General features: G+C 55.4%; 44 protein-coding genes and 1 other annotated feature (2 of these 45 running past the window's edge). Of the genes, 15 read left to right on the top strand and 29 right to left on the bottom strand.

Features of this window, described 5'->3' with window-relative positions; genetic code table 11:
- The 9 genes from DFO57_RS08755 to ribF all read right to left on the bottom strand — a co-directional run.
- On the bottom strand, nucleotides 1-311 hold the 5' end (the start) of the coding sequence (locus DFO57_RS08755) for a transcriptional regulator (RefSeq protein ID WP_029570998.1). 589 nt of this gene lie to the left of the window's left edge; only the first 311 of its 900 coding nucleotides appear in the window; it begins with the start codon at nucleotides 309-311; its stop codon lies beyond the left edge, outside the window.
- Between the two features lie 679 nt (nucleotides 312-990).
- Complete coding sequence (gene carB / locus DFO57_RS08750) at nucleotides 991-4,221, bottom strand: carbamoyl-phosphate synthase large subunit (protein ID WP_110015275.1); 3,231 nt, start codon at nucleotides 4,219-4,221, stop codon at nucleotides 991-993.
- Between the two features lie 13 nt (nucleotides 4,222-4,234).
- Nucleotides 4,235-5,383 (bottom strand): glutamine-hydrolyzing carbamoyl-phosphate synthase small subunit, encoded by a 1,149-nt coding sequence (gene carA / locus DFO57_RS08745; protein WP_014606611.1) that lies wholly within the window; start codon nucleotides 5,381-5,383, stop codon nucleotides 4,235-4,237.
- Nucleotides 5,384-5,852: 469 nt separating this feature from the next.
- Nucleotides 5,853-6,668 (bottom strand): 4-hydroxy-tetrahydrodipicolinate reductase, encoded by an 816-nt coding sequence (gene dapB / locus DFO57_RS08740; protein WP_019106403.1) that lies wholly within the window; start codon nucleotides 6,666-6,668, stop codon nucleotides 5,853-5,855.
- Nucleotides 6,669-6,878: 210 nt separating this feature from the next.
- Nucleotides 6,879-7,829, bottom strand: coding sequence for a 4-hydroxy-3-methylbut-2-enyl diphosphate reductase (gene ispH / locus DFO57_RS08735; protein ID WP_014592886.1), 951 nt, complete (start codon nucleotides 7,827-7,829; stop codon nucleotides 6,879-6,881).
- A complete protein-coding gene (gene fkpB / locus DFO57_RS08730) occupies nucleotides 7,810-8,280 on the bottom strand; it encodes an FKBP-type peptidyl-prolyl cis-trans isomerase (RefSeq protein ID WP_014592885.1) in 471 nt (156 codons plus the stop codon). The genes ispH and fkpB overlap by 20 nt, the downstream gene beginning before the upstream one ends.
- Nucleotides 8,281-8,283: 3 nt before the next feature.
- A complete protein-coding gene (gene lspA / locus DFO57_RS08725; protein WP_013024564.1) occupies nucleotides 8,284-8,787 on the bottom strand; it encodes a signal peptidase II in 504 nt (167 codons plus the stop codon).
- Nucleotides 8,787-11,606: an isoleucine--tRNA ligase gene (gene ileS, locus DFO57_RS08720; RefSeq protein WP_013024563.1), complete on the bottom strand. Its 2,820-nt coding sequence runs from the start codon at nucleotides 11,604-11,606 to the stop codon at nucleotides 8,787-8,789. The genes lspA and ileS overlap by 1 nt, the downstream gene beginning before the upstream one ends.
- Nucleotides 11,607-11,635: 29 nt before the next feature.
- Entirely contained in the window at nucleotides 11,636-12,562 is a 927-nt protein-coding gene (gene ribF, locus DFO57_RS08715) for a bifunctional riboflavin kinase/FAD synthetase (RefSeq protein ID WP_028714806.1), read from the bottom strand.
- Nucleotides 12,563-12,879: 317 nt separating this feature from the next.
- Here ribF and rpsT point away from each other — a divergent pair, with 317 nt between their 5' ends.
- Nucleotides 12,880-13,143 carry a 30S ribosomal protein S20 gene (gene rpsT / locus DFO57_RS08705; RefSeq protein WP_006117633.1) on the top strand — a complete coding sequence of 88 codons (264 nt, stop codon included), beginning with the start codon at nucleotides 12,880-12,882 and terminating at the stop codon, nucleotides 13,141-13,143.
- 447 nt (nucleotides 13,144-13,590) lie between these two features.
- On the opposite strand, the gene nhaA is transcribed toward rpsT, so the two are convergent.
- The 3 genes from nhaA to dnaK all read right to left on the bottom strand — a co-directional run bounded on the left by nhaA (nucleotide 13,591) and on the right by dnaK (nucleotide 18,190).
- Nucleotides 13,591-14,769 carry a Na+/H+ antiporter NhaA gene (gene nhaA / locus DFO57_RS08700; RefSeq protein WP_013024560.1) on the bottom strand — a complete coding sequence of 393 codons (1,179 nt, stop codon included), beginning with the start codon at nucleotides 14,767-14,769 and terminating at the stop codon, nucleotides 13,591-13,593.
- A gap of 262 nt (nucleotides 14,770-15,031) precedes the next feature.
- Entirely contained in the window at nucleotides 15,032-16,177 is a 1,146-nt protein-coding gene (dnaJ, locus tag DFO57_RS08695; protein WP_013024559.1) for a molecular chaperone DnaJ, read from the bottom strand.
- Nucleotides 16,178-16,279: 102 nt separating this feature from the next.
- Nucleotides 16,280-18,190, bottom strand: coding sequence for a molecular chaperone DnaK (gene dnaK, locus DFO57_RS08690; protein ID WP_013024558.1), 1,911 nt, complete (start codon nucleotides 18,188-18,190; stop codon nucleotides 16,280-16,282).
- Nucleotides 18,191-18,487: 297 nt separating this feature from the next.
- Here dnaK and DFO57_RS08685 point away from each other — a divergent pair, with 297 nt between their 5' ends.
- Nucleotides 18,488-19,048 (top strand): GPR1/FUN34/YaaH family transporter, encoded by a 561-nt coding sequence (locus tag DFO57_RS08685; protein ID WP_110015274.1) that lies wholly within the window; start codon nucleotides 18,488-18,490, stop codon nucleotides 19,046-19,048.
- A 45-nt stretch (nucleotides 19,049-19,093) separates the two neighbouring features.
- On the opposite strand, the gene DFO57_RS08680 is transcribed toward DFO57_RS08685, so the two are convergent.
- The 3 genes from DFO57_RS08680 to tal all read right to left on the bottom strand — a co-directional run bounded on the left by DFO57_RS08680 (nucleotide 19,094) and on the right by tal (nucleotide 22,164).
- Nucleotides 19,094-20,401 carry an MFS transporter gene (locus tag DFO57_RS08680; RefSeq protein WP_110015273.1) on the bottom strand — a complete coding sequence of 436 codons (1,308 nt, stop codon included), beginning with the start codon at nucleotides 20,399-20,401 and terminating at the stop codon, nucleotides 19,094-19,096.
- Between the two features lie 104 nt (nucleotides 20,402-20,505).
- Nucleotides 20,506-21,093, bottom strand: coding sequence for a molybdopterin adenylyltransferase (gene mog / locus DFO57_RS08675; protein ID WP_013024555.1), 588 nt, complete (start codon nucleotides 21,091-21,093; stop codon nucleotides 20,506-20,508).
- Between the two features lie 117 nt (nucleotides 21,094-21,210).
- Nucleotides 21,211-22,164 carry a transaldolase gene (tal, locus tag DFO57_RS08670; RefSeq protein WP_013024554.1) on the bottom strand — a complete coding sequence of 318 codons (954 nt, stop codon included), beginning with the start codon at nucleotides 22,162-22,164 and terminating at the stop codon, nucleotides 21,211-21,213.
- 207 nt (nucleotides 22,165-22,371) lie between these two features.
- On the opposite strand from tal, the gene yaaA reads away from it, so the two are divergent.
- Nucleotides 22,372-23,145 carry a peroxide stress protein YaaA gene (gene yaaA, locus DFO57_RS08665; protein WP_014592877.1) on the top strand — a complete coding sequence of 258 codons (774 nt, stop codon included), beginning with the start codon at nucleotides 22,372-22,374 and terminating at the stop codon, nucleotides 23,143-23,145.
- A gap of 71 nt (nucleotides 23,146-23,216) precedes the next feature.
- Here the strand turns inward: yaaA and thrC are convergent, their stop codons facing one another.
- The 5 genes from thrC to DFO57_RS08640 all read right to left on the bottom strand — a co-directional run bounded on the left by thrC (nucleotide 23,217) and on the right by DFO57_RS08640 (nucleotide 28,948).
- Entirely contained in the window at nucleotides 23,217-24,500 is a 1,284-nt protein-coding gene (thrC, locus tag DFO57_RS08660) for a threonine synthase (RefSeq protein WP_013024552.1), read from the bottom strand.
- A 3-nt stretch (nucleotides 24,501-24,503) separates the two neighbouring features.
- Nucleotides 24,504-25,433 (bottom strand): homoserine kinase, encoded by a 930-nt coding sequence (gene thrB, locus DFO57_RS08655; RefSeq protein WP_033770745.1) that lies wholly within the window; start codon nucleotides 25,431-25,433, stop codon nucleotides 24,504-24,506.
- A gap of 2 nt (nucleotides 25,434-25,435) precedes the next feature.
- Nucleotides 25,436-27,898 carry a bifunctional aspartate kinase/homoserine dehydrogenase I gene (gene thrA / locus DFO57_RS08650; RefSeq protein ID WP_013024550.1) on the bottom strand — a complete coding sequence of 821 codons (2,463 nt, stop codon included), beginning with the start codon at nucleotides 27,896-27,898 and terminating at the stop codon, nucleotides 25,436-25,438.
- A 25-nt stretch (nucleotides 27,899-27,923) separates the two neighbouring features.
- Nucleotides 27,924-28,048, bottom strand: a sequence feature (Thr leader region).
- Nucleotides 27,981-28,055, bottom strand: coding sequence for a thr operon leader peptide (thrL, locus tag DFO57_RS23065; protein WP_109707012.1), 75 nt, complete (start codon nucleotides 28,053-28,055; stop codon nucleotides 27,981-27,983). (Overlaps the previous feature by 68 nt.)
- A gap of 194 nt (nucleotides 28,056-28,249) precedes the next feature.
- Nucleotides 28,250-28,948 carry a tRNA/rRNA methyltransferase gene (locus DFO57_RS08640; RefSeq protein WP_014606619.1) on the bottom strand — a complete coding sequence of 233 codons (699 nt, stop codon included), beginning with the start codon at nucleotides 28,946-28,948 and terminating at the stop codon, nucleotides 28,250-28,252.
- 604 nt (nucleotides 28,949-29,552) lie between these two features.
- On the opposite strand from DFO57_RS08640, the gene arcA reads away from it, so the two are divergent.
- Nucleotides 29,553-30,269 (top strand): two-component system response regulator ArcA, encoded by a 717-nt coding sequence (arcA, locus tag DFO57_RS08635; RefSeq protein ID WP_013024548.1) that lies wholly within the window; start codon nucleotides 29,553-29,555, stop codon nucleotides 30,267-30,269.
- 43 nt (nucleotides 30,270-30,312) lie between these two features.
- Here arcA and creA read toward each other — a convergent pair whose 3' ends face one another.
- Nucleotides 30,313-30,786: a protein CreA gene (creA, locus tag DFO57_RS08630; RefSeq protein WP_019106396.1), complete on the bottom strand. Its 474-nt coding sequence runs from the start codon at nucleotides 30,784-30,786 to the stop codon at nucleotides 30,313-30,315.
- A 195-nt stretch (nucleotides 30,787-30,981) separates the two neighbouring features.
- On the opposite strand from creA, the gene robA reads away from it, so the two are divergent.
- Nucleotides 30,982-31,848, top strand: coding sequence for an MDR efflux pump AcrAB transcriptional activator RobA (robA, locus tag DFO57_RS08625; RefSeq protein ID WP_013024546.1), 867 nt, complete (start codon nucleotides 30,982-30,984; stop codon nucleotides 31,846-31,848).
- A gap of 38 nt (nucleotides 31,849-31,886) precedes the next feature.
- Here robA and gpmB read toward each other — a convergent pair whose 3' ends face one another.
- Complete coding sequence (gene gpmB / locus DFO57_RS08620; protein WP_014606621.1) at nucleotides 31,887-32,534, bottom strand: 2,3-diphosphoglycerate-dependent phosphoglycerate mutase GpmB; 648 nt, start codon at nucleotides 32,532-32,534, stop codon at nucleotides 31,887-31,889.
- Between the two features lie 60 nt (nucleotides 32,535-32,594).
- Here gpmB and yjjX point away from each other — a divergent pair, with 60 nt between their 5' ends.
- On the top strand, nucleotides 32,595-33,113 hold the full coding sequence (gene yjjX / locus DFO57_RS08615; protein WP_013024544.1) for an inosine/xanthosine triphosphatase: 519 nt from the start codon (nucleotides 32,595-32,597) through the stop codon (nucleotides 33,111-33,113).
- Here yjjX and trpR read toward each other — a convergent pair whose 3' ends face one another.
- A complete protein-coding gene (gene trpR, locus DFO57_RS08610) occupies nucleotides 33,114-33,434 on the bottom strand; it encodes a trp operon repressor (RefSeq protein WP_013024543.1) in 321 nt (106 codons plus the stop codon).
- A 44-nt stretch (nucleotides 33,435-33,478) separates the two neighbouring features.
- The gene (gene sltY, locus DFO57_RS08605; RefSeq protein ID WP_013024542.1) at nucleotides 33,479-35,398 is read right to left on the bottom strand and encodes a murein transglycosylase; all 1,920 of its coding nucleotides are present in this window, start codon (nucleotides 35,396-35,398) and stop codon (nucleotides 33,479-33,481) included.
- A gap of 270 nt (nucleotides 35,399-35,668) precedes the next feature.
- Between sltY and atzF the strand changes: the two genes are divergently transcribed.
- The 9 genes from atzF to DFO57_RS08560 all read left to right on the top strand — a co-directional run bounded on the left by atzF (nucleotide 35,669) and on the right by DFO57_RS08560 (nucleotide 49,724).
- Nucleotides 35,669-37,462: an allophanate hydrolase gene (gene atzF, locus DFO57_RS08600; protein ID WP_019106394.1), complete on the top strand. Its 1,794-nt coding sequence runs from the start codon at nucleotides 35,669-35,671 to the stop codon at nucleotides 37,460-37,462.
- A 6-nt stretch (nucleotides 37,463-37,468) separates the two neighbouring features.
- The gene (uca, locus tag DFO57_RS08595) at nucleotides 37,469-41,086 is read left to right on the top strand and encodes an urea carboxylase (RefSeq protein ID WP_019106393.1); all 3,618 of its coding nucleotides are present in this window, start codon (nucleotides 37,469-37,471) and stop codon (nucleotides 41,084-41,086) included.
- Between the two features lie 9 nt (nucleotides 41,087-41,095).
- The gene (locus DFO57_RS08590; RefSeq protein ID WP_013024540.1) at nucleotides 41,096-41,797 is read left to right on the top strand and encodes a GntR family transcriptional regulator; all 702 of its coding nucleotides are present in this window, start codon (nucleotides 41,096-41,098) and stop codon (nucleotides 41,795-41,797) included.
- A 30-nt stretch (nucleotides 41,798-41,827) separates the two neighbouring features.
- Complete coding sequence (urtA, locus tag DFO57_RS08585; RefSeq protein ID WP_064373188.1) at nucleotides 41,828-43,096, top strand: urea ABC transporter substrate-binding protein; 1,269 nt, start codon at nucleotides 41,828-41,830, stop codon at nucleotides 43,094-43,096.
- 77 nt (nucleotides 43,097-43,173) lie between these two features.
- Nucleotides 43,174-44,739 carry an urea ABC transporter permease subunit UrtB gene (urtB, locus tag DFO57_RS08580; RefSeq protein WP_109706994.1) on the top strand — a complete coding sequence of 522 codons (1,566 nt, stop codon included), beginning with the start codon at nucleotides 43,174-43,176 and terminating at the stop codon, nucleotides 44,737-44,739.
- On the top strand, nucleotides 44,739-45,815 hold the full coding sequence (urtC, locus tag DFO57_RS08575; RefSeq protein WP_013024537.1) for an urea ABC transporter permease subunit UrtC: 1,077 nt from the start codon (nucleotides 44,739-44,741) through the stop codon (nucleotides 45,813-45,815). Before urtB ends, urtC begins: the two co-directional genes overlap by 1 nt.
- Nucleotides 45,808-46,599, top strand: a complete 792-nt coding sequence (gene urtD / locus DFO57_RS08570; protein WP_014595297.1) for an urea ABC transporter ATP-binding protein UrtD — start codon at nucleotides 45,808-45,810, stop codon at nucleotides 46,597-46,599. Before urtC ends, urtD begins: the two co-directional genes overlap by 8 nt.
- Complete coding sequence (gene urtE / locus DFO57_RS08565) at nucleotides 46,600-47,298, top strand: urea ABC transporter ATP-binding subunit UrtE (protein ID WP_013024535.1); 699 nt, start codon at nucleotides 46,600-46,602, stop codon at nucleotides 47,296-47,298. It abuts the gene before it with no gap.
- 308 nt (nucleotides 47,299-47,606) lie between these two features.
- The gene (locus DFO57_RS08560) at nucleotides 47,607-49,724 is read left to right on the top strand and encodes a TonB-dependent siderophore receptor (RefSeq protein WP_110015272.1); all 2,118 of its coding nucleotides are present in this window, start codon (nucleotides 47,607-47,609) and stop codon (nucleotides 49,722-49,724) included.
- Nucleotides 49,725-49,761: 37 nt separating this feature from the next.
- Here the strand turns inward: DFO57_RS08560 and DFO57_RS08555 are convergent, their stop codons facing one another.
- The 5 genes from DFO57_RS08555 to DFO57_RS08530 form a co-directional block, all read right to left on the bottom strand.
- A complete protein-coding gene (locus DFO57_RS08555) occupies nucleotides 49,762-50,994 on the bottom strand; it encodes an MFS transporter (protein ID WP_014606629.1) in 1,233 nt (410 codons plus the stop codon).
- 80 nt (nucleotides 50,995-51,074) lie between these two features.
- The gene (locus DFO57_RS08550) at nucleotides 51,075-53,426 is read right to left on the bottom strand and encodes a GNAT family N-acetyltransferase (protein ID WP_110015271.1); all 2,352 of its coding nucleotides are present in this window, start codon (nucleotides 53,424-53,426) and stop codon (nucleotides 51,075-51,077) included.
- Between the two features lies 1 nt (nucleotide 53,427).
- A complete protein-coding gene (locus DFO57_RS08545) occupies nucleotides 53,428-54,720 on the bottom strand; it encodes a lysine N(6)-hydroxylase/L-ornithine N(5)-oxygenase family protein (RefSeq protein ID WP_014606631.1) in 1,293 nt (430 codons plus the stop codon).
- Between the two features lie 10 nt (nucleotides 54,721-54,730).
- Nucleotides 54,731-56,284, bottom strand: a complete 1,554-nt coding sequence (locus tag DFO57_RS08540; protein WP_029568443.1) for an aspartate aminotransferase family protein — start codon at nucleotides 56,282-56,284, stop codon at nucleotides 54,731-54,733.
- Nucleotides 56,285-56,942: 658 nt separating this feature from the next.
- Nucleotides 56,943-57,671: the 3' portion of an aldose 1-epimerase family protein gene (locus DFO57_RS08530; protein WP_013024529.1), read on the bottom strand. 285 nt of this gene lie beyond the right edge of the window; 729 of the gene's 1,014 nt are visible here — the last part of the coding sequence; its start codon lies beyond the right edge, outside the window; its stop codon occupies nucleotides 56,943-56,945.

Genomic DNA, 57,671 nt, shown 5'->3' with positions numbered 1-57,671 from the left:
AAAGGTAAAAGCACCTTTTTCGACGCCTCGTTGCAAAACGGCACATAGACAGAGGTTGAGGGAGCCAGTAGCGCGGGAAGCGAACGCTGCCGATGTCTGCCATCGTTGGCAAGCCAGCCCTTTTCAACGCAGACGCTCCCCATCGTTTTCCCTTTCCTTTGATAAGAATAAAAGTCAAAGGACTGCCCACATCGCATTTTAAAGGCAATAAATTCCGGTGCGGACTCGCAGTTATAACCAAAATGATTACAGGCTCTTTGATAATCCTCAAAAGAGCACTGCCCCCATCTGAAAAACTTGGGAATAAACATGTCAGGCGCTAACTCTTAATCAAGCATGTAAACTTCAGAGAAGCGAATGGGTTCTCTGGATATGTAAACCATGAAAAATACAGGGTATTTTAAAGATAAGCGCTGCGGCTGAACAGGTGATTATCGAGCACTGTAAGCAGTAATGCGGGTTTGTTTAAAATCGGTTGAGCAACGATCAAATAGCGAAAATACAGTAGAACGTTAAGAAACAGATCGTAAATAATTAAAAATATTAATGCATATTTAAACATCAAGGCATCAATATTTAAAAAACCTATTTAATTAAAGTCTGTTTACTCAGAAACGTTCATGAGCCTGAAAAGAATATTAAAAAAATACCGGTTTATTCGAAATGTCGCGCTGACCTGAGAATCGCTGCCCAGAAACAGGGTTCATCCCGTTCCGTTGGGAACAGACTGCTTTCTGACCAACCCCAGACTCACCAACCATTCTAAAGGCGATGCCCTTTTTTACAGGCGGCGCTTGCCGCAGGCAGGTACAGCCTCCACGCTGCCCGCTAAGACAGAAACGCACTCAGCGGAGGGTGATCTGTACCCGTGCCTGTAGAACCGCTCAGTTCAGGCCCGATCTCTCAAAAAAAAGCCCCTGCGAGGAGCGTTAAGCCAGCACACTGGCAAATCGTCCCACCGCAGGGGCTATTACCGCCACTCAGCCAGCGCTATTTGTGCGCAAGGATCTGCGCATGCATTTCCTGTACTGAAATCACTTTTTCAGTCGGGTCGGCGTTTAGCGCCATGGCCGTTGCAAAACCCCCGTTTAGCGTAGTGTCGTAATGAACTTTGTATTGCAGCGCACTACGACGAATCAGCTTGGAGTCTTCAATAGCCTGGCGGCCTGCCGTGGTATTCACGATGTAGGCATATTCGCCGTTTTTCAGCCGGTCCTGAATATGTGGACGACCTTCGTGAACCTTGTTAACCAGGCGAGGATTAATGCCCGCTTCCCCCAACACCACGGCGGTGCCATGAGTGGCATCCAGCTCAAAGCCAAACTTCTGCAACTTCGCGGCCAGGTCAACGATACGTTTCTTATCGCCCTCACGGACCGACAGCAGCGCGCGTCCGGTTTTCTTCATGTTGCTTTGCGCACCCAGCATCGCTTTGGCAAAGGCCTCTGCAAAGGTACGGCCCACGCCCATGACTTCACCGGTTGAGCGCATTTCTGGCCCCAGAATGGGGTCAACGCCCTGGAACTTGTTAAACGGCAGCACCACTTCCTTGACAGAGTAGTAAGGCGGAATCACCTCTTCGGTGACGCCCTGCTCTGCCAGCGTTTTGCCTGCCATCACGCGTGCGGCGACTTTCGCCAGCGGTACGCCCGTCGCTTTTGACACAAAAGGAACGGTACGCGCAGCACGTGGGTTAACTTCAATCAGGTAGACTTCATTGTCTTTCACCGCGAACTGCACGTTCATTAAGCCGCGAACGTTCAGCTCAAACGCCAGCTTTTCAACCTGCTGACGCATTACGTTTTGAATATCCTGGCTCAGCGTGTAGGCCGGCAGAGAACAGGCCGAGTCACCTGAGTGAACGCCTGCCTGCTCAATGTGCTCCATGATGCCGCCGATCAGTACACGCTCACCATCACAGATGGCATCCACATCGACTTCTACAGCATCGTCAAGGAAGCGATCCAGCAAGACCGGCGCATCGTTAGAAACCGACACCGCCGTCTGGAAATAACGCTTCAGGTCTATTTCGTCGTAGACGATTTCCATCGCACGTCCGCCCAGCACGTACGAGGGACGGACCACCAGCGGATAACCAATCCCGGCAGCTTTTTCTACCGCCTGCTCCAGGGTGGCAACGGTGGCGTTGGCAGGCTGCTTCAGGTTCAGGCGGTCAACGGCCTGCTGGAAGCGTTCGCGGTCTTCTGCCCGATCAATCGCATCCGGGCTGGTCCCGATGACCGGTACGCCAGCGGCTTCCAGTGCGCGAGCCAGTTTCAGCGGCGTTTGACCACCGTACTGCACAATCACCCCTTTCGGTTTTTCGATGCGGACGATTTCCAGCACGTCTTCAAGCGTTACCGGCTCGAAGTAAAGGCGGTCAGAGGTGTCATAATCCGTGGAGACGGTTTCCGGGTTACAGTTCACCATGATGGTTTCGAAACCGTCTTCGCGCAGTGCCAGTGCCGCATGAACACAACAGTAGTCAAACTCAATGCCCTGGCCGATACGGTTTGGTCCACCACCCAGCACCATGATCTTGTCACGATCCTGGTTAGGATTCGCTTCGCACTCTTCCTCATAGGTAGAGTACATATAGGCTGTATCGGTCGAGAATTCTGCCGCGCAGGTATCCACCCGCTTGTAAACCGGATGCAGATTGTGATGCTGACGTAGCTTACGAATTTCACCTTCTGCCACGCCCACCAGTGAGGCCAGGCGCGCATCGGCAAAACCTTTGCGCTTCAGCGTGCGCAGGAAATCGGCGTTCAGCCCGTTCACGCCTTCGCGCGCTACCTGCTCTTCAAGACGAACCAGCTCTTCAATCTGCACCAGGAACCAGCGGTCAATATTGGTGAGATTGAATACGCCGTCCACCGACATCCCGGCACGGAAGGCATCGGCGATGTACCAGATCCGATCGGAACCGGCATCTTTCAGCTCACGACGGATACGGGTTAAGGCTTCCGCATCGTCAAGGTGGACTTTCGGATCAAAACCATTCGCGCCAACCTCCAGGCCGCGCAGCGCTTTCTGCACCGACTCCTGGAAGGTACGACCAATCGCCATGACTTCGCCCACTGACTTCATCTGCGTGGTCAGACGGTCATTCGCACCAGCAAACTTTTCAAAGTTGAAGCGAGGAATTTTTGTGACGACATAATCGATTGAAGGCTCAAACGAGGCCGGCGTCCGTCCACCGGTAATGTCGTTCATCAGCTCATCGAGCGTAAAGCCAACCGCCAGTTTTGCCGCCACTTTCGCGATCGGGAAGCCGGTTGCTTTGGAGGCCAGCGCCGAGGAACGTGACACGCGCGGGTTCATCTCGATCACGATCAGACGACCATTTTTCGGGTTCACCGCAAACTGTACGTTGGAGCCGCCGGTTTCCACACCAATCTCACGCAGCACCGCCAGCGAGGCGTTACGCATAATCTGGTACTCTTTGTCGGTCAGCGTCTGCGCGGGCGCAACCGTGATGGAGTCGCCCGTGTGGATCCCCATGGCATCAAAGTTTTCAATTGAGCAGACAATGATGCAGTTGTCGTTTTTGTCACGCACCACTTCCATCTCATACTCTTTCCAGCCAATCAGCGATTCGTCAATTAACAGCTCGTTGGTTGGGGAAAGGTCGAGGCCGCGTTCACAGATCTCTTCAAACTCTTCGCGGTTATACGCGATACCGCCGCCGGTGCCGCCCATGGTAAAAGACGGACGGATAATGCAGGGAAAGCCCACATCGGCCGCCACTGCCAGCGCTTCATCCATGGTATGCGCGATACCGGAGCGCGCGGTATCCAGACCGATGCTTTTCATCGCCACGTCAAAACGACGACGGTCTTCTGCTTTATTAATAGCGTCTGCGGTTGCACCAATCATGGTGACGCCGAATTCTTCCAGCACGCCCTGACGCTCCAGCTCCAGCGCACAGTTCAACGCTGTCTGGCCGCCCATGGTGGGCAGCACCGCATCCGGGCGCTCTTTTTCAATGATTTTACGTACCACTTCCCAGTGAATCGGCTCAATGTAGGTTGCATCGGCCATTTCCGGGTCGGTCATAATGGTGGCCGGGTTGGAGTTCACCAGAATGACGCGGTAACCCTCTTCACGCAGGGCTTTACACGCCTGTGCACCGGAATAGTCGAATTCGCAGGCCTGACCGATCACAATCGGACCGGCACCAAGAATCAGGATGGATTTTATGTCTGTACGTTTTGGCATGATTAGCTCCTGATTACTTTGCTTTCGAACGGAATGCGTCAATCAACTCAATAAAGTGGTCAAACAGCGGTGCAGCATCACCCGGTCCCGGGCTGGCTTCCGGATGGCCCTGGAAGCTAAACGCAGGCTTATCGGTGCGGTGGATGCCCTGCACCGTCTTATCGAACAAGGAGATATGCGTCACACGCAGGTTCGCAGGCAGATTCGCCTCATCCACCGCGAAGCCGTGGTTCTGCGCCGTGATCATGACGCGGTTGTTGTCCAAATCTTTAACTGGATGGTTGCCGCCGTGGTGGCCCAGCTTCATTTTGACGGTTTTCGCGCCGCTGGCCAGGGCCAGCAGTTGGTGGCCCAGGCAAATACCAAACACCGGGATATCAGTTTTCAGGAAGGCCTGAATCGCCTCAATGGCATAATCGCAGGGCTCAGGATCGCCAGGGCCGTTAGAGAGGAAGATACCGTCCGGATTCATCGCCAGGACCGTTTCTGCTGGCGTTTTGGCCGGCACCACTGTCAGGCGGCAGCCGCGGTCCACCAGCATACGCAGGATGTTGCGTTTCGCGCCGTAATCATAAGCGACGACGTGGTAAGGCAGTGCTTCTGCCTGTTTCTGTTCTGGCAAATCCCCTTCCAGTGTCCAGCTCCCCTGCTGCCAGGCATAGGTTTCAGCCGTCGTCACTTCCTTTGCCAGATCCATGCCTTTCAGGCCAGGGAAAGCCTGCGCTTTTTGTAAGGCCAGAGCCGCATCCAGATTATCGCCTGCAATAATGCAGCCGTTCTGCGCGCCCTTTTCCCGTAACAGTCGCGTCAGCTTGCGCGTATCAATATCGGCAATCGCCACGATGTTATTGCGCTGCAGATAAGCCGATAAGCTTTCTTCGCTACGGTAGTTGCTGGCAATCAGCGGCAGGTCACGAATGACCAGGCCCTGCGCATGGATTTGACTGGATTCTTCATCGGCGGCGTTAGCACCAACATTGCCGATATGGGGATAAGTGAGAGTAACAATCTGGCGGGAATAGGAGGGATCAGTGAGGATTTCTTGATAACCGGTCATTGACGTATTGAAAACGACTTCCCCCACTGCCGACCCTGTAGCCCCGATGGCCCGACCGTGGAATTGGGTTCCGTCTTCCAGAACCAAGAGCGCTGACTTAATCAAAACATCCTCCAGGGAATAAACAGTCACAATATCTGCATATTAATTCAAAATAGTGATCTGAATCAATGCAAAAACTGCCTGAGTGGTCAATTTTTGGCAAATTGCGCGCATTCTAATGATCGTCCTGATACTTGTCCACCCTGAAGCAACATTTTTAACATCTTTTCAGGCTCAGAGCGAAAATGAAGAGGATAAGCGTTAAAAACAGGGGTAAACACAGCCGAATAAACGTTTGCCGATCGCAGTCGATGTTTATTCCGGGAAAACCACCTGCTAATTTTGACCAAATGGTCAAAATTAGCAGGTTTACTGAGAAGCGAAAGGAAGAAAAACCCGACTTTCATTCATCACAATGAAAAAACAGGTCAAAGTGACTATTTTTTAGATAAAATTAAGGGCAATTAAAAAATTGCCCTTCTCAATCAAGTTATTAGCGATTGAAATCACCACATCACACAGGTAAAAATCATTACAAACTTGATAAATCCAGCACGTCACGCATATCGTAAAGCCCGGTTTTATTCTCACTCACCCAAATGGCAGCCTTTACGGCGCCATTGGCAAAGGTCATGCGACTGGACGCCTTGTGCGTTATCTCTATGCGTTCCCCTTCGTCGGCAAATAACGCGGTATGCTCTCCGACAATGTCTCCTGCCCGCACAGTGGCAAAACCAATGGTATTCGCTTTGCGCTCACCGGTATGGCCCTCACGGCTGTAAACGGCATGTTCATCCAGTTTCCAGTCCATCGCCTCTGCAATCGCCTCGCCCATCGCCAGCGCCGTGCCGGAGGGCGCATCCACCTTGTGGCGATGATGCGCTTCAATAATTTCAATATCCGCATAATCGCCCATCACTTTGGCGGCTTTCTCCAGCAGCTTCAGGACCAGATTAACGCCTACGCTAAAGTTAGCGGCAAACACAATGCCAATATCCGCCGCCGCGTCGCGAATCGCTGCTTTACCGGCGTCATCAAAGCCTGTCGTACCGATGATCATGGCTTTGCGGTGCTCACGACAGATGGCAAGGTATTCCAGCGTTCCTTCAGGGCGGGTGAAATCAATCACGACGTCAAAATCATCGACGACGGCGCGTAAGTCATCTCTCAGGGTAACGCCAGCGTGGCCGATACCGGCCAGTTCACCTGCGTCGCTGCCGATCAACGAGGATCCCGGTCGGGCTAACGCTGCGCCCAGCTCAACGCCTTCCAGCTGAGCAACCGCCTGAATCAGATTGCGCCCCATGCGCCCCGGCGCGCCCACGATGGCAATGCGGATATTCTTCATATTTATTCATTCCTAAAACAAATCTATGCATGCAAGCGCAATCAGGTTAACCATGAGATAACAACTGCGCCACTCTTTCTCGGGGATAATAAGAATTTTTATGCCAGGTGGGGCGGATTATCAGTAAAAGCAATTTCCGCCGCCGCCGCCCGGTCTGAAAAGCAAAAAGGCCGAACAGAGTCGGCCTTTTCATTGCTTAACGTGTGCGGATTACTGCACGTTGCGGACGTCAACCCGCAACTCTTTGGGCACTTCAAACACAATGTTTTCTTCCCGCCCTTCCAGCACTCTCGCTTCACCACCGCCCAAGGCCTGCAGGCGACTAATCACGTTCTGAACCAGAATATCGGGAGCCGAAGCGCCCGCCGTTACGCCAACACAATCGACAGAAACCACCCACTCAGGCTGAATGTCCGCCGCATCATCAATCAGATACGCCGCTTTGCCCATGCGCTGGGCCAGTTCGGCCAGGCGATTGGAGTTAGAGGAGTTTTTCGATCCGACTACCAGTACCACATCGGCCTGCTCGGCCATCGCCCGTACGGCTTCCTGACGGTTGGTGGTGGCATAACAAATATCATCTTTACGTGGGCCCACGATTTTCGGGAAGCGAGCGCGCAGCGCATCAATCACTTCCGACGTGTCATCCACCGACAGCGTCGTCTGGGTCATAAAGGACAGGCGGTTGTCATCTTTAACGTCCAGCTTCCAGACGTCCTCCGGCGACTCCACCAGGTACATCCCACCTTTAGGGTTGTTGTACTGCCCCATGGTGCCTTCCACTTCCGGATGGCCCGCGTGGCCAATCAGCACCGATTCTTCACCCCGACGGCTGGCGCGGGCCACTTCCATATGCACCTTGGTCACCAGCGGGCAGGTGGCATCAAAGACGGTGAGATCACGCCCTTTTGCTTCATTGCGTACCGCCTGCGAGACGCCGTGGGCAGAGAAAATCAGGATAGCGCCATCAGGCACTTCCGCGATCTGCTCAATAAAGATCGCGCCGCGCTGGCGCAGGCTGTCCACCACGTAGCGGTTATGAACCACTTCGTGCCGGACGTACACCGGCGCACCAAACAGCGTTAGTGCGTTTTCAACAATGCTGATGGCGCGATCTACACCTGCACAAAAACCCCGTGGATTAGCCAGCAGAATTTGCATTGTTCGCCTCCAGTACCGGATCGATATCCAGCACTTCAATATCAAACTGAACGCGGTGGCCTGCCAGCGGATGGTTAAAATCCACGGTGATTGAATCACCGGAAATTTCCCGAATCACGCCCGGCATTTCACTACCGCCCATTCCGGTAAACAGCATGATGGCGCCAATCTCAGGCTCTCCCGTGTCAATAAAATCACGGCGGGAAAAGTACTGGATAAGATCGGGGCTGACGCTACCAAACGCGTCTTCTGGTGCCAGCGTGAATTGATGTTTTTCACCCGGCGTCAATCCCAACAGTGCCTGCTCCAGCGCGCCGGACAGGCTACCGTCGCCGAGACGAAACAGCGCAGGTTTACCGTTGGCACGAGTGGATTCCGCCACTGAGCCGTCTTCCAGCTTCATGACGAAATGCAACAATACCGCGCTGTCGCCCTGTACAGACTCAGTCATGGTTTACCCTTTTTTAACCTGCTTGCTGGAAGGATTGAAAAAGCCCTCCAGCACCACCAACGCGGCCCCGATACAGATGCCGCAGTCAGCGATATTAAATGTAGCAAAGTGCCAGTTACCGACGTAGAAATCGATAAAATCTACCACAAAGCCATGATATGAACGGTCAAACAGATTGCCCACTGCGCCGCCAATGATTAAGGCATAGGCGATATTGGCGATCTTCTGACTGGCGCTGTTGCGGTACATCATGACCAGTAACGACACCACGATCGCCAGGGCAATGCCGGCAAAGAACCAGCGCTGCCAGCCGCCTTTATCCGCGAGGAAGCTGAACGCCGCGCCATAGTTATGCGCATAGAACAGGTTAAGGAACGGCATCAGCGGCTGCGTTTCATGCAGCATCATGTTGTTCATGACCCACTGCTTGCTGACGAAATCAACAACGATAACAACCAGCACCAGCCACAGCCAGCGCAATCCGGTGGAGAAAACAGGTCTACTCATCAGGCAAACTTACGCTCTTCGCCGTTGCCGGCTACGTTGGTGTAACAGCGACCGCACACCGCAGCGTGCTCCGGATTCTGACCGACGTCAGTCGTGTAGTGCCAGCAGCGCGGGCATTTCTCGCCTTCTGCCTTATGCAGGCCGATTTTCAGCCCTTTTACCAGTTCGCTCTGCTGCGCTTCAGCCTCTGCCTCTGCGTAATCAGCGACCTGAGCACCGGAGGTCAACAGCACAAAACGCAGTTCGTTACCTAACGCCTGCAGTTTCGTCGCCAGGTCCGCGTCGGCATACAGAGTAACGGACGCTTCCAGCGCGCCACCGATACGTTTGTCGCTACGCGCCTGCTCGATCACCTTGTTCACTTCACCGCGTACTTTCAGCAGTTCTGCCCAGTACGCATCGTTCAGCGCTTCGTTTTCTGGCAGACCAAACAGGCCGGTATACCACTCTTCAGTGAAGACATACTTCGCCCGATCGCCTGGCAGATAGCCCCAGATTTCGTCGGCCGTGAAAGACATGATCGGTGCCATCCAGCGTACCAGCGCTTCAACAATGTGCCACAGCGCTGACTGGCAGCTACGGCGGGCCAGGCTGTCGCCTTTCGCGGTGTACTGACGATCTTTAATGATATCCAGGTAGAAGGAGCCCATCTCGATGGAGCAGAACTGCATCAGGCGCTGAATCACTTCGTGGAAATCGTAGTGCTCGTAAGAGGCGATGATATCCGCCTGCGCCGCCTGCGCACGTCCCACCGCCCAGCGATCGACCACCACCATCTCTTCCGGTTTAACCAGATCGGTGGCCGGGTTAAAGCCGCTCAGGTTGGCTAACAGGAAGCGCGCGGTGTTACGAATACGACGATAGGCATCCGCAGAGCGTTTCAGAATTTCATCGGATACCGCCATCTCACCCGAGTAATCGGTAGAAGCAACCCACAGGCGCAGAATGTCCGCACCCAGCTTGTCCATGACATCCTGGGGTGCAACGGTATTGCCGATGGATTTGGACATCTTGCGGCCCTGACCATCGACGGTAAAGCCGTGCGTCAGTACCTGGCGATAAGGCGCTTTGCCTTTCATCGCGGTCGAGATCATCAGCGACGACATAAACCAGCCACGATGCTGATCGGAACCTTCCAGATACATATCCGGTGTATTGCCACCAAATTCCGGGCGGGCATCCACGACCGAATAGCTGGTGGAACCTGAGTCAAACCAGACGTCCAGCGTGTCCGGCACCTTCACGTAGTGGTCAGCATCGTCGCCCATCAGATCGCGCGGATCGAGATCCCACCATGCCTGGATGCCATCCTGTTCAACGCGCTGCGCCACTTTTTCCATCAGCGCCAGGGTATCCGGATGCAGGGCTTCGGTTTCTTTGTGTACGAACAGCGCCATTGGCACGCCCCAGGTACGCTGGCGGGAAATACACCAGTCAGGCCGGTTGGCAACCATGGACTCAATGCGCGCCTGACCCCAGTCCGGGATCCACTGCACGCCTTTGATCTCCTGCAATGACTGAGCACGCAGGCCTTTCTGATCCATGCTGATAAACCACTGCGGCGTGGCACGGAAGATAATCGGGGTTTTATGGCGCCAGCAGTGTGGGTAGCTGTGCAGCAGTTTTTCAACGTGCAGCAATGCGCCTTTCTCTTTCAGCAGCTCAACGATCATATCATTGGCTTTAAAGACGTTAACGCCGTCGAGTCCCGGATACGTACCCGGCAGGTAGGCACCATCAGGGCCGACCGGGTTAGCCGTTTCCAGACCATATTTCTGACCAATCACGTAGTCATCCGGGCCGTGGCCTGGCGCGGTATGAACAGCCCCCGTACCGGCATCCAGCGTGACGTGCTCACCTAATACGACTTTGGACTGGATCTGCTCAAGCAGAGGATGCTGGAACAGCTGCAATTCCAGGGCCGCGCCCTGACATTCGCCCAGCACGGTCCAGTCGCTGACGCCCGCGCGTTTCATGACGCTCTCAACCAGATCTTTTGCCAGGATCAGGCTACGTCCTGCAATCTGCACCAGCTGATAGGTGAACTCGGGATGCAGTGAAATACCGCGGTTAGCCGGAATGGTCCACGGGGTGGTCGTCCAGATCACCAGCGAAACCGGGCCTTCTGAGGCGGTCACACCGAAGGCTGCGCGCGCCCTGTCCGCATCAACGGCATTGAACATCACATCGATGGAGGGGGAGGTTTTGTCGTAGTATTCCACTTCGGCTTCCGCCAGAGCAGAACGGCAATCCATGCACCAGTGCACCGGCTTGGCGCCTTTGTGCAAGTGGCCATTGCCGATGATTTTACCCAGCGCACGGATGATATTGGCTTCGGTGGTGAAGTCCATGGTGAGGTAAGGACGATCCCAGTCGCCCAGCACGCCCAGGCGAATAAAGTCGGCTTTCTGCCCTTCAACCTGTTCGGCGGCATACTGACGGCAGGCGGCGCGGAATTCGGCGGCGCTGACTTTTTCGCCCGGCTTGCCGATCATCTGCTCAACTTTATGCTCGATAGGCAAACCGTGACAGTCCCAGCCTGGCACATACGGCGAGTCGTAACCTGCCATGCCTTTAGACTTCACAATAATGTCTTTCAGAATCTTGTTAACAGAGTGACCAATATGAATGCTGCCGTTCGCATAAGGAGGGCCATCATGCAGGATAAAGGTTTTTTTCCCTTTCTTGGCTTCGCGGATGATGCCGTACAGGTTGTCATCATACCAACGTTGCAGCATTCCCGGTTCGCGCTTGGCCAGATCGCCACGCATGGGGAACCCCGTTTCCGGCAAATTCAGGGTTGATTTATAGTCACTCATCAGATTCTCGATTCCGTTTTTCGCTCAGGTTACAGACCAAAAAATTGTCGGGCCGTTACCGTATCTTTCGCAATTTGCTCTTTCAACGCATCCAGTGAAGCAAAGCGCTGCTCGTTTCGTATTTTCTGCTTCAACACCACATCAATGTGGCGACCATAGAGATCCATATTGATGTCCAACAGGTGAACTTCAAGCTGTTGGCGCAAACCTTTTACCGTCGGGCGGGTGCCGATATTGGCAACGCCAGGCAGGGGTTGTGGCCCCAGCCCATGGACTTCCACCGCATAAACGCCTTTAACCGGCGACACGCAGCGGCGTAAAGGAAGATTAGCCGTAGGGAACCCCAGCGTACGTCCGAGTGCATCACCGTGCACGACGCGCCCAGAGATACTGAAAGGATGGCCCAGCAGCGACTGCGCCAGCGCTAAGTTGTCCTCGGCCAGTGCCTGACGCACCGCCGTGCTGCTGATGCGCTTACCGCTGTCACAAAAGGTTTCTGTGCTGACCACATCAAAGCCATACTGGGCGCCGGCTTTCTGTAATAGCAGGAAATCCCCCTGGCGACCAGCGCCAAAGCGGAAATCATCCCCGACGGCAAGATAGTTCACGCCCAGCTTGTTCACCAGCAGTTCGCTGATAAAACTCTGCGCCGACAACGCGGCAAAGCGATGGTCAAAACGCACGCACAGCACGGAGTCCACGCCGATTTCTGCCAGATATTTTAGCTTCTCTCGCAAGCGAGTGAGCCTGGCGGGTGCGCTTTCGCCCGCAAACAGTTCAAGCGGCTGGGGTTCAAACACCATCACCATCACTGGCAGGTTACGTTTCCGTCCCTCTTCCAGCAACCGCCCCATCAGCGCCTGATGACCGCGGTGCACACCATCGAAATTACCAATGGTCAAAACGCAGCCGTGATGCTGCGCGTTAAGATTATGAATACCGCGGATAAACTTCATGGCTGACTCAAACCGGTGGAAATCGGCGGATTATACCCTCGAAAGCCGCCAAGGTTAACCCGTGAACACGCCTTTCATGCGTTACAGGCCGTATTTACTGCCTTGCAAAGCCGCTGAGAGAATTTTGTTGCGAAATACTGTATTCAGGGAGCGGAAGCTGGTAGAATCTTGCGCCATCAAATACGTAACCGAGTGTCATACAGGTTATCACTTGTAAACGACGCTTATTTGCACAAATCCATTGACAACAGAAGGTCCAAAAGGCATAGTCCTCGGCCTTTGATTTGTCTCTATCGAACATATTTGGGAGTTGGACCTTGGCTAATATCAAATCAGCTAAGAAACGTGCCGTAACATCTGAGAAACGTCGCAAGCATAACGCAAGCCGTCGCTCTATGATGCGTACCTTCGTTAAGAAAGTATACGCGGCGATCGCTTCAGGCGACAAAGCTGCTGCGCAGAACGCATTTAATGAAATGCAACCAATTGTGGACCGTCAGGCTGCTAAAGGTCTGATCCACAAAAACAAAGCTGCACGTTATAAAGCAAACCTGACTGCACAGATCAACAAACTGGCTTAATCGCCATTTGTTCATCGCTTTGTTGAAAGAACCGGCGCTAAGCCGGTTTTTTTATGCCTGCTGTTTAGCGCCGCCAGGCGACTGTCTCTTCATGACTTTATCTTCCTGACTTTATCTTCCAGCCCTGCCCTGCCATGCCAGACAACCCACCGCCTCTGCACTGCTCTCAACCTGCCGAACAATGCTGCCCCAGGTTCAGGCTCGTAGCGCTCCGGACAGCCTCTCTCACGAGCCCTCCTTCGGGTTATCAGGTCCAGGGTGAACAGAGAAGGTCAATCACGGCGTCCTTGCGAGTTCAGACCGGCCGCAGAGAAACGCGATAACAGCCAGTCAACGCGCAATGTCATCGTGGGTCACAGGCCATATTGAGATGTTGAGATGTTGAGATGTTGAGACAGGAAACAGCATTGCTGCAACACCGGATGAACGTGTTGCAGCAATGGATTTTTATCGCAGCTTGATTCGCAATAAGGTGTAACCCAGAACGGCGGAAAGCAACGAACCGCTGAGGATACCCAGCTTAGAGAACGTCACTAACTGCTCGTGGGCAGCGTCAAAGGCCAGCGAACTGATAAATATCGACATGGTAAAGCCAATACCGCACAGCACGCCAATCGCCATGATATCGCGAATAGTCGTGCCGCTCGGCAAGGCTGCCAGCCTCAGCTTCACCGCCAGCCAGCAAAACAGCGTAATCCCCAGCGGCTTACCGATTAACAGGCCCAGGATGATGCCCAGCGGCTCTGGTGACAGCACATCGCCAAAGGTGATACCCGTCAGCGAAATGCCAGCGTTAGCAAAGGCAAACAGCGGCAGAATCAGCCAGTTCACCCACGGCATTAATCCGTGTGCCAGATGTTCCGCAGGCGAATGGCCGTCTTTCTCTTCCAGCGGTACAAAGAAGCCCACGATCACGCCCGCCAGCGTAGCATGGACGCCCGATTTCAGCACGGCCGTCCACAGCACTATGCCGACCAGCATATAGATGGCGATATTCCGCACGTTACAGCGGTTCAGCACCGCCAGCACCACGATAGCGCCTGCCGCCACGCTCAGAGACATCACAGACAGATCGCTGGTGTAAAACAGCGCGATGATCACGATGGCACCCAGGTCATCAATAATCGCCAGCGCCATCAGGAATACCTTCAGGGCGGTCGGCACACGGCTGCCAAGCAGGGCAAGGACTCCGAGCGCAAACGCGATATCCGTCGCGGTGGGGATCGCCCAGCCATTTCGGGCAATCTCATCACCGTGGTTAAACAGCAAAAACACCAGTGCCGGTGCCGCCATTCCCCCTAACGCGGCAATCACCGGAAAGATGGCCCGATCGCGGCTGGCGAGTTCGCCTGAGATCAGCTCGCGCTTCACTTCCAGACCAATCAGCAGGAAGAACAGTGCCATCAGGGCGTCGTTGATCCATAGAAGCAGATTTTTACTGATATCCAGTTCGCCGAAGCGAATCTGTACCGGTGTATCCAGCAAAGCCTGGTAGCCCTGGGCGGTGGAAGCGCCATTGGCGAGGATCATAGCGACGACCGCAGCCAGAATGAGCACCATGCCGTTGCTGGCATCGCTCTCAATAAAACTTTTCAGTAAATGCTTAATTCGACGAGGTTTTGACAAAATGCACTCCTCCTGAGCGTAATACAGAATGCTGAGCAGTGTAACGATTCAACGAACCTGATAAAAAGCTTATTTAGTCGCTTTTACATTACGTTAGACTTTTGGCTACAACAGCCCGCGAATGATAACCCGACGGGAGAACCGGATAGCCGTGAAAGGTGCAGAGCTGGTCTGTGCCAGAAACCGTTTCAGCAGTGCAGGACGCAAAAAAAAGCGGAGAGTTTCCTCTCCGCTTTCATCGGGTCTGACGTCAGTAACGCGATTAACGCGTCAGGTCGTCGAAGAATTTCTTCACGCCGTCGAAGAAGCTTTTGGAGCGCGGACTGTTATGCTCGCCGCTGGGCCCACCAAAGCTCTCTTCCAGCTCACGCAGCAACGCTTTCTGCTTGTCGTTCAGGCTGACTGGCGTTTCCACCACCACACGACACAGCAGATCGCCTACCGCACCGCCGCGCACCGACTTCACACCACGCCCGCGCATGCGGAACAGCTTGCCGGTCTGGGTTTCTGCCGGGACTTTCAGCTTCACGCGACCGTCCAGCGTCGGCACTTCAATCTCGCCACCCAGGGCGGCCATCGCGAAGTTAATCGGTACTTCGCAGTAGAGGTTGTTCTCTTCACGCTCGAAGATCGGGTGTTTTTTCACCGACACCTGCACGTACAGATCGCCCGCAGGTGCGCCCTGCTCACCGGCTTCACCTTCGCCGCTCAGACGAATACGGTCGCCCGTATCCACACCGGCAGGAATTTTTACCGACAGGGTTTTCGATTTCTCTACGCGACCGTGCCCGTGACAGGCATTGCACGGATCTTTAATCACCGAGCCGCGACCGTGACAGGTCGGACAAGCCTGCTGTACGGTGAAGAAGCCCTGACGCATCTGTACCTGGCCTGCACCATGACAGGTTGAACAGGTTTGCGGTTTGGTGCCCGCTTTGGCACCACTGCCGTGGCAAACGTCACACTCTTCCAGCGTCGGTATACGGATCTCTTTGGTCACGCCGCGAACCGCTTCTTCCAGCGTCAGCTCCATGTTGTAGCGCAAATCTGCACCACGGGCTGCGCGCTGACGGCGGCCACCACCAAAGATGTCACCGAAAACGTCGCCAAAGATATCGCTGAAATCTGCACCTCCGCCGCCAAAGCCGCCGCCGCCGTATCCGCCACCGCCCATACCACCTTGTTCAAAGGCAGCATGGCCGTACTGATCGTAGGCCGCACGCTTCTGAGGGTCGGTCAGAATCTCGTAGGCTTCTTTCGCTTCTTTAAATTTGGTTTCAGATTCTTTATCACCGGGATTGCGGTCCGGATGATGTTTCATCGCCAGGCGTTTGTAAGCCTTTTTGATTTCACGCTCGTCTGCAGATTTGGCGACGCCTAAAATCTCGTAGTAATCACTCTTCGCCATTTATTTAGCCCTTAACATGATCGCACGGGCGTGGAGAAAACTCCTACGCCCGTGCTGGTTTCAACGGCTGTCAGGGCAACCGTCGCGCCCGGTCAGGGGCAATTATTTCTTATTGTCTTTCACTTCTTCGAATTCAGCATCAACCACGTCGTCATCTTTCTTCGCTGACGCATCGTGGGCATCCGCTGCACCTGCCTGAGACTGCTGTGCCGCTTCCATCAGCTTGCTGGACACTTCCATCAGCGCCTGCATTTTGGCATCGATCTCTGCTTTATCTTCGCCTTTCAGCGCAGTTTCCAGCGCGCTCAGTGCAGCTTCGATAGGCGCTTTATCATCAGCTGACAGCTTGTCGCCCGCTTCATCCAGCTGCTTACGTGTGCTGTGCGCGATCTGGTCACCCTGGTTACGGGTCTGCACCAGCTCTTCGAACTTACGATCAGATTCTGCGTTCGCTTCAGCATCACGAACCATCTTCGCAATCTCGTCCTCGTTCAGGCCGGAAGACGCTTTAATGGTGATCTTCTGCTCTTTACCGCTGTTTTTGTCCTTCGCCGACACGTGCAGGATACCGTCCGCATCGATGTCAAAGGTCACTTCAATCTGCGGCATACCGCGTGGCGCAGCCTGAATGCCGTCCAGGTTAAACTGGCCCAAAGACTTGTTGTCGTTGGCACGCTTGCGTTCACCCTGCAGCACGTGAATCGTTACGGCAGACTGGTTGTCTTCTGCCGTCGAGAACACCTGGCTGTGCTTGGTTGGGATGGTGGTGTTCTTGCTGATCAGCGATGTCATCACGCCACCCATGGTTTCGATACCCAGCGACAGCGGGGTCACGTCCAGCAGCAGAACGTCTTTAACATCACCACCTAACACACCGCCCTGTACCGCAGCACCTACGGCAACCGCTTCGTCCGGGTTCACATCTTTACGTGGCTCTTTACCAAAGAACTCGGTCACTTTCGCCTGAACCAGTGGCATACGTGTCTGACCACCGACCAGGATGACATCGTTGATGTCAGAAACTGACAGTCCGGCGTCCTGCAGTGCCACTTTCAGCGGCTCGATAGAGCGAGCAACCAGATCTTCAACCAGTGATTCCAGTTTAGAACGGGTCACTTTAATGTTCAGGTGCTTAGGACCGGTTGCGTCCGCCGTGATGTACGGCAGGTTAACATCGGTCTGCTGCGCAGAAGACAGCTCGATCTTCGCTTTCTCTGCCGCTTCTTTCAGGCGCTGCATCGCCAGCGGATCGTTGTGCAGATCGATGCCCTGATCTTTCTTAAATTCCGCGACCAGATAGTTGATCAGACGGCTGTCGAAGTCCTCACCACCCAGGTGGGTATCACCGTTGGTTGCCAGCACTTCAAAGGTTTTCTCGCCATCAACTTCATCGATTTCGATGATAGAGATATCGAATGTACCGCCACCCAGGTCATAGACCGCGATCGTGCGGTTGCCCTGGCCTTTATCCAGACCGTAAGCCAGTGCCGCGGCGGTAGGTTCGTTAATGATACGTTTAACTTCCAGACCTGCGATACGGCCGGCATCTTTGGTTGCCTGACGCTGCGCATCGTTGAAGTAGGCTGGAACAGTGATAACCGCTTCAGTCACTGGCTCACCCAGGAAATCTTCAGCCGTTTTCTTCATCTTTTTCAGGACTTCCGCAGAAATCTGCGGCGGTGCCATTTTCTGGCCTTTCACTTCCAGCCATGCGTCGCCGTTATCGGCACCCACAATTTTGTATGGCATGATTTTGATATCACGCTGCACTTCTTCGTCCTGGAAGCGACGGCCGATCAGGCGCTTAATCGCAAACAGGGTATTCTGCGGGTTAGTGACGGCCTGACGTTTAGCCGGTTGTCCGACCAGAGTTTCCCCATCCTGGGTGTAAGCGATGATCGAAGGCGTGGTGCGATCGCCTTCCGCGTTTTCGAGTACGCGCGCTTTGGTGCCGTCCATGACCGCAACACAAGAGTTGGTTGTACCCAGGTCAATACCAATAATCTTACCCATCTAAACATCTCCCACTTAAATTCGTTGCCAGTTTGGGTTGTGAACCTTTTATGTGGGCAGGTTGTTTACATTCAACCCAACCTCACATGCTTTTTTTTACAACGTTCACAACGCTCGATGACAAGTAAATGGGGTCGCTTAGAAGCGCATCAAGGGTTAAATGAAAAAAAATTTTCAGTCCCTGTCAGACCAGGATCAAAGACGGCTATGAATACGCTGACTATTATGCGGCTCGCCGCGCTTATTCTGCATTGAGGCGGGCAGCGCCTTTTACGCTAACAACACCGCTGAGGAACGATGACAACGACAACACTGGCCAATCCTGCCCCCCTGGGGTTGATGGGATTCGGCATGACAACGATTTTACTGAATCTACACAATACGGGCCTGTTTGCCATGGATGTGACCATTTTAGCGATGGGCATGTTTTATGGTGGGATTGCGCAGGTGCTGGCCGGACTGCTGGCGTTTAAAAAGAATAATACGTTTGGACTGACGGCCTTTACCTCTTACGGCATGTTCTGGCTGATTTTTGTGGCTATTCAGTTACTGCCTGAAATGGGGCTGGCGAAACCGGCCAATGAGACCTTTTTAGGCGCCTGGCTAGGACTGTGGGGCCTGTTTACCCTGTTTATGTTCTTTGGCACGCTGCGGAGCGCAACGATGCTGCAGTTTGTTTTCGGCTCGCTGGCGTTGTTGTTCCTGTTACTGGCGACGGGTCACCTGGCGCATCTTCCCGCGCTGATCCCCTGCGCAGGCTGGGTCGGGTTGGTGTGCGGTGCCAGCGCCTGTTACCTGGCCATAGGTGAAGTGCTAAACGAAACCTTCGGACGGATCGTTCTGCCCATCGGCGCGTAAGCAAATGGTCGAGGCAGCACGCGGAGCCCGGCTCCGCGTGCGTGTTTATGCCTGTTTTATCCCGTCACACAGATTCGGCTCATGGCTGATATCCTGTCTGAGCCAGAGACCGGTCAGCAACCCGACCAGCGCAAGCGTCATGACATACCAGCCGGGTGCCATGGTGGAAACGTTCATCAGCAGCGTCACGCAAATCGGCGTCAGGCCACCAAATACCGCATAAGAAAGATTATAAGAGAACGACAAGCCGGTGAAACGCACCTCAGCAGGGAACGCACGTACCATCACAAAGGGCACAATCCCCACGACGCCCACGCTAAAACCCACCAGCCCATAGAGCTGAAACAGGTAATCAGGATACTGAGGCGCGAGGGAATAGAACATCCCGCTACACAATGCCAGCAGCACGCTACCGAGGCTCAACGTCCGACTGGCGCCAAAACGGTCCACCAACAGCCCGGCAACGATGCACCCGATACATAACATGATAATCGCGATGCTGTTGGCCTTTAAGGTGAGCGCCGGGGCCATACCATGCTGTTTCTGCAGCCAGACCGGCGCCATTAAAATTACCACCACGATGCAGGCAGACAGCATCCAGGTCAGCAGAATCGAAATCACGACCGATTTTTGGTGTTTAAGGATTACGGTTTTCAGCGGCAGCTCCTGCGCCAGCGTTTTACGCTGCTGCATTTCAATGAAAACCGGCGTTTCATGTAGCCAGCGGCGAAGATACATCGCCCCCAGGCCAAACAATCCGCCCAGGAAAAAAGGAATACGCCAGCCGCCATCATGAATGGACTGCTGGGTCATGGTGGTATTAATTAAGGTTGCCACGACCGACCCTAACAGGATGCCGATAGTGAGTCCGGCGGTCAGCGTGCCGCAGGCGATACCAATACGTTTGTAGGGCACGTGCTCCGCCACAAAAACCCATGCGCCCGGGACTTCCCCGCCAATCGCCGCGCCCTGTAGCATGCGCATCAGCAGCATTAACAGGGGGGCCGCCAGGCCAATCGCGTCCCAGCCAGGCAGTGCGCCCATAGCCAACGTGGGCAGCGCCATCAACAAAATACTCAGGCTGAACATTTTTTTGCGGCCCACTTTATCGCCAAAGTGGGCCATGATGATGCCGCCCAGCGGACGCGCCAGGTAGCCCGCTGCAAAAATGGCGAACGTCTGGAGCTGACGGAGCCATTCAGGAATATCGCTGGGGAAGAAAATCTCGCCGATCACGGCAGCAAAAAAGACGAAAATAATAAAGTCGTAAAATTCCAGCGCGCCACCCAGCGCCGCGAGTGCCAGCGTTTTGTAATCCTGGGGTTTCAGGCGCGGTGTCTCAAGTGTGGTCATAAGCGTCCAGAGAAAGTGAAAACAGTTGTAAAGATTCGCTTACTATACCGTCAATTTATCACCACACCAGCGAGCCTGTAGCTTATTCCTGAAAAGCAAAATATTTAGTTATTTATCTCACGTATAGCGCTTTTGGGGCGAAAAGCTGCTACCACATCCGCGTGCGTCTCCACGTAAGGGCCTTCCAGAAGCTGTAAACAATAAGGTACAGCCGCAAAGATGCCCGGAACGTTTATCTTGCCCTGATCGTCTTTCAGGCCTTCCAGGGTTTCCCTGATGGACTTCGGCTGGCCGGGCAGATTGAGAATGAGCGACTGTTTACGGATTACCCCTACCTGACGCGACAGAATGGCGGTCGGCACAAACTGCAGGCTGATTTGCCGCATCTGCTCACCAAACCCCGGCATCTCGCGATCGGCAACGGCCAGCGTGGCATCGGGCGTAACATCACGCCGGGCCGGACCTGTCCCTCCGGTGGTCAATACCAGGTGGCAAAAACGCTCATCGACCAGCTCGCAAATCGTCTGTTCTATCATGGGCTGCTCATCGGGCACCAGGCGCGTTTCCACTTCAAAAGGCGTGCTGATCGCGCTGTTCAGCCAGGCTTCCAGGGCAGGGATCCCCTGATCCTGATAAATCCCGTTCGCGGCGCGATCGGAAACCGAGATCAATCCGATACGTAATGTGTTCATGATGATATTCGCTGTGATTTACCGCAGTGCGGTGCATGGGGAAGGAGGTACTAAGAAGAATAACAAACGGTGGCGGAAAGGGAAAACCGTGGCGACAGCGCCGCCACGGTAAAACGATTACAGCATTTCTGCCAGCATCTTCTCAAGCTTGCCCTGGTCGATGGCAAAATTACGAATGCCTTCGGCCAGCTTGGTCACAGCCATAGGATCCTGATTGTGCTGCCAAAGGAACTCGGATTCTGTCATCTTAGCCGGACGCGCTTTAACTTCACCCTTGTAGCTCAGCTTACGCTCCAGTGTGCCTTCACTCTCCGCCAGCTCTTTCAGCAGCGCAGGCGAAATGGTCAGACGGTCACAACCGGCCAGTTCGATGATCTCACCGACGTTACGGAAGCTGGCGCCCATCACAACGGTTTCGTAACCGTGCTGCTTGTAGTAATCGTAGATTTCAGACACGGACACCACGCCAGGATCTTCGTGTGGCGCGTACTCTTTCTTATCCGTGTTCGCTTTGTACCAGTCGAGGATACGGCCAACAAACGGCGAAATCAGGTAAACACCCGCTTCAGCACAGGCACGCGCCTGAGCGAAGGAGAACAGCAGGGTCAGGTTACAGTTGATACCTTCTTTTTCCAGCTGCTCTGCTGCACGAATGCCCTGCCAGGTGGAGGCCAGTTTGATCAGGATACGATCGTTGCTGATACCGGCATCGTTGTACAATTTAATCAGGCTGCGAGCTTTGGCAATGCTGGCTTCGGTGTCATAAGAAAGGCGAGCATCTACTTCGGTGGAGATACGGCCCGGCACCAGCTTAAGAATTTCCAGACCGATGTTAACGGCCAGCTTGTCGGATACCAGCTGCAGCTGTTGTTCTTTATCGCTGCTCTGCTGACGCGCCCAGGCGATCGCTTCATCAATCAGTTTGCGGTATTCAGGGATTTGAGCAGCATTGAGAATCAGAGAAGGGTTGGTCGTTGCGTCCTGAGGCTGATACAGCTTCATCGCTGCGATATCACCAGTGTCGGCCACTACGGTGGTCAGTTGACGCAGGGAGGTCAGTTTGTCCGTCATGTTTTTTCTCTTAGTTAACTGTCAGGGTGATAAAAGGCTGTTGGGATAATATCACGCGGTAACGGTGGTGCAAGGTCAGGGAATGCCGTTTACGATAGCGCGAACAAATAGGAGTGATTTGCCGATCCTTGCGGCTTTTTTGCTACACTCGCAGGCAACAATTACAGGCTAACCCCTTAAAAAAAGGGACTCATTGAGGAAGCGACGATGTTGATGGTGATTTCTCCTGCCAAGACGCTTGATTATGAAAGCCCCCTGACGACGCAGCGTTTTACCCAGCCCGCGCTGTTAGAAAAGTCACAACAGCTGATTGAAATTGCGCGTAAGCTCTCGCCGGCACAGGTCGCTTCACTGATGAGCATTAGCGACAAGCTGGCACACTTAAACGCTGACCGCTTTAACAGCTGGCAGCCGGATTTCAATCTGAAGAATGCCCGTCAGGCTATTCTGGCGTTTAAAGGTGATGTCTATACCGGTTTACAGGCCGAGACGTTTAGCGAGCAAGATTTCGACTTTGCCCAGCAGCATCTGCGTATGCTGTCCGGACTTTACGGCCTGCTGCGGCCGCTGGATTTAATGCAGCCCTATCGGCTGGAAATGGGCATCAAACTGGCTAACCCGGCCGGTCAGGATCTCTACAGCTTCTGGGGCGATCTGTTAACGGAAAAACTGAACGACGCGTTGGCCAGTCAGGGCGATGACGTGCTGATTAATCTGGCTTCCGATGAGTACTTCAAAGCCATCAAACCCAAGAAACTGCAGGCGCGCCTGATTAAACCGGTCTTTCTGGATGAGAAAAATGGCAAATTCAAAGTGATCAGTTTCTATGCGAAAAAAGCGCGGGGACTGATGAGCCGTTACATCATTCAGAATCGCCTGACGAAGCCAGAGCAGCTTACGCGGTTCGACGTGGATGGCTATGCTTTTGCGGCTGAGGAAAGCCGTGAGAATGAGATGGTGTTTAAACGCGCCGAACAGTAACAACAGCCCGACGCATTAGCCCTGCAAAAGCGATGAGGTGGTCAGCCCACCTCATCCTGACTGACAGAGCATTACTTGAGCAGAAACGCCCGAAGTTGGGCAAAATCTGCGCCCATCTGATGCGACAGCAGGGGCAGATCCGCGCGCTCAGCCAGCTCGGCAGGCAATGCCAGTTTCTGATCCAGAATGCTTTCCACGCTCTCCAGGAACTTAGCCGGATGGGCCGTTCCGAGGAATAAACCAAACTCCCCTTCCTGCAGCTGGTCACGCAACAGACGCCAGGCAATTGCCGCATGCGGCTCAGAGACGTAACCCAGCTTCGCCAGCTCGCGCATCGCTTCACGCGTAACATCGTCCGTTACCGCACCGTAAGCCAGATCGCTCAGACGCCAGGTTTTACGGCGGAACAGCTCTTCCACACGCGGCCAGTTGTTTGGCTGGCTAACGTCCATAGCATTCGACAGCGTCGCCACGGTGGCGTTAGGCTGCCATTCACCCTTGCCCAGGAAACGTGGCACCGTATCATTGGCGTTGGTCGCGGCGATAAAGCGTTTAATCGGCAGACCCAGTGATTTCGCCAGCAGGCCGGCCGTTAAATCACCAAAGTTTCCGCTTGGCACGGAGACCACCAGCTGATTACGCTTCTCCTGCGGCAGTTGGGCAACCGCTTCAAAGTAGTAGCAAATCTGCGCCAGCAGGCGGCTGATGTTAATCGAGTTAGCGGAGTTCAGGCCGATCGCCTTTTTCAGCGCCTGATCGTCAAACGCCTGCTTAACCAGCGACTGGCAGGCGTCAAAATCGCCGTCAATCGCAATGGTTTCGATGTTGCCGCCCAGCGTGCAGAACAACTTCTCCTGTAACGGGCTGATTTTCCCCTGCGGATAGAGGATGACAACACGCACATTCTCCATACCGTAAAAGGCGTGAGCCACGGCAGCACCGGTATCGCCGGACGTCGCCGTCAGAATGGTAATTTGCTCATCCGACCCGCTGACGTATGACAGCATCTGCGCCATGAAGCGGCCGCCAAAATCTTTGAACGCCAGCGTCGGGCCGTGGAACAACTCCAGGCAGGCAATGTCGTCGCTGACGGCCTTAACCGGCGCCGGGAAGGTGAACGCGGTTTTCAGGCGTTCAGTCAGGTGCGCTGCCGGGATTTCATCCCCGATATAGGCTGAAAGGATTTTACTGCTGCGGGTAACAAAATCCATTTCCAGCATGGCATCGATGTCGGTCAGTTCAAATTCCGGCAGTTCGAGCGGAAAAAACAGCCCTTGCTGTGAACCCAGACCTTGTTTCACCGCTTGGGCGAAGCTGACCTGCTCGTTATGATCCTTAAGGTTGTAGAGTTTCATGCGTTATCCCAGTTTACGTGCGCCAGCCGTATCAAGACGGCAGATATGGACGAAGCCTTCATCGTTCTGCAGATAGTGCTGGCTCAGCCAGTCGGCCATCTGCTGCGCCGTTTCCATCTGGTTGCAAACGGCAAATAGCGTGGGGCCGGAGCCCGATATTCCACAGGCCAGCGCGCCAATATCCTGCGCGGCCTGGCGAGCCTCGGCAAAGCCCGGTAACAGCTGAGTACGATAAGGCTCAGCAATGACATCCTGCATAAGTTTAGCCGCCAGCGCGGGTTGGCGCGTATGACAGGCGTGAACAAAGCCTGCCAGCAGACGACCGTGTTTGATGCAGTCCTGCTTTGCATACTGCGCAGGTAAAATCGCCCGCGCTTCCGCCGTCGAGACTTTAATACCCGGATAGGCCATAACCCACAGCCAGTCGTCAAATCCGGGTACGGCCTGACTGATAATGCCGTTTTCTTCCAGCATCAGCTGAATACCGCCAAGGAAGCAGGGCGCGACATTATCGTAATGTACGCTACCGGAGATGCGCCCTTCCAGTTCTCCCATCAGGGTCAGGAGCTGAGTGTCATCAAGCGGGTTACCACAAAATTCATTCATCGCCATCAGGCCAGCCACCACGGAGCAGGCGCTGGAGCCGAGGCCGGAGCCGATCGGCATATTTTTTTCCAGCGTCATCGCTACAGGTACGGTTTTGCCAATCGCTTCACAAAAACGCTGCCAGCACTGATAGACGATGTTCTCTTTGGGATCGCTGGGCAGCTTACTGACAAAACGTCCCGCATTGCTCAGGCTAAAGCTGTCGGCCGCCTCGACCGACACGCAGTCACCCAGCAATGTACCATCCACTGGCGATACCGCCGCGCCCAGCACGTCAAAACCCACGCTGACGTTACCGATTGAGGCCGGCGCATAAATTTTTACCATCATTACACTCCCAACTTCCATGACAGTGTGCGCAGCAGATCGGCAAACACGCCCGCAGCTGTCACATCGTTTCCTGCACCGTATCCGCGCAATACTAACGGAATCGGCTGATAATAGCGGCTGTAAAAGGCCAGCGCGTTTTCGCCATTTTTGACTTTGAAAAGCGGATCGTTACCGTCAACCGCATCGATCTTCACTTTACATGCCCCGCCCTCTTCGATCACGCCAACCAGACGCAGCACTTTGCCTTCAGCACGTGCCTGTTCCACCCTGGCTGCAATCGCCGCATCGGCTTCGGGTAACTGCGCCATAAACTGGTCGACATCGGCGATGGCATTCAGATGCGCGGGCAGCAGGGGTTCGATTTCAATGTCGCTCATTTCGAGCGAATGCCCCGCTTCACGCGCCAGAATCAGCAGCTTGCGCGCGACATCCGTACCTGAGAGATCATCGCGAGGATCGGGCTCGGTAAAGCCCATCTCGCGTGCCATCCTGGTCGCTTCTGACAGCGATACACCTTCATCCAGCTTGCCAAAAATATAGGATAGCGATCCTGATAAAATTCCAGAGAACCTGATCAACTCATCGCCTGCATTGAGCAGATTTTGCAGGTTCTCAATGACGGGTAAACCCGCGCCGACGTTAGTGTCATACAGGAACTTACGACGCGATCCCGCCGCCGCCACACGCATCTTCTGATAGTATTCCCACGACGAGGTGTTGGCCTTTTTATTCGGCGTGACCACGTGAAAACCTTCCGCCAGAAAATCTGCGTACTGGTCGGCAACCGCCTGGCTCGAGGTACAGTCCACAATCACCGGATTCAGTAAATGATACTCTTTAACCAGGCGAATTAAGCGCCCCAGGTTAAACGGCTCTTTGGCCTGCGCCATTTCGCCTTTCCAGTCGCTGAGATCGATACCGTGCACGTTGGTTAACAGCGCCCGGGAATTCGCAATGCCGCAAACGCGGAGATCGATGTGCTTTTGTTTAAGCCACGTCTGCTGGCGATGCAGCTGATCCAGCAGGGCGCCGCCGACTCCGCCGACGCCCACCACAAAAACCTCAATCACCTGGTCGGTGGCAAACAGCATCTGATGCACGACGCGCACGCCCGTGGTGACGTCATCATTATTGACCACGACCGAAATAGAGCGTTCAGACGATCCCTGAGCGATAGCGATAATGTTGATATTGGCGCGCGCCAGGGCAGAGAAGAATTTCGCTGAAATCCCGCGCAGGGTGCGCATGCCATCCCCTACAACCGAGATCACCGCCAGATTTTCGATAACGTCCAGCGCATCCAGCAATCCATCTTTCAGTTCAAGATAGAATTCGTCTTCCAGCACACGGCGCGCTCGCGCCTGCTCGCTCTGAGGAACACAGAAGCTGATGCTGTATTCAGAAGAAGACTGGGTGATTAACACCACTGAAATCCCGGTGCGTGACATGGTCGCGAACACGCGGGCGGCCATGCCCACCATGCCTTTCATCCCCGGGCCAGACACGTTAAACATCGCCATATTATTCAGGTTGGTGATGCCCTTAACCGGGAATTCATCCTGTTCACCATTGGCGCTGATCAGCGTACCTGGGGCCTGCGGATTGGCCGTGTTTTTAATCAGGCAAGGGATCTGGAACTGGGCGATAGGCGCGATAGTCCGTGGATGCAGGACTTTCGCCCCGAAATAGGAGAGCTCCATCGCCTCCTGGTATGACATGGATTTGAGCAGGCGGGCATCCGGCACCTGACGGGGATCACAGGTATAAACCCCGTCTACGTCGGTCCAGATTTCGCAGCAATCGGCACGCAGACAAGCCGCCAACACGGCAGCAGAGTAGTCGGAACCGTTTCGGCCCAGCACCACCAGCTCGCCCCGCTCATTACCGGCGGTAAAACCGGCCATCAGGATCATATTTTCAGCCGGAATTTTACTGGCTTCGATGCGGCGGGTTGATTCTGCGATATCCACGGTAGACTCGAGATAGTGGCCGATGGCTAACAGCTTCTCGACCGGATCGATAACGCTGACGCCATAACCTCGTGCCTCAAGCAGCTTTTCCATAATCGCAATCGAGAGCTTCTCACCACGACAGATCATCGCGGCGTTGACGCTGTCAGGGCACTGTCCCAACAGGCTGATCCCGTGCAGCACCTGTTTAAGCTGAGCAAACTCGCTGTCTACGCGGCTTTTAAGCCCGTCATAGTCGAAACCGGGTTGCGCCTCGGCCAGCCCCTGCAGCAGCTCCGCAAAGATGCGCGTCGCGTCACTGATATTCGGCAGCGCATCCTGACCGCTAATGGTTTTTTCGATCATCGCGACCAGATGGTTGGTAATCTTAGCGGGCGCAGAAAGCACGGTGGCAACCTGTCCCTGTTGCGCATTACTTTCCAGAATATCGGCCACGCGCAGAAAACGCTCTGCATTAGCAACCGAGGTCCCACCGAATTTCAGCACTCGCATGATGTCAACTCTCCTGATTTTGAGTCAAAAAAAAACCCGCACTCGTGAGGTGCGGGCTTCTTTTCTGTTTTTCCTGGATGCGTCAGCCCGCCCCTTTACCGATCGTAATGGTAATGGTGGTGGTAATAATTGTGGTGTTCAGGCTGTGATTACGCATTCAGATTTATTTTTTCTGTCTGTCATTGATTGTCCGTCTGCGTCAAGAAGTAAAGCAAAGCGCACATTAAGTCAACGGTTTTATCCGTTGCGCAAATACAGACCACAATGTTTAGCATGCTGTTAAACAAAAAAAGCCTGGTGAATCGTTTGTTATACCGCATTTCGTTAACATCTGTGACTGTATAGTCACGCTTAACCCGAGGATTTATCTGCCAGCTTTTTTTCCACGTCATGCAACAAACGGTGCAACATCGCACTGTCGCGCTGCTCTAACAGGCCAATACGCTGATTAATCCAGTCGGCCATTTTATTGTCGTCACTCACCTCTAACCGGCTCAGTAACTGTTCAAACCGCTGGCGCAGGGCTTGGAGCTGCTGACCATCGGCCGCTGGGGCGACAGGCGCAGCCACCTGATTGAGCGCCGACAGCTGGTAACAGTAAACCATAACGGCCTGCCCCAGGTTCAGTGAAGGATAATCGTTTGCCATTGGAATGCCGGTGAGCAGGTCAACCTGCTCCAGCTCTTCATTGGTCAGCCCGCTGTCTTCACGGCCAAATACCAATGCCATGCTGTTTACCCACTGACGTTTTTCCCGCAGTTGCGCTTCCACCTGCTGCGGCGTTGCATAATAGCGGAACCTGGCCCGACTTCGCGCGGTCGTGGCGACGGAAAAGTCGATGTCTGCCAGCGCTTCGGCCAGCGTATCAAAGGTTTTTATCCTGTCCAGAATATCACCTGCGCCATGAGCTACGCGGCGGGCGGCCGGATCCTGCCATGCATCACTGGCAACAATACGCATTTCATTAAAGCCCATGGTTTTCATGGCACGCGCCGCCGCGCCAATATTTTCTGCCCGGGCAGGTGAGACGAGGATAAGAGGAAAAAGCATGATCATTCCATCAGTAAATGTGCACGCTGCTAGTGTAACACGCACCTGCTTTATTGAGGGATATAGGTGGTCATGTTAAGACTCTGACATACATGTTAAAACACGTTAAAAAAGGCCGGAGCGCGCCTTTTTATCATAAAGTGCACATTATCAAAACCTTCAAAATAAAAGCCTTTCATTTCAGTCCACTGTAATAGTAAGTTTCTAACATCATATTTAGTGATAAGCCGGGCTGGCGGGGACAAAAATGAGACGTAATGTCAGCCAGCACGCTATTTTTTGAGATGTTTTTCACAGAAATGTTAACGTGCTACAATTGCATTTGATATAAGTCAACGAAGCGTTGTTTTTATGCTTACCAGTTGTTGTTATTGCTGTTAGGTTGCTGTTAATACAGTTAGTATGTGTTTCAAATTATTATTCCGCAGGGCATGGAATTTTTACCCCGGCAGGCTGGCGAATACGGTTGTTGACCTTGATAAAAGCTTATCAAAATTTACTTTTGTACAACGGTTCAGCAAAGCTTGCCGTTCTCCGCACTGGAGAGCACCTAACCGCTGTACGCCCTGTTTTCAATTTAGTTGGCAAAATTAGGTAGCTAAACATGCAGACCCCGCACATTCTCATCGTTGAAGACGAACTGGTCACGCGCAATACCCTCAAAAGCATTTTTGAGGCGGAAGGTTATGTCGTGTACGAAGCGACCGATGGTGCAGAGATGCACCAGGTGTTGACCGACAATGATGTCAATCTGGTTATTATGGACATCAATCTGCCGGGTAAAAACGGCCTGTTACTGGCACGTGAACTGCGTGAGCAAGCCAATGTCGCATTGATGTTCCTGACCGGACGCGATAACGAAGTCGATAAAATTCTTGGGCTGGAAATTGGTGCAGACGACTACATTACTAAGCCGTTTAACCCACGCGAATTAACTATTCGTGCACGTAACCTGCTGTTGCGCACCATGAATTTGCCTTTACCCAATGAAGAGCGTCGCCAGGTTGAAAGCTATAAGTTCAACGGCTGGGAGCTGGACATCAACAGCCGCTCACTCATCAATCCCAACGGTGAGCAGTACAAACTGCCGCGCAGTGAGTTCCGTGCCATGCTGCACTTCTGCGAAAACCCCGGCAAGATTCAGACGCGTGCTGATTTGCTGAAGAAAATGACCGGACGCGATCTCAAGCCACACGACCGTACTGTTGACGTGACAATCCGTCGTATCCGTAAACATTTTGAATCCACGCCAGATACCCCTGAAATCATCGCCACCATTCACGGCGAAGGTTATCGTTTCTGTGGTGACCTGCAGGATTAAGCTGGCAATCATTTAACGCCCTTACGGGCGTTTAATGATTGCCTTAGTGCCACGGCATAATCGGTACGGCGCTTAGCGCATTTTTAGGTGAACCATCCACCACTTTATCTGAGTAAGCCAGATAAATTAATGCGTTACGCTTGCTGTCAAAGAAACGCACGACCTGCAGTTTCTTGAAGATCAGCGATGTGCGCTGACGAAACACTACGTCACCCTGTGCTTTGCCTTTGGCAATTTTCTCGCTCAGTTCTACCGGCCCGATTTGCTGACACGAAATGGCCGCGTCTGATGTATCTTCCGCTAATCCCAGCCCGCCCTTGATACCGCCTGTTTTCGCCCGGCTGATGTAGCAGGTGACATTTTTTACGTCGGGATCGTCGAATGCCTCAACCACAATTTTGTGGTCGGGTCCAAACATCTTAAACACAGTGTCGACGGAGCCAATCTCTTCAGCCAGAAGCGGACTGGAAAACAGCAAACCCGCGAAGGTGACGAGCAGGAGACGAGGTATTGTCATTGAGTTACCATTGCAAATGTAATAGATGAGCATGTAATGTACTGTCAATCGATACAATAACCAACGTAAAAAGGGTATAAATTCCCGCGTAGATAGCACAACCATCCCAGTCAAAACCAAACATGTCTTTAAAGCAATAAGTGCTATTATTCGTCGACTTCATTTAGCTGCGCCACCAGAGTATGAGGATGTTTTATGGACCAAGCCGGTATCATTCGCGATTTGCTTGCCTGGCTGGAGAGCCATTTGGATCAACCACTTTCACTGGATAACGTTTCCACTAAAGCCGGTTATTCTAAATGGCATCTACAACGGATGTTTAAAGACGTTACCGGACACGCCATTGGCGCCTATATCCGGGCACGACGTCTTTCCAAAGCCGCGGTGGCACTTCGCCTGACCAGCCGCCCGATTCTCGATATTGCTTTGCAGTATCGGTTTGATTCACAGCAGACCTTTACACGAGCCTTTAAAAAGCAGTTTAATCAAACACCTGCATGGTATCGCCGCTCGTCTGACTGGAATTCATTTGGTATTCGCCCACCCATTCGGTTAGGAAACGATCAGCAGCCGGAATCGCAGTTCGTCACCCTGCCGGAGACCGTTCTGGTGGGACAGACACAGAGCTACACCTGTACCCTGGAACAAATTTCCAGCTACCGCGATGAAATGCGTGTCCATTTCTGGAAACAGTTTCTGTTGGAAACGGATACGGTTCCGCCCGTGCTCTACGGTCTGCACCAGGTCCGTGCCAGTCATGAAAAAGACGATGAGCAGGAGATTCTGTACACCACAGCCGTGCCAACCGACAGCGCGACCAATATGCATTCGGGCCAGAAGGTCATTCTTGAAGCCGGGGATTACGTTCAGTTCAACTACAGCGGTCCGCGCGTTGAACTTCAGGAGTTTATTCTGTTGTTATACGGTACCTGCATGCCGACGCTGGGCCTGACGCGCCGCATGGGGCAGGACATCGAGCGCTTTATTACCCACGGCGGTAAAAAGCGCAGCGAACCGCCTACAGAGATTCGTTGTGAATATCTGATCCCGATTCGCCGTTAATACCTGGTGTGATGCCGCCGTAATGACGGCATCATCGATTAACGCTGAAGCTCGTCCATCGCGGGTTCGTCGAGGTGGGCAATATCACCCGCCGTTTCCACGACCCAACCCTGTGCCAGCCATGCGCTCTGCTGATGATCAACGCGGGAAATCGAACAGTTGCGCAGGCGCAGGCGACGTTCGGCATAGGCCGGTAGTCCCAGAATGGTGCTGACCAGCACGCCCAGCGCCATGCCGTGGCTGACCAGTAGCGGGCGGCTCCCTGCCGGCAGCGCCAGGCAGGCATTAAGTGCCTCCTGCATACGCTGCGCCAGTTCCGTCATGGATTCGCCCTGAGGAATGCGGCCGCCCTCGCTGCCGTTCACCAGCGAAGCACGCCAGCCCTCTTCTTCCGGGCTCAGTTCATCTAGCAATCGTTTTTCCAGTATGCCCATGTTCAGCTCCCGCAGTCGCGGGTCGAAAGTGATATCACAACCACAGGCATCGGCAATGATTTCAGCGGTGCGCCGGGTGCGCCCTAAATCGCTGGAAATAATATGCGTGATACCGGCGCTTTTGATGCGTTCACCGACCTGACGGGCTTGTTGCTCACCTTTTTCCGTCAGCGGACTGTCGGAGTGCCCTTGAATGCGACGTTCTGCATTCCATACCGTTTCACCGTGACGAACAAGATAGACCTGTAGCATGCTTAGTTTCCGTTATACTGCGACCAAAATCGCCTTAATTACCTGAGGGTTCAATTAATTATGTACCATGTTGTCGCAGCTACCATCAATCCAGCGAAGATTCGTGCGATTGCTCAGGCATTCAACGACGTTTTCGGCGAGGGATCCTGCCATATCGAAGGGGTCGAGGTCGAGAGCGGCGTTGCGGCACAGCCTTTAACCAACCTCGAAACGCGAACTGGCGCACGCCAGCGCGTGATGAATGCCCGTCAGGTTCGTCCGGAAGCCGACTTCTGGGTGGCGATTGAAGCCGGAATTGAAGAAGAGTGCGCTTTTGCCTGGATGGTGGTGGAAAACCAGAAACAGCGGGGAGAGTCACGTTCGGCCAGTTTTACCCTGCCGCCGGTGGTGATGGCCGGTTTACGTGAAGGACGCGAACTGGGTGAGGAGATGGCGCGCCTCACCGGCATCGACAATATTAAGCACAAAGGCGGCGCAATCGGCACCCTGACCCAGGGCCTGCTCAGCCGCTCCAGCGTTTACCACCAGGCTCTGATACTGGCGCTCTGCCCGCTAACCCATCCGTTCTATCAGCAGTAATCAGCGACGCGTCAGGTGTGCTTCCAGCCACTGCTTCAGTGCCGGAGGCGCCTCTTTCAGGCTATTTGATCCGCGGGTAATCGTGGCAATGCCCACGCCCAGTTCGTTTTTCAGTTCACGCTGGCTGATGTCGCCATTCAGCAGCGATTCAATGATACGCAAGCGTGTACCAAAGGACTCTCGTTCATCTGGCGTCGTCATCAGCTGTAACAGCGGCAGCGCCTGGTTATCCGCAAAAGCCTGTTGCATCAGCTCAACAAAACGCAGCCAGTGCGCGTCCGTAGCCGGGTCAGTCGTGGATGGCACAGAGGGTTGATTCATGAGAGGCTTCCGTACTCGCTAAAGAGTACGGAAGCTTAACACAGCTAGTAGCGGCGATTCCACTCAGCATCGGACAGGATCTTGTCCGGCTGACCCAGGAAGTAGCGGTAGTACGCATCATAGGCCAGCACATTCTTCACGTAACCCCGGGTTTCCGAAAACGGAATGGTTTCGATAAAGGCGACGGCGTTGAGATTGCCTGCTGTACTGCCTTGCCAGGTCCGTACGCGTCCCGGGCCGGCATTGTAAGCCGCTGAGGCGAATATCCGGTTCTTATCAAACTGCTGATAAACATACTCCAGATATTGCGTCCCGATCTGAATGTTGGTCTGCGGATCGAACAGCTGAGACGCGTTCACATAGCCCGGGATGCTAAACATCTTCACGGTGTGTGTTGCGGTCGTCGGCATAATCTGCATCAGTCCGCTGGCACCCACCGGGGAACGGGCTTTCGGGTTCCATGCACTTTCCTGACGGGAAATCGCCATCGCATAACTCTGCGGAATGGATTTACCCTGGGTGTTCTGCTTATACAGATCCTGCCATGCCAGCGGGAAACGCTCCTTCAGGCTGTCCCACATTTTCGCGGTGATCGTGGCCTGTACGCTCAGATCCCACCAGTCCTGTTCGCTTGCGTAGCGCGCCAGCATCTGCTGCTGGACATGGGTTTTGCTGCCGATCAGGTTGGCCCACTCGCTGCGTGCCAGATTGTCCATGCCCCAGTACATCAGCTCACGCACGCGTGCGAGTTCTGGCCCCTGGGTGGTTGCCGCGTCAGGTTTGGGTGCCGCATCGACCTGAAGAGGATAGTCCACCCCTAAACGTTGTGCGGCAACCATAGGATAAAAACCGCGCTCTTTCATCAGCTTACGCAGAATGTCATCGGCTTCTTCTTTGCGATCTTTTGAATAAAGCAAATCGGCCTGCCAGTACTGCCACTCGTCTTTCTCTTTCGCTTCAACCGGCAGACGCGCAATCCAGGTGTTCAGGCCACGACGATCGTTTTCACTCAGCGCCAGGCGCACCCGCCGTTCTACTAACGCGGTCGATTCGCTGTTCATCACCACCGCATCGCGCCAGCGCGCCTGCTCGGAGGTCAGATCGCTGCCCATCATCCGCCAGACGACAATCTCTTTCAGCGCCTGCTCATCTTCTGGCCCCATTTTTTGCGCGCGCACCAGCTCAGGGATCAGGCTACGGGCTGTTTCCATATCGGCACGGGCAACGCGGGTAAAGGCAAAAATCGTGGCCTGGCGCGTGAAGTCGGTTGCGCCCACGCTGTTGGCAAAGGTCGTGACGGACTGAGGATCTTTCTGCAACGCCAGTAATGCATCCGACATCGTCTTGTAATCGGCAGGCAGCGTTTTGGCCAGATAGCTGACCAGGCTGTCATTGCCCGCTTTCATTGCCAGGCGGATACGTTCAAGAATAGTGATGGGAGAAAGCTGACCGCTGGCCTGCCACACGGAGAAGAGCTTATCGCAGTCATTCGGCAGGGCCGTGCCGCGCAGCCAAATGGCTTTGGCACCGTCAAATGCCGCCTGCTGCTTTCCGGTTGACCATTTGGCATAGTACCAGTTACAACGTGCCTGCACCGGCGTGGGCTCGTCGGGGCTGAAGTTAAGCACGCCTTGCCAGTCCTGACGATGCGCCAGTACGTTAACAAAACGCGTTTTCAGCGAGCGCGCTGGCGGTAAAGTCGGATACTTTTGAATAAAATTTTGTACTGCCAGGCTGGTTTCCTGGTCCAGGTCCTGCGCCAGCAGACGGTATTCTAAATAAGGATAAAGCGGATAATCCTGTAGCGTCGGTAACAGCTGTTCAACTGTTGCCATCTGATTACTGTCCCAGGCCTGCTTAATTTGTTGATATCGTTGCCGTTGTTGATCAAGCGAATCAGCCCATGCGCTGCCGGCCGTGCTGACCAGGCAGATCCCTATCATCCAGTTACGCCACTTCTCCACGTAAATCTCCTCTGTTGCTGGGCGCTGGCTCTGTGCCAGACGTTATTCATGCTAACCAGGGGAAGCCACTCTTGCCATGTTCTTCACAAAATTTACCTTCGCACCGCTTTAACGCACCCTGATGTCACACTGCCTGCGCGACAACTGTGCGTTTTATCATCACATCTTCTTATGGCTGTTCGAATTATCTCATTGATTCATGGCATTAAAATTCTGGCACGTCCTTTGCTCTGTTGAATCCCATCTTGTATACCTGTTGGAATTCACTGCATGGCTTCGACATTCGGTTTGACCCTTAATGACTGGCAGCAACGCGTTCGGCAACACCCGGAGCAGGTTCACACGCTGCTGGCTGAACACCTTTCTGAGCTGGATCCAGACGATAATGCGTGGATCTGTCTTGCCACTCCCGCCCAGTTAATGGCGCAAACTGAGCCGCTCCTGGCACGTTACCAGCAGGATCCGGATGCCCTTCCACTGTTCGGTGTTCCCTTTGCCGTGAAAGATAACATTGACGTGGCTGGCTGGCCGACAACGGCAGCCTGCCCTGCATTCCGTTATATCGCCGCCGAGGATGCCTTTGTGGTGGCACAGCTTAAAGCGGCGGGCGCGGTGGTGATGGGGAAAACTAACCTCGACCAGTTTGCTACCGGACTGGTCGGTACACGTTCACCTTACGGCGCGGTATGTAACACCTTTGACACGGACTTTGTAAGCGGCGGCTCCAGTTCGGGATCGGCCTCGGTACTGGCTCGAGGGCTGGTGGCGTTCTCTTTGGGTACCGATACCGCCGGTTCAGGCCGGGTGCCCGCCGGTTTCAACAATATTGTCGGTCTGAAACCGACCAAGGGCTGGCTGTCTGCGCGCGGTGTCGTTCCTGCCTGCCGCCTGAACGACACGATTTCCGTCTTTGCGCTGACGGTGGACGATGCGTTTCGCGTCGCCAGCCTGGCGGGAGGATACGATGCTCAGGATGCCTACTCGCGCGTTCATCCTCGTACGGCGCCCGCGGGCATGAAATCCCATCCTGATTTCGCGATTCCTGCCGCCCCCGTGTTTTTTGATGATGCGGCTGCCGAAGCGGCCTGGGACGCCGCGCTGACCGCACTGCAGGACAGCGGCGCCACGCTGCATCCGATTGATTTCACCCCCTTCACGCAGCTCGCCGAACAGCTCTACTACGGCCCGTGGGTGGCGGAGCGTACCGCTGCCGTAGGCGAGATGCTCAACCACCCGGAGAAGATGGATCCGGTGGTGCACAGCATTATCTCGACGGGTCTGAAATACAGTGCCGTCGAGGCCTTTGAGGCCGAATACCTGCGCGCCCGGCTGGCGCGCCAGATTCAGCAGGCTCTGGCGCCGTTTGATGCGCTGGTCGTGCCCACGTCCCCCACGATCTATACCCTGGATGAGATGCAGCAGGAGCCGGTGATTTACAACTCACATTTTGGTACTTACACCAACTTTACCAATCTGGCCGATCTTGCCGCACTGGCGCTGCCCGCCCCTTTCAGAAACGACGATCTGCCCGCGGGCATTACGCTCATCGCCCCCGCCTGGCATGACCGCGCGCTGGCGCAGTTTGGCCTGCGCTGGCAGCAGGCTATGGCCCTGCCGCGCGGCGCCACTGGCAAGGCCCAACCCGCTGAGCCTGCGCCGCTTCCCCTTTCCAGCGACCACGTTCGCATTGCAGTGGTGGGCGCGCACCTGACCGGCATGCCACTTAACTTTCAGCTCACGCAACGCCAGGCCGTCCGGGTAGAAGAGACCCAGACGGCCAGCCAGTATCGCCTGTTTGCCCTGCTGGATGGCCCGGTCAAAAAGCCGGGACTGATGCGGGCGGAACAGGGCGCCGCCATCGCCGTCGAGCTCTGGGATATCCCCCTGGCGCGCTTTGGCGAATTCGTGGCCGAGATCCCACAACCCCTAGGCATTGGCAGCCTCACGCTTGCCGATGGTCGCGTGGTGAAAGGCTTTATTTGTGAAGGTTCCGCGCTGACGCACGCGCTGGAGATTACCGAATTCGGCGGCTGGCGTAACTGGCTCGCTTCTCTGGAGAGTTAATCAATCATGTTCAGCACCGTTCTGATTGCCAATCGTGGCGAAATTGCCTGCCGCGCTATCCGTACCCTGAAACGTTTGGGCATTACCAGCGTCGCGGTCTTTTCCAATGCCGACCGTAACGCGCAACATGTCAAAGATGCCGATATCGCTATTTGTCTGGGCGGTGACAAAGCCAGCGACAGCTATCTGCGCATTGATAAAATTCTGGCGGCCGCGCAGGAAAGCGGCGCCCAGGCTGTCTGGCCGGGCTACGGTTTTCTCTCTGAAAGCCTGCCGTTTGCCGCCGCCTGTGAGGAGGCCGGCATCGTATTTGTTGGACCGACAGCGCAGCAAATTGGTGAGTTCGGTTTAAAGCACCGTGCCCGTGAACTGGCAGCGCACGCCGGTGTTCCCATGACGCCAGGCACGCCGCTGCTCGACTCGCTGGATGACGCCCTGGCCGCCGCGAGCCATATTGGTTATCCGGTGATGTTAAAAAGCACGGCCGGGGGCGGCGGCATCGGCCTGACGCGCTGCGCGGATGCCGAGGCGCTCCGGCATGCCTGGGAGAGCGTGCGCCGGCTTGGCGAACAGTTCTTCAGCGACGCAGGCGTATTTCTTGAACGCTGCATCGATCATGCCCGCCATGTTGAGGTACAGATCTTTGGCGACGGCAAAGGCACCGTGGTCGCTCTGGGCGAGCGCGACTGCTCTCTGCAACGCCGCAACCAGAAAGTGGTAGAAGAAACGCCCGCTCCCTGTTTGCCCGCTGCAACCCGCGATGCGCTGCTCGCCTCGGCAGTCCGGTTGGGCGAGGTGGTCAATTACCGCAGCGCGGGCACCGTCGAATACATTTACGATGCGCAGCAGGACGCCTTCTATTTCCTGGAGGTCAATACCCGCCTGCAGGTTGAACATCCGGTCACCGAATGCGTCACGGGTCTTGACCTGGTCGAGTGCATGTTGCGCGTGGCTGCCGATGAAGCGATCGACTGGCCGCGCCTGCAGCAGGCACCTCAGGGCGCCTCGATCGAAGTCCGGCTCTACGCTGAAGATCCGCTTAAACACTTTCAGCCTTGTCCCGGTGTCTTAACCCATGTGCACTTTCCCGAGGATGTGCGCGTCGATAGTGGAATCAGCACCGGTAGCGACGTATCGAGCTACTACGATCCCATGATCGCCAAACTGATCGTTCATGCTGAAACCCGGGACGCCGCGCTGGCCAAACTGCAACGCGCGCTTAATGCCACTCAACTGCACGGCATCGCCACCAATCTTGATTACCTGCGGCAGGTCATCGCCACCGACGCCTTCCAGAACGGCAACGTCTGGACTGGTTTTCTGGATGATTTCACGCCATCGGCCCCGGTGGTGGAAGTTCTGCAGCCCGGCACCTTTAGCTCCGTGCAGGACGTTCCGGGCCGCCTTGGCTACTGGGATATCGGCGTACCGCCCTCCGGCCCCATGGACGACTATGCTTTCCGGCTGGCTAACCGTATCGTCGGCAATCATGAGGCCGCAGCAGGACTGGAATTTACCTTACAGGGCCCGACGCTGCGTTTTCATTGTGCGACGACAATTGCCCTGACCGGCGCTGACTGCGCCGCCATGCTGGATGGTGAACCCGTTGCAAACTGGCAGCCTGTCACGGTCAATGCGGGACAAACGCTCACGCTGGGCCGCGCGCTGCAAGGCTGTCGCTGTTACCTGGCCATCCGTAATGGGTTTGACGTACCGGAATACCTCGGCAGCCGCTCCACTTTCTCGCTTGGTCAGTTTGGCGGGCACGCGGGGCGGACGCTGCGGGTTGCCGATATGCTGCCGGTTTCCCAGCCGCTGCTGGCCGCCTGCACCACACCGGCCCCGATCAGCGCCCCCCAGGCGCTCAGCCCGGCGCTGATACCGACCTACACGAACGAATGGCACATTGGCGTGCTGTACGGGCCGCACGGCGCACCTGACTTCTTCACCCAGGCCGCCATCGACGACTTTTTTGCCAGCGACTGGCAGGTACACTACAACTCAAACCGCCTTGGCGTACGCCTGGTCGGGCCAAAACCGAGCTGGGCTCGCGCTAACGGCGGTGAGGCCGGTCTGCATCCCTCCAACGTACATGACTGCGAGTATGCTATCGGCGCAGTCAACTTTACCGGTGATTTCCCGGTGATCCTCACCCACGACGGCCCCAGCCTTGGCGGCTTTGTCTGCCCGGTAACGATAGCCAAAGCCGAGCTGTGGAAAGTCGGTCAGGTTAAACCTGGTGACAGCATCCGTTTTCACCCCATCAGCGTAGAGGAAGCGACCGCGCGGGAACAGGCTCAGAAGCAGGTGATTGCCACGCTGCGGCCGCACTCTGCGCCCGCGTTTGCCGTCCCCTCGCTGGCTGAAAACCGCTTTGGTTCCGGCACCCTGCTCGCCGCTGTCGCCGCCACGGAAACCTCCCCCAAGGCGGTCTATCGCCAGGCCGGTGATAAATACATCCTCATCGAATATGGCGACAACGTCCTCGATCTGGCATTGCGTCTGCGTGTGCATTTGTTAATGGAGGCGCTGCGTGCTCAGCCTGTTACCGGGATCGAAGAGCTCTCTCCTGGCGTGCGCTCGCTGCAAATTCGCTACGACAGCCTGGTCCTGAGTCAGTCGCAGTTAATGAACGTGCTGCTGGAACGGGAAGCGATGCTCGGCAATGTCAGTCACCTGAAAGTTCCGTCACGCATCGTCTGGCTGCCGATGGCCTTTGAAGACAGCGCGACGCTCGGTGCGGTGGAACGCTATAAAGAAACCGTGCGTGCCAGCGCGCCCTGGCTGCCAAATAATGTCGATTTTATTCAGCGCATTAACGGATTAACCAGCCGCGACCAGGTCCGCGACACGATCTTTGAGGCCAGCTATCTGATTTTAGGGCTGGGGGATGTGTACCTTGGCGCGCCCTGCGCCGTGCCTGTCGATCCCCGTCACCGCCTGCTGAGTTCCAAATACAGCCCGGCCCGTACCTTTACGGCAGAAGGCACCGTCGGCATCGGCGGGATGTATATGTGCATTTACGGCATGGACTCGCCCGGCGGCTATCAGCTGGTGGGCCGTACCTTACCTATCTGGAACAAGTTCCTCAAAAATGCGCAGTTTACTGCAGGCGAACCCTGGCTGCTGCGCTTCTTCGATCAGGTGCGCTTTTATCCCGTAACGGAAGAGGCGCTGACGCAGTTACGTGACGATTTCCGCGAAGGTCGCGCCACGCTGCGTATTGACGAAACTGAATTTGACTTTGCCGCTCACCAACAATTCCTGGCGGATAACGCTCAGGACATCACGGCGTTTCGCCAGCGTCAGGCAGCGGCTTTCGAGCAGGAAGTCACGCGCTGGTCGCAGGAGGAACAGGAGATCGCCTCTCCTCCAGATAAAGCGCCTCATACCGCCGCTGAAGATGACAGCGCGCACGCGGTGCAGGCAGATATGAACGGCAATATCTGGAAAGTGCTGGTACAGCCCGGGGATGACGTCAGCGCGGGTCAGACGCTGGTGATTGTTGAAGCAATGAAAATGGAGCTGGCGATTGCAGCCCCCTGCGCCGGTCGGGTGAAACGCATCGCCTGTCAGGCAGGGCGTGCCGTCAGCCCTGGCGATACGCTGCTGTGGCTGGAATAAGGAGAGCCGATGACAACCCGTTTACCCCGTAATAAAGCGCGTCCGGAAGCCCTGGCGGAACGTGTTTACCAGACGCTGAAAAACGACATTTTTGAGTTTCGCCTGATGCCCGGTGACCGCTTCAGCGAGAGTGAAATTGCTGAACGTATGGCGGTCAGCCGCACGCCAGTCCGGCAGGCACTGTTCTGGCTGGAGCGTGAAGGCTATGTCGATGTGTGGTTTCGCAGCGGATGGCAGGTCAAAACCTTCGATTTTGCCTATTTCGAAGAGCTGTACGATCTGCGCACGGTACTGGAGTGCGAAGCCGTGAAGCGTCTGTGCGAACTGCCCTCGGCGCAGTGCGCCGCCCGGCTGCGCGAGCTTTATCAGTTCTGGTGTGAGGCCGCCCGGCTGGATGACGGCAAGAAAGTGTCGCAGCACGATGAGGCCTTTCATATGACGCTGGTCGCCGCCGCAGGCAACAGTGAGATCGCGCGTATTCACGCTGAACTGACCGAGAAGATCCGCATTATTCGTCGTCTCGATTTTACCCGCGAAGACAGGATCGCGGCGACGTATCGCGAGCACGCGCAAATTTTACAGGCCATTTTTTTGCAGCAGACCGGCAAAGCCCAGCAGATGCTGAGCGAACACATTGCCGCCAGTAAGGCTGAGGTCAGGAAGATCACGATCCATATGTTACAGCAGGCCAGGCTCCAACCCATCGAATAACGCATCCATCTAACCAGGGGTTTAACATTGATGAAAAGACGTTCATTGCTCAAGGCTTTTGCACTCTCCGCTACCGTTGCAGGTATGGGATTCTCATGGAACGCCCAGGCGGCTGACACCATCAAAGTGGGTATTATGCACTCGCTTTCCGGCACTATGGCGATTTCCGAAACGCCACTGAAAGATGTCGCCCTGATGACCATTGATGAAATCAATGCGAAAGGTGGCGTGCTGGGTAAAAAGCTCGAACCGGTGGTGGTGGATCCCGCCTCAAACTGGCCGCTCTTTGCCGAAAAGGCGCGCCAGCTGCTGACCCAGGACAAAACTGCGGTGGTGTTTGGCTGCTGGACCTCGGTATCACGAAAATCCGTGCTGCCGGTCTTCGAAGAGCTGAACGGCCTGCTCTTCTACCCGGTACAGTATGAAGGTGAAGAGATGTCACCGAACGTCTTCTACACCGGGGCAGCCCCTAACCAGCAGGCTATTCCGGCAGTGGAATACCTGATGAGCCAGGATGGCGGCGGCGCGAAACGCTTCTTCCTGTTGGGAACAGATTATGTGTATCCCCGCACGACCAACAAAATTTTGCGGGCTTTCCTGCACACCAAAGGCGTACAGGATAAAGACATCGAAGAAGTTTATACCCCGTTCGGCTACAGCGATTACCAGACCATCGTGTCCAATATCAAGAAGTTCGCCGCAGGCGGGAAAACCGCGGTGGTCTCCACCATCAACGGGGATTCCAACGTGCCGTTTTACAAAGAGCTGGCGAATCAGGGCATCAAAGCCACCGATATACCGGTGGTGGCGTTCTCAGTGGGCGAAGAAGAGCTCCGTGGAATTGATACCAAACCGCTGGTCGGCCAGCTCGCCGCCTGGAACTACTTCGAATCGCTGGATAACCCGACCAACGCCAAATTTGTCGCCGATTACCGTGCTTATGCCAAAGCCCATAACCTGCCGAATGCCAGCAGCGTTGTGACGAACGATCCGATGGAGGCGACCTACGTAGGGATCCATATGTGGGCGCAGGCCGTCGAAAAAGCGGGCACCACCGACGTGGATAAGGTGCGCGCCGCCATGGCCGGTCAGACCTTTAAAGCGCCGGATGGCTTTACCCTGACGATGGATCAGACTAACCACCATCTGCATAAACCCGTGATGATTGGCGAAGTGGAAGAAAACGGTCAGTTCAACGTGGTCTGGCAAACCGACAAACCGGTACGCGCCCAACCCTGGAGCCCGTATATCCCCGGTAATGACAAAAAACCCGATCACCCGATGAAAACGTCTCAGTAAGACAGGTGCCGCCCCTGATCCCTCTGTGGGGCGGCAGTAAGGACTTCCTATGATCGCCTATTTGATGAGGCTCTCCCATGACGCTTCGCCTGTGTTTCTTTAGTTTTTTGCTGCTCCTGCCGCTGTTTGCCAGCGCCGGACCGGCGGCCGACTTCGCCGCGGCGAGCCGCGCTCAGCAGGCGGAATTGCTGCAACAGTGGGCCGCTGCGCCAGATGTCAGCCTGTTGCCGCTGCTTCAGGCGCTGAAAGCCGAAACCGTGGTCACGGATCAGGATCGTCATCCTTTTAGCCAAACCGGTAATGGGCTCCAGCCGCTGGATACGTCATCACAGCCGAAGGGCGCGCTAAAAAAACTGTTTATGAATAACCGGTTGCGCGTGCTGGTCGCCAGTGCGCTCGCCGCACATCAACTGGTGAGCAGCGACGCCAGCGTACGCCTGAGTGCGGCACAGCAGTTACAAAATGACGCCGCCGCCGATCTTCTCCCGCTGATTACGCAACGCCTGAGCCTCGAAAAGGATGCGCGCGTGCATGCCGCGCTGGCGATGGCGGCGGCCAGCCTGCAACTGTCCAGCCCTCAACCCATGGTTCGGCTGCGGGCGGTGAAACTGCTGGGCGAGTCCGGCGATCCTAACACCCAGGCCAGCCTGCAACGGCTGACCCAGCCCACAGTGGAGCCCGATGAAACCGTACGCGAGGCGGCAAAAGAAAGCCTGCAACAGATTAAAAGCCGCCTGATGTGGGGCGATCTGTTGGGCCAGGCGTTTAGCGGCCTGTCGCTGGGTTCGATACTGCTGCTTGCCGCCCTGGGCCTGGCGATTACCTACGGCCTGCTGGGCGTGATCAATATGGCGCACGGGGAAATGTTGATGCTGGGTGCCTACGCGACCTGGATGGTGCAAAACCTGTTTCAGCAGTTCGCGCCGCATTACATCGGCTGGTATCCGCTGCTGGCGCTCCCGGTCGCCTTTGGGTTAACGGCGGTTATCGGTATGGCGCTGGAGCGCACCATTATCCGTCACCTGTATGGCCGTCCACTGGAAACCCTGTTAGCCACCTGGGGCATCAGCCTGATGCTGATTCAGCTGGTGCGGATGCTGTTTGGCGCGCAGAACCTTGAGGTTGCGAACCCCGCCTGGCTGTCCGGCGGATTGCAGGTGCTGCCGAATCTGGTTCTGCCCTGGAACCGTATTGCGGTCATTCTGTTCGTGGTGTTTGTGCTGATCCTGACCTGGCTGCTGCTGAACCGCACGCGGCTGGGGATGAACGTGCGGGCGGTAACGCAAAACCGGGCCATGGCCGACTGCTGCGGCGTGCCAACAGGCCGAGTCGATATGCTGGCTTTTGGCCTGGGCTCCGGCATCGCCGGGCTGGGCGGCGTGGCCCTGTCCCAGTTGGGAAATGTCGGACCGGAACTGGGCCAGGGCTACATTATTGACTCTTTCCTGGTGGTGGTGCTCGGCGGTGTGGGGCAACTGGCCGGCACCGTCGTGGCTGCGCTGGGGCTGGGCATTCTCAATAAAGTGCTGGAACCGCAAATCGGCGCGGTGCTGGGGAAAATCCTGATTCTGGTCATGATCGTGCTGTTTATTCAAAAACGTCCGCAAGGGTTATTTGCGGTGAAAGGAAGGGTGACTGACTAATGACGCAACCCATCTCCTTACGTCTGGCTCGTCAGGCCCCGCGCCTGACGCTGGGTATTGGCGCACTGGTTACGCTGATGCTGCTGATCATGCCATTTCTGGCGCTGCTGCCGGCAACCCATCCGCTGGCGATATCGACCTATACCTTAACCCTGGTGGGTAAAATTCTGTGCTATGCGGTGGTCGCGGTGGCGCTGGATCTGGTCTGGGGTTATGCCGGTTTACTCTCTCTGGGACACGGCCTGTTTTTTGCGCTGGGCGGCTATGCGATGGGCATGTACCTGATGCGCCAGGCGGCGGGCGACGGCGTACCGGCCTTTATGGCCTTTCTCTCCTGGGATCGGCTGCCGTGGTTTTGGGCGGGCACCCAGCATTTTGCCTGGGCGCTGTGCCTGATTGTACTGGTTCCCGGCCTGCTGGCGCTGGTCTTTGGTTTTTTCGCCTTCCGCTCGAAAATTAAAGGGGTTTATTTCTCCATCATGACCCAGGCGCTGACCTATGCCGGCATGCTGCTGTTTTTCCGCAATGAAACCGGCTTTGGTGGCAACAACGGCTTTACCGGCTTCACCACCCTGCTGGGTTTTAATGTTACCGCCACGGGCACGCGCATCGGCCTGTTTGTCGCGACGGTGATATTGCTGTTAGTCAGTTTAGGCCTGGGTTTTGTCCTGGCACGCAGTAAATTCGGCCGGGTGCTGACGGCGGTCCGCGACGCGGAAAACCGTCTGATGTTCTGCGGTTACGATCCCCGTGGCTTTAAGCTGTTCGTCTGGACGCTGTCCGCCGTGTTATGCGGCATGGCGGGCGCACTTTATGTGCCTCAGGTCGGCATTATTAATCCCGGTGAAATGTCCCCCACCAACTCCATCGAAGCCGCTATCTGGGTCGCACTGGGTGGACGCGGCACCTTAATTGGCCCGCTGCTGGGCGCCGCGATTGTTAACGGCGCGAAGAGCCTGTTTACCGTTGCCTTCCCCGAGTACTGGCTGTTCTTTCTGGGGATGATGTTTATTCTGGTCACGCTGTTTCTGCCGCGTGGCGTGATTGGCTTACTCCGCCGGAGAAAAGATGACTGAGCACCCGTATACCCAATCATTTCCCGCCGATCGTCATCGTGTTCAGCGCGATCCGGTGCTGCAACTGGAAGCCGTCACCGTCTCTTTTGATGGCTTTCGCGCCCTGTCCGATCTGTCCTTACAGATAGGCGTGGGCGAACTGCGCTGTGTGATCGGCCCTAACGGCGCTGGAAAAACCACGCTAATGGATGTGATTACCGGTAAAACACGACCGGATAAGGGCCGGGTCATTTACGATCAGGATAATGACCTGACCAGCCACTCCCCCGTTGAGATTGCCCGTCGCGGTATCGGACGCAAATTTCAGAAACCCACGGTGTTTGAAGCGCTGACGGTGTTTGAAAATCTGGAAATTGCCCTGAAAACCACCAAAACCGTTTGGGCCAGCCTGCGCGCACGGCTTAACAGCGAGCAGCGGGATCGGATTGACGAGGTCCTCGTCCTGTTACGGCTTACGGGTTCGCGTCACCGCCAGGCGGGCCTGTTGTCGCATGGACAGAAACAGTTTCTTGAGATCGGCATGCTGCTGGTGCAGGAGCCGCACCTGCTTCTGCTGGATGAACCTGCGGCCGGCATGACCGATGCGGAAACCGACTATACCGCCGAGCTGTTCCGTAGCCTGGCAGGGAAACACTCACTCATGGTGGTTGAACACGACATGGGCTTTGTGGAAACCATTGCCGACTACGTCACGGTTTTGCATCAAGGCAAGGTGCTGGCGGAAGGTTCGCTGCGCGAGGTTCAGGCCAACGAGCAGGTCATCGACGTTTATTTGGGGCGCTAAATGTTACAGGTATCTGAACTGCATCAGTATTACGGTGGCAGCCATATTCTACGCGGCCTGTCTTTTGAGGTAAAAACAGGCGAAATCACCTGCCTGCTGGGCCGTAACGGCGTGGGCAAAACCACGCTGCTGAAATGCCTGATGGGATTGATTCCGGCCAAATCGGGTGAGGTACGCTGGCAGGACAAGCCGATCGGGACGCGCAAGCCGCATCAGCGCGTGCAGTCCGGCATCGCTTACGTGCCACAGGGCCGCGAAATTTTCCCCCGTCTCACGGTTGAGGAGAATCTGCTAATGGGCCTGTCCCGCTTCTCCGCCTCACAGGCCAAACAGGTGCCTGATGAGATCTATCAGCTGTTTCCCGTGCTGTTCGACATGAAGTCGCGGCGCGGAGGCGACCTGTCCGGGGGACAACAGCAGCAGTTAGCGATTGGTCGCGCGCTGGCAAGTCGTCCGCAGTTGCTGATCCTCGACGAGCCGACGGAAGGGATCCAGCCGTCGGTGATCAAAGAGATTGGCATGGTGATCCGTCAGTTGGCGCAGCGCGGCGATATGGCGATTCTGCTGGTTGAGCAATTCTATGATTTCGCCGCTGAGTTGGCCGACAGCTATCTGGTGATGTCGCGCGGCGAGATTATCCAGCGCGGTCGTGGCAGTGACATGGAGGCGGAGAACGTGCGCGGTCTGGTCGCCATCTGACATCTCCTCCCCGGCAGGCCAGATCGCCTGGCCTGCCTTCACGTTGTACGTGAAGCGTGTTGAATGTTTCTCCCTCGCCCCGCCCGATACAACCTGCCCGAAAAAGCTTCCCTGACGCACGTTCCACGCGTGTTTACCCCGTTAGCCTGCAATTTCTTTAACAATAACGCTGTAGACATCTTGTAATGATTAACAGTAAAGGCAATAATTCTCATTTGCATTCAATGTAAATAACTTGTTCTTAACACCAATTTTCGCTCCTTTCCTCTGTCGGGAGCGGCGTATCTACCATTTGTAAGGGATAAACAATGAGAATGCCTTTCTGCCGGAAACGGTTAGCGTTGCTGTGTTCCATCGCCATTGCCACACCTGCAGTGACCTTTGCCGCCAACACGCTGGTGGTCACAGCAAAGCCCGAAGAAACGTCGACAACCCCGACAGAAGGCTATACGGCGACCGTCAGTAAAGGCGCAACCAAGACCGATCGTCCGCTGATCACCACCGGGCAGTCAGTCTCGGTGATCACGCGCCAGCAAATGGACGATCAGGGTGCGATGGATGTGAATCAGGCGCTGAATTACACTGCGGGCGCCTTTACGAACTTCGCCGGTGCGGCCACCCGCTACGATACGGTATCGTTGCGCGGTTTCCACGGCGGCGACGTTGATAATATTTTTCTGGACGGCCTGCGGCTGATGAGCGATCCGGGCAGCTACAACGTGCTGCAGGTTGATCCCTGGTTCCTCGAACGCATTGACGTGATCAAAGGCCCCTCTTCTGCCCTGTATGGCCAAACCGTTCCCGGTGGATTAGTGATGGAGACCTCTAAGCGTCCTCAATATGCGCCTGAAGGACATTTCCGTCTGTCCACCGGCACCCATAACACCAACAGCGCCGCATTTGATTACACCAACGCGATCAACGATCAGTGGGCTTTTCGTCTGACCGGCATCACGCGCAACAGCGATACGCAGTACGATCATACCCGCGAAGAAAAATATGCGATTTCGCCCTCGCTGCTGTGGCAACCGGATGAAGATACGTCACTGCTGTTACGCGCCTATCTGCAGAAGGATCCTTCCGGTGGCTATCACAGCGCCGTGCCGGGTGATGGCAGCATAACCGAGCATAACGGACGTAAGCTCAGCACCGGTTTTTATGACGGCGACAGTACACTGGATCAGTTCAAACGTCGCGAGCAAATTTACAGCGCGGAGTTCGCTCACCGCTTTAATGAAACCTGGGCCTTCCGCTCCAATGCCAGCTATTCCCACTCCAATGTCGATTTGGATCAGGTTTATCAGGCTGGCTGGGATTCTCCGCAGTCTGAACTGCTTAATCGCTACTATTCCGGTTCACGTTCTTCACTGAATGCGTACGCGATCGATAATCAACTGGAAGCCGATTTTGCCACGGGTCCGGTAGATCATAAGGTCGTACTGGGCGCGGAATATCATCAGTACACCAATGATTTGCGTGATGCCAGTGGCTTAGCCAGTCAGCTTAACGCGCTGACAGGCCAGGCCGTGGGGACGAATCCGGCTTACGTATTCCAGAACTCACAGCGCCGTTACTACCAAACCGGTATGTATCTGCAGGATGAGATGAAATGGGACAAGTGGCATCTGGATCTCTCCGGCCGCTACGATCGGATCGTGTCTGAAAACAGACAGTACAGCACCGATACGCAATATCGTCGTCAAGACGATCACGTCAGCGGTCGCGCGGCGCTGCTCTATGCATTCGATAACGGTATCTCTCCGTATGCCAGCTACAGTCAGGCCATTACGCCGCAATCGCTTTCCGGACAGGACGGCAACCTGCTGAAACCGACTACATCTGAGCAGTACGAGGCCGGGATTAAATACCAGCCCGTGGGCACGTCCGATCTCTACTCAGCAGCCGTGTACGACCTGACGCAAAATGATGTGGGTAACCGCGTGGTGGTAGGCTCTTATTACGAACCGGCCGGGAAAGTGCACTCTCAGGGCCTCGAACTGGAAGCCCATAATCAGCTCACTCCGCGCCTGAGCACGCTGGCGAGCTTTACGCTCAACCACGTGCGCTTCAAAGATTCTATCGACGGTAACAACGGTCATACGCCTTACGTGACGCCCAACTCGATGGCTTCTGCGTGGGCGAAATACCAGTTTGATGCCGGGATCAGCGTAGGCGCAGGCGTCCGTTACATTGGTCGGCAGTGGGCAGACAATGAAAACACCACTCGTCTGCCTTCCGCTACGCTGTTTGATGCCACGGTACGTGCCGATTTAGGCGTCTGGAACAGCAGCCTGAAAGGGGCTTTTGTGCAGGTTAACGCGAATAACCTGACCGATCGCGACTATGTCTCCGCCTGCTATGGCACCGGCTTCTGCTACTGGGGAGCTGAACGCACCATTGTTGCCACCGTCGGCTACGATTTCTGATCCTTCCCACAGGCGGCACCAGGCCGCCTGTCTCACCTCAGGCCGTTACGGTGCTGTGTCGCCGCTGTTTTTCGCGCAGAAACGACCGCACCAGTGCCAGCCATAACAGCCCGCACAGCAGATTAATCAGGCTGAACCAGGCCGTTCCGCCACCGAAGTACGCCGCTTTCACCGCCTCAATGCCCAGCGCAAACACCACCATACTGACCATCCCTAACATCGCCGCGACGCTGCCCTTGCCCGCCCGGCTGGAGAACAATGTCAGTCGGTACAGCCCGGCATTCACCATTCCGGTGCCGAATCCGTAAAGGCTCAGGCCCGCCGTCAGCCATGCCGCGTTGCCTGCATTGATAAAGGTGCCAATAGCGGCCACCGTCAAACCCGCCAAAATCGGCCAGGCCCCCAGCCGCAGCGGCTGTTCAACCGGCAGACGGCTGGCAAGCCGCCCCAGCAGCAGATTTCCGGCGATCATCGCCAGAAAGACCGGTAACTGGAGCAGCGCATAATCCATGCGGCTCAGTCCCAGATCGTGAATAAGGATAACGGGAGAAAGCGCTACCCAGGCCAGACAGGGAATCGTCACCAGGCCGATGGCCAGTGAACCGCACATCACCTGGCGGTCTTTTAACAAGGCGTAATAGCCGGCCGCCAGGGACTTCAGCGACACGGAGGTGTTTCTGTCGCCCGCCGTTTCCGGCATCGAGAGCCACAGGCCCGTCAATGCCAGAGCAGACAGGGCGGCAAAAAACAGGAACAGCGTGCGCCAGTCCGCAACAGCCAGAAACGCCGTGCCCGCCAGCGGCCCGGCCAACGGTGCCAGCAGCGCTACGTTAGCCATCAGCGCCATCATCTTTACGCTGAGCGCTTCGTCAAATGCCTCCTGAATGGCGGCATAACCGACTGCACCGATGAAACACAGGCTGATGCCCTGAAGAAAGCGCAGCAGGATAAACTGCCCAATGCTCTGCACCCAGTGGGTTGCGAGGCAGGTCAGCATGAAAAAGGCAACGCCTGCCAGCAGCACCGGACGTCGTCCCAGCTTGTCGGATAGCGGGCCCAACAGCCACTGCAGCAGCATGCCGCCCATCAGGTAAGCGGTCAGTGACGTGGAGACCCACTCCGGACCCACGTGAAATGCCTGCGTGACCAGCAGCATGCCTGGCTGAATCATGTCGTGCGCCAGATAGGTGGCAAACTCAAATAACACCAGCGATAAGGGGAACAGGAAATGTCGACGCGTGAGGCGCGAGACCGGTTGAAAAAGAGCCATCGTGAATAATGTCCAGAAAAACGATAAAAAACGCGGTCGCCTGAGCGACCGCGCTGATGTGAAAGGAGGTCATTATCCCGTTACCGCCATTTGGCGATGGGATTCTCCAGCGTACCGGCAAACTTGAGGTTTTCTGCAGGATCGGACAGGTTAATCATCTGCTGATTGTTCGCCAGTTGCAGGCGATTCAGGCAAGAGCGGGTGAATTCGGGCGCAAACATATCGTAGCGGGCGAACTTACTGGCAAGCTGCGGATGGGCCTGCTGATAGTCCTTGACGCACTGCGCCACCCGCTGCCAGAACTGGGTTTCCGACAAGGTATCAGACTGATGCAAAATCGCGCTGATAAAGCGGAAAATGCAGTCGAAGACATCGGTAAAAATCGACAGCAGCTTCAGATGTTCAGGCACGTCCACCGCCAGCCGCTGCACCTTTTCAGGCAGAACCGCATCCGGATTCATCACCGCAATCTCCTCGCCGATGTCCTTCATGTAGGCGCTGACCGGCACATTGTTTTCCAGCAGCAGAATAAGGTTCTCACCGTGAGGCATAAACACCAGATCGTGTTGATAAAAGCAATGCAGCAGCGGGCTGAGATAACAGTTCAGGTAACGGTCAATCCACTGTTCCGCTGGCAGCCCCGAATCGGCGATCAGCGCCGGTAATAACGGCTGCTGCTGATGATCGACATGCAGAAACGCCGCCATGGTCATTAAACGCTGGCCAGGCTGCAGGTCAGTGACCGGATTATCACGCCACAGGGCCGCAAACATTTTCTTGTAGGCAGAGTCGCCTTTGATCGCGCGTTCGTAATGTCGGTTGTGATAGCCCACCGCGGCCACTTCACGCAGGATGCGGAAATCACAGCGCTGGAGCCAGCTATCGTTTGCCACCAGCGTTTCCAGCCATTCGTTAATCGCGGGCGTGGTCGCCATATAGTAAGGCGAAAGACCGCGCATAAAGCCCATGTTCAGCACCGACAGCGCCGTTTTCACATAGCGTTTCTGCGGCTGGCTGCGGTTGAAGAAGGTGCGAATCGACTGTTGAGCCTGATAGTGGTCCTCACCGATTCCGAGATAAATAATGTCCTGGTTAGCAATATCCGCAGCAAACACCGTCAGCAGTTTATTCTGCCACTGCCAGGGATGGACCGGCATCAGGATATAGTCTTCGGCAACGACGTCTTTGCTCGCCAGCTGAGCGGCGAACTGGTCGAGGGCAGCCTGTCCTAACTCCTCCTGCAACAGCCGCGCATAGCTCAGCTCACTGATGCTGGAGAAGTGAGCATTACGTCGATGCACGGCGACCCAGATCAATCTCACCGGCGTCGCCGCCTCAGGCGCATAAGCGAGATAATCGCGTGCATCAAAACCAATACGGCCGTTATTGGCGACAAAGCAGGGATGCCCTTCCGTCATCGACGACTCCAGGGTCTGGAAGTCCGCCTTCACCAGCGCCTGGCTGTCTGGATTGTTCTTCTGCAGTTTAAACACGCTACTGCACAACGTGCTGCTGATCTCTTCCATATAGGTCGCCAACAGCGCCTGAGGGATGCCGATTTGGGCATTGAACTCTTCAATAAACTGCAGCGCATCCAGCGGTAAACGGTAGCCGTTTTCCTGTTTTTGCAGGGAAGCCACATCGATTTCCCAGTGGTCAAGCGCCAGCCGTTGTGCGGAAAAAACATAGTCTGATTCGCCATTCGGCACGGCCAGCTGGTAACGGCCACTGCCGACATCAACAGGGGTGATCAGCTTCTCGTGCGCGAATTCGGCAATGGCTTTGCGAATCAGTAAACGGTTGGCCTGCAGCCAGTCTTGTCCGGTGAGGTGTGAACCGTTCAACAGCGGTGTGGTGTTATTCATAAGTGAATCCTGCAGTAGGGCCTGCTGATAATCATCGCGCTGGCAGAAAGCCAACCAGGCCGTTTTATGTCCCATATCAATGGTGTGCTGATAGCGAAAACCCGCACGTTTATTCAGGCGATGGATTTTGTCATTGCGCACGTCCGGCTCGACCACCACGCGGTTAACCTCGGGGCGGCTGAACATGTAGTCCATGACCGTGCTGAACACCTGCCAGCTAAACTGGCTGACCGGTGTCACCGCGGGCGCGATCAGAATATGCATGCCGTAGTCGTCTGGCTGGGCGGGATAATGCCTGCCGACCTCATCCTCACTGGCACGATAACATTCGATAAGAAACGCCGGTTCGCCATCGCAGCAGCCGATTAACGCCGCATGGGGATCTTTTGCCGTCAGCTGTTGATAGAATTCGGCGACCTGCTCTGGCGCGTGATCCTGCATTCCCCAGAAGCGGGCGTAGTCGCGCGTGACCCAGCGGTGAATAAGCCTCACATCAGCGGGCAGCAGGGGACGAAGGGTAAACTGACCCGCTGGACGGGCCGCAGTGAAAAGTGTGGACTGTGACATATTAGTGTTCCGTTTGGGCCGGGAAAGTCTGGAAGGCGATTTGACGCTCAACGGGATAAACTTCCCGCCCGGTGAGTTCACGCAGGAGCACCGAGTTGCGATAGCAGGCCATGCCAAGATCCGGCGTCACAAAACCATGCGTATGCAGCTCCGCGTTCTGGACGAAGACCTGGTTGTGCAGGTCGATACTGTAATTGCGCTGGACGTCGTAACGGCCCTTTTCATCCCAGCGCAGACGCTGGCTGATGCCTTCGATAAACATCGGCGGGCGATACTGATAACCCGTTGCCATGACCAGGCCCTGAGTACGACGCGTGTAAGCACAATCCTGTTCCTGATGATGCAGCGCGAGTTCACATTCACCGCCTGGCAACCAGCGCATACCGGTAAGTTCAGAATGGGTGAACAGGTTAACGTCCAGCGCGCCATCCAGTTGCTTGACGTACATCAGGTCGTAGATGTCGTTGATTAAGGTGCTGTTAATACCTTTGTAGAGATTTTTGTGGCGCGCGTTCAGCGCATCGCGCTTCTCCCCCGGCAGCGCGTGGAAGTAGTCGACCCATTCTGGCGAGGTCATCTCCAGGGTCAGTTTGGTGTATTCCAGCGGATAAAAACGCGGCGCGCGGGTGATCCAGTTCAGCTGATAGCCAAACCGATCGATGTCCGTCAGCAGATCGTAATAGATCTCTGCAGCGCTCTGCCCGCTTCCCAGCACGGTGAGGGTGCTTTTTTTCTGCAATTCCGCTTTGTCTGCCAGATACTGGCTGGAATGGGTGAAACGCGACTGGTGCGGTCGGCTGCACGCCGGCAGCCAGGCGGTGGGTCCGGTGCCCAACACCAGCTTACGGGCCAGCCACTCTTGCTGCTGACCCGTGAGCGTATCCACCGAGCGAACGCAGTAGCACTGTCGGGCATCGTCGTAGCTTACATAGTCTACGCGCGTGTTCCAGCGTAAATTACTCAGCTGTGAACAGGCCCACTGACAGTACTGGTTGTACTCTTTACGCATCAGGAAGAAGTCTTCGCGAATGTAAAACGAATAAATTTTCCCTTTCTGTTTCATATAATTGAGCAGGCTATAGGGATTGGTGGGATCGGCCAGCGTCACCAGGTCAGCCATAAAGGGCGTTTGCAGATGCGCACTCTCCAGCATCATGCCGGTGTGCCAGTCGAATCCCGAATTTTGATCCAGAAAAATCCCCTTCAGCCCCTCAACCGGTTCGCTCAGGCAGGCCAGGCTGAGATTAAAAGGACCGATACCAATACCGATAAAGTCATACATCTGGTTGTTCATTGCACCGTTCTCACTGGTTAGCCACGGGTAATGTCACGTCACGCGCCTGTTCTCGACCGTAATGGGCGATCAGGGCGATCACATCTTCAATGTCAGCCACCGAGGTGGTGGGATTCAGCAGGGTAAATTTCAGGTACTGCCGCCCCTCCACTTTGGTCCCGGCAATCACCGCATTACCGGATCGGAACAGCGCCTTGCGGATACCGGCGTTGATGGCATCCAGCTGTGCGGGATTCATGCCAGGGCGTGGCACGAAGCGGAAGATTTGGGTGGTCAGTTCAGGCGCATGCAGAACCTCAATCGCCGGATGGGCGTTCAGCCGCTGATGGGTTGCCTGAGTCAGCGTCAGAATGGTATCGAATGCCTCACCCAGTGCAGACGGCCCCATAATGCGTAAGGTCAGCCACATTTTCAGCGCGTCAAACCGACGCGTGGTCTGAATACTTTTATTGACCAGGTTTGGCGTCCCTTCCTGCTGGGCGCTAAGCGGATTAAGGTAATCAGCATGGTGCGTTACATGGCTAAGGTGCTGTTTCTCGCGCACAAAGAACGCGCCACAGCTTACGGTCTGGAAGAATGACTTGTGGTAATCCACCGTCACCGAGTCGGCTTTTTCAATGCCGTTGAGGCGCTGGCGATGCTGTTCGGAAACCAGGAGGCCGCAGCCGTACGCCGCGTCGACGTGCATCCAGATGCCGTGCTGCTGACAAAGTTTCGCGATGCTTTCCAGCGGATCGATACTGCCGAAATCGGTGGTGCCGCTGGTGGCAACGACGGCGATAGGGATCAGGCCCTGCTCATGACAGCGCTGAATCTCCTGCTCAAGCTGCACGCTGTCCATGCGGTAATGGTCGTCATACGCTACCGGGATGACCGCATCGTAGCCCAGGCCGAGAATGGCCATCGATTTCTGGATGCTGAAGTGGCTCAGTCTGGAGGTCAACACGCGCCATTTTGCCGCATCGGCAGGCAGGCCCTGATGTTTGATCAGGTGGCCCGGATGATGTGCGGCGCACCAGCTGTCGCGCGCCAGCAGCATCGCCATCAGATTCGACTGCGTCCCGCCGCTGGTAAAGATGCCGTCTGCGCTCGCAGGCAGACCGATGCGGCCCAGTGTCCAGTCAATCACCTTCTGTTCTATCAGCGTTCCGCCCGCACTCTGGTCCCACGTATCCACGGAGCTGTTGACTGCCGCCATGATCTGCTCGGCCAGCAGCGACGGCAGTACGACCGGGCAGTTAAGGTGCGCCACGTATTTGGGATGGTGGAACCAGACGGCATCGCGCAGATAAAGCGTCCGCAGCTCTTCCAGCGCGGCCTCGTTATTTCCCAGCGGCTGGTCAAGATCGACAGCGCTGAAAGCCGGAGCCAGCTCGTGGGGCAGAATACCGCTGAAGGGCTTTTCAACGCGCTGAACGGTGCTGGAGATCAGCGCCAGCGCCTCTTGCGTTTGCTGATGCCACGCAGGGATTTGCGCGTCGTTAAAGATAAAGTCCTGAGCAGTCAGGACCTCATCAGGCAGATGTCGGCGAGGCACCGACAGATTTTGCTTACGTAACACCATATCCTGTTCCTTTGTTAAAGACGTAGGCCGCCCGGCCACCGTGAAAACAGGGCAGCAGCATGCGCCAGACCGCGCGAGTCAGTTCAGATTCAGTAACCTTTAGCCGAGCTGGCTAACCCATGAGATCAAGAAAATTAAGAATTTATGTTTAAAAAAATCATTAAAAACTACATTTTATGTGGTTAATTTGCATTAAACATGCGCTTTTTAACGATAATGACAACATTAATAATAATCATTATCATTCAATTTTTAAAAGGGTAAGCATTCTCATAAAGCTGGCTAATGTCTTTTTATGTGATCTTGATCACATAAAACAGCTTATGTTCGGCGCGGGAAGAGGAAGAGATGGCGAAAATCATCTCCATCGGCGCCAAACTAAAGAAGAAGGGTTCTCAGCCGGGCAAAAAACAGGAGGCGTGACGGCGGGGTTCTGACATGACGCGGCATAACGGTGTGTTTATCCGGTCTGAAGAGGCCGGCTTCAGTAAGAAGCCAGCGCGAACGAAGATACCGACAGGCTATCCAGCGCGTTTCGCCACCGGGATTATCCGGGACGTATGACGCTCCCGGAATCCTAGGGGGAAAAAGACGATGCGATAACAACAGCCTGTTTCACCGGGTAAGGTTACGACCCTGAAGCGTCGCCGTACGGGTTTTACAGCAGACCGGTTTCGACCTGAAAATGGCGCTGCTCGCCGGGCATCAGCGCGATTAACGTTCCGGCGCGCGTTGCCGCAGCAAAGCCTTCAGGACGGCAGGTGGCGGGCAGCACATAGGCAGCAACCTGTTGATCCGCATTATGCAGTATCCAGCGCGTGGCATGTGGGAACTGCGCAGTGGAAAAGCGGGTCATCAGGGCGTAACCGTCCGGAGAATGGAGTTCAAACTGAACGTTCTCACCGTACTGCGCCAGACGATCGGCAAAGAAGACAATCTCTGGATCGTACATCTCGGGTTGATCCAACCGGCGTAAAGCGGCGGGATCGCTGGCAAGGGAAGCGGTAAAAGCGGTCCATTGCGGCGTGGGCCGCACATGTGCCGGTAGGGAGCGGCGCAGCTGAAATGCCTCATCCGGTATCGTCTGCCTGAACTGCCCCTGCGCCACCCACGCGCTGTTGATGTGGCACATGTACTGCAACGGCATCGGCGCGCCAGCCAGGTTGGTGACGCTCATCTCCAGCACCAGTCGTGCCTGACTGGCCCCTAATCTTACCGCCGGAGCCGCCCGATAGTGGTGACCAAACCCCTTGATGTATTCGGTTTCGCCCTCCACCGAAAGTCTGTCGCCCTCCAGCACAATCCATGCTGTATCCATGCGTGCGCAGGCCATTTCGCCGTGCAGCGCGTGCGTGTCTTCCGCTGCAGGGCAGCCATTCGCCAGCAG

It is taken from the genome of Pantoea sp. AG702, assembly GCF_003182295.1.
Lineage (GTDB): Bacteria > Pseudomonadota > Gammaproteobacteria > Enterobacterales > Enterobacteriaceae > Pantoea > Pantoea ananatis.
This window is presented reverse-complemented; position numbering and strand designations above follow the sequence as displayed.

Excerpts from the sequence above, each read along its gene's own strand:
- urtA (WP_064373188.1), top strand. The coding sequence starts at position 41,828 with ATGAAAAGACGTTCATTGCTCAAGGCTTTTGCACTCTCCGCTACCGTT.
- thrA (WP_013024550.1), bottom strand. The coding sequence starts at position 27,898 with ATGCGAGTGCTGAAATTCGGTGGGACCTCGGTTGCTAATGCAGAGCGT.
- DFO57_RS08590 (WP_013024540.1), top strand. The coding sequence starts at position 41,096 with ATGACAACCCGTTTACCCCGTAATAAAGCGCGTCCGGAAGCCCTGGCG.
- thrB (WP_033770745.1), bottom strand. The coding sequence starts at position 25,433 with ATGGTAAAAATTTATGCGCCGGCCTCAATCGGTAACGTCAGCGTGGGT.
- DFO57_RS08685 (WP_110015274.1), top strand. The coding sequence starts at position 18,488 with ATGACAACGACAACACTGGCCAATCCTGCCCCCCTGGGGTTGATGGGA.
- ribF (WP_028714806.1), bottom strand. The coding sequence starts at position 12,562 with ATGAAGTTTATCCGCGGTATTCATAATCTTAACGCGCAGCATCACGGC.
- yjjX (WP_013024544.1), top strand. The coding sequence starts at position 32,595 with ATGTACCATGTTGTCGCAGCTACCATCAATCCAGCGAAGATTCGTGCG.
- uca (WP_019106393.1), top strand. The coding sequence starts at position 37,469 with ATGTTCAGCACCGTTCTGATTGCCAATCGTGGCGAAATTGCCTGCCGC.
- fkpB (WP_014592885.1), bottom strand. The coding sequence starts at position 8,280 with ATGACTGAGTCTGTACAGGGCGACAGCGCGGTATTGTTGCATTTCGTC.
- DFO57_RS08680 (WP_110015273.1), bottom strand. The coding sequence starts at position 20,401 with ATGACCACACTTGAGACACCGCGCCTGAAACCCCAGGATTACAAAACG.
- atzF (WP_019106394.1), top strand. The coding sequence starts at position 35,669 with ATGGCTTCGACATTCGGTTTGACCCTTAATGACTGGCAGCAACGCGTT.
- DFO57_RS08555 (WP_014606629.1), bottom strand. The coding sequence starts at position 50,994 with ATGGCTCTTTTTCAACCGGTCTCGCGCCTCACGCGTCGACATTTCCTG.
- urtC (WP_013024537.1), top strand. The coding sequence starts at position 44,739 with ATGACGCAACCCATCTCCTTACGTCTGGCTCGTCAGGCCCCGCGCCTG.
- DFO57_RS08545 (WP_014606631.1), bottom strand. The coding sequence starts at position 54,720 with ATGAACAACCAGATGTATGACTTTATCGGTATTGGTATCGGTCCTTTT.
- carB (WP_110015275.1), bottom strand. The coding sequence starts at position 4,221 with ATGCCAAAACGTACAGACATAAAATCCATCCTGATTCTTGGTGCCGGT.
- urtD (WP_014595297.1), top strand. The coding sequence starts at position 45,808 with ATGACTGAGCACCCGTATACCCAATCATTTCCCGCCGATCGTCATCGT.
- dapB (WP_019106403.1), bottom strand. The coding sequence starts at position 6,668 with ATGAAGAATATCCGCATTGCCATCGTGGGCGCGCCGGGGCGCATGGGG.
- DFO57_RS08560 (WP_110015272.1), top strand. The coding sequence starts at position 47,607 with ATGAGAATGCCTTTCTGCCGGAAACGGTTAGCGTTGCTGTGTTCCATC.
- gpmB (WP_014606621.1), bottom strand. The coding sequence starts at position 32,534 with ATGCTACAGGTCTATCTTGTTCGTCACGGTGAAACGGTATGGAATGCA.
- yaaA (WP_014592877.1), top strand. The coding sequence starts at position 22,372 with ATGTTGATGGTGATTTCTCCTGCCAAGACGCTTGATTATGAAAGCCCC.
- dnaJ (WP_013024559.1), bottom strand. The coding sequence starts at position 16,177 with ATGGCGAAGAGTGATTACTACGAGATTTTAGGCGTCGCCAAATCTGCA.
- thrC (WP_013024552.1), bottom strand. The coding sequence starts at position 24,500 with ATGAAACTCTACAACCTTAAGGATCATAACGAGCAGGTCAGCTTCGCC.
- trpR (WP_013024543.1), bottom strand. The coding sequence starts at position 33,434 with ATGAATCAACCCTCTGTGCCATCCACGACTGACCCGGCTACGGACGCG.
- urtB (WP_109706994.1), top strand. The coding sequence starts at position 43,174 with ATGACGCTTCGCCTGTGTTTCTTTAGTTTTTTGCTGCTCCTGCCGCTG.
- tal (WP_013024554.1), bottom strand. The coding sequence starts at position 22,164 with ATGACGGACAAACTGACCTCCCTGCGTCAACTGACCACCGTAGTGGCC.
- ispH (WP_014592886.1), bottom strand. The coding sequence starts at position 7,829 with ATGCAAATTCTGCTGGCTAATCCACGGGGTTTTTGTGCAGGTGTAGAT.
- creA (WP_019106396.1), bottom strand. The coding sequence starts at position 30,786 with ATGACAATACCTCGTCTCCTGCTCGTCACCTTCGCGGGTTTGCTGTTT.
- robA (WP_013024546.1), top strand. The coding sequence starts at position 30,982 with ATGGACCAAGCCGGTATCATTCGCGATTTGCTTGCCTGGCTGGAGAGC.
- urtE (WP_013024535.1), top strand. The coding sequence starts at position 46,600 with ATGTTACAGGTATCTGAACTGCATCAGTATTACGGTGGCAGCCATATT.
- ileS (WP_013024563.1), bottom strand. The coding sequence starts at position 11,606 with ATGAGTGACTATAAATCAACCCTGAATTTGCCGGAAACGGGGTTCCCC.
- DFO57_RS08640 (WP_014606619.1), bottom strand. The coding sequence starts at position 28,948 with ATGCTTTTTCCTCTTATCCTCGTCTCACCTGCCCGGGCAGAAAATATT.
- dnaK (WP_013024558.1), bottom strand. The coding sequence starts at position 18,190 with ATGGGTAAGATTATTGGTATTGACCTGGGTACAACCAACTCTTGTGTT.
- lspA (WP_013024564.1), bottom strand. The coding sequence starts at position 8,787 with ATGAGTAGACCTGTTTTCTCCACCGGATTGCGCTGGCTGTGGCTGGTG.
- DFO57_RS08550 (WP_110015271.1), bottom strand. The coding sequence starts at position 53,426 with ATGTCACAGTCCACACTTTTCACTGCGGCCCGTCCAGCGGGTCAGTTT.
- DFO57_RS08540 (WP_029568443.1), bottom strand. The coding sequence starts at position 56,284 with ATGGTGTTACGTAAGCAAAATCTGTCGGTGCCTCGCCGACATCTGCCT.
- arcA (WP_013024548.1), top strand. The coding sequence starts at position 29,553 with ATGCAGACCCCGCACATTCTCATCGTTGAAGACGAACTGGTCACGCGC.
- mog (WP_013024555.1), bottom strand. The coding sequence starts at position 21,093 with ATGAACACATTACGTATCGGATTGATCTCGGTTTCCGATCGCGCCGCG.